This window comes from Kineococcus rubinsiae (assembly GCF_011839805.1).
GTDB classification, from domain to species: domain Bacteria; phylum Actinomycetota; class Actinomycetes; order Actinomycetales; family Kineococcaceae; genus Kineococcus; species Kineococcus rubinsiae.
In genome coordinates this window covers 227,914-284,483 of the sequence record NZ_VWPY01000001.1, presented here as the reverse complement: position 1 = coordinate 284,483, position 56,570 = coordinate 227,914, and the positions used below count along the sequence as shown (strand labels likewise).

Below are 56,570 nucleotides of genomic sequence, written 5' to 3'. Positions count from 1 at the left end.
TCACCCGCGACGACGGGGAGGCCGTCACGCTCGTCGGGAACCTGCTCGCCGTCCCCGGTGACGACCTGGCGGCGCTGTTCCTGACCGCGGCGCCGGGTTCCGCGGACGAGGCCCGGCTGGCGGAGGTGGTCGGTTCTGCGGAGGGACCGGCCGTCGTCAGGGTGGGCAGCGCCGCCCCGGCCTGAGAACTGCCCCTGCCACCGGCCGGGGCCTCGGCCCGGGTTCTCGTGGAGTCGTTCCGAAGACCGCAGCGCCCCGGCGGCCTGAGCCGCGGGGCGCCGCAGGGGTTCTCGCTCAGTAGTAGCGGCGGCGCTTGCCGCCGATCGGCACCAGGTTCAGCACCAGGCCGACGATGAGCAGGACGACGCCCACCCACAGCAGCACCTTCAGCGCGGGGACGAGCAGGGCGAGGATCAGGAGGATGACGCCGAGGGTGATCACGTGGAACCTTCTTCGCGGTCGGGAGTGAGGTGCCCGCGGACAGTAGTCCTGACGGGGTGCCCCGGACAGTGCGCAGCACCCCCGCTCCCCGGTGCGCCCGCCGGTGGGAGGCCCGCCGACCGTGGGAACTCCCGTCGTGCGGCCCGGTGTACCGCTCCAGGAGCGGCGCGTATCGCGCCGAGCCGCAAGGGTTCCCGCGCCGTCGGGGACGTCCGCGCGGTGCCCCTCGAACTCCCCTGCTACTCGTCGACGCGGGTGGGGTGCCCGATGAGCGCTGCGGGGCAACGAGTCCCGGAGGACGATGCGTCCCCGCGGGGCGCACCCCTCGCCGCTCGCCCCGGCTCGGGCCGTCACCTCCTGGAGGCGGTTCACGCCGTGCCGTCCGCCGGAGGGGGAGGGGCCCCTCCGGCACCGGCGCGAGGCGCTCCGGCGACCGTGAGCCTCGACGAGGTCACCCGAACGGCGCAACGGACCCTCGTCCGCGGGGCCCTCGAGCAGCAGGTTCTCGACCCGCCGGAGGAGCGGCGGGTCAGGAGTCGGCCGGGACCCGGATGGTGATGGCGCCCGGCCGCACCCGGGTGCGGAACCCGGTCGCCCGGCCGAGGTGGTCACCGTCGAGCTCGATCTGCTGCGCCTCGGCGAGGGTGACGCTCACCGTCTGCGCGGTGACGTAGTTCAGCGCCTCGACGTGGCGCCGGCCCACGAGGTGCTTCAGCGGGGTGCGCCGGATGATCCCGTTCTCGATGAAGACCTTGCCCAGGATCTGCAGCCAGTGGCCGATCCCCTCGGGGCTCAGCAGGAGCACGTCGAAGAGCCCGTCGTCCAGGGCCGCGTCGGGCAGCAGCAGGATGTTGCCGGTGAGCGTCCCGCAGTTGCCGACGATGACGGTGTGGGCGCGCAGCCGCTTCAGCGGGCCGTCATCGAGGCGGTACTGCAGGCGGGAGGTGTTGGTGGCCCGCAGGGCCGTCGCGATCGCCTTGACGTAGGCCAGCCAGCCCACCTTGGCCTTGAGCTCCTCGTCGGTCGCCGCGAGCATCTCCGCGTCGATGCCGAGACCGGCCATGACGAGGAAGGAGTGCTCGTCGACGGTGCCGTCGGTGCGGCGGATCTCGATGTGCCCGAGGTCGATGGGCCGGTTGCGGCCGTTGAAGGCGGTGTGCAGGGAGTGCTCGACGTCGTCGAGGGTGAGGTCCATGTTGCGCGCGAGGAGGTTGCCCGTGCCGGAGGGCAGCAGGGCCAGGGTGGTGCCGTGCTCGGCGAGGGTCTCGGCCACGAGGCGGACGGTGCCGTCCCCGCCGGCGGCGATGACCAGGTCGACCCCGGCCTCGACGGCCTCCAGGGTGGGCCCACGACCGGGATCCTCGCGGGAGGTCTCGAACCAGAGGGTCGGTTCCCAGCCGGCGGCGGCCTCCTCGCGCTCGACGACGGCGCGGACGGCGTCGAGGTCGATCTTGACGGGGTTGTAGACGACGGCAGCGCGCATGCGGGGAACTCCAGGGTGGGGCGGGGAGAGGTGGCCGGGATGCGCGGCGCGCAGACGGATCATCCCACTGCCAGGACGACCGCCGGTCGTCGTCGACCGCGCGGGAGGGCCGTCGGAACCGCAGCTCACCCGTCCTGCTCAGCCTGAGGCGCGGTCGGAGGACGCGACGACCTCGGCGACGGGCGAGGCGTCAGTCCCAGGTCGTCTGCAGCAGAGCCAGGGTGACCACGAGCACCGCGCCGCCCGCCCCGGCGGACAGCGCGGCCCGCGAGGAGCGCAGCCGTGGTGCGACGCGTGCGGGTCCCTCGACCCAGCGGGTGGTGGCCAGAGCCGGCAGCAGGGCCACCGCCTCGGCGGCCAGGAGCAGCGGCCAGCTCTCGGCCCCCAGGCGCTCCGCGAGGACGACGACCGGGACGTGCCACAGGTACCAGGTGAACGAGACGCGACCGACGAAGCGCACGAGGCGCAGCGACAGCAGCCGTGCGACGACCGTTCCCGCGCCGCCGCCCACCGAGCCCGCGGCGATGACCGCGGCAGCGCCCGCGGTGGCCGCGGCGGCCGCGGCGTACACCCCGATCCCGTCCGCGGCCGGGACCGCGACGATGGCGAGCGCCCCGGCCACGGCGAGCAGCGACGCGGCGAGGCGGGAACTCCCGCGGACCTGCAGGCGACGCAGCGCGGGTTCCGCGAGGGCGACGACGGCGCCGGCGCCGAGCTGCCACGCCCGGGCGGGGCTGGCGAAGTAGGAGGCCTGGAACGCCGGCCCGAACCACGCCAGGTACAGGACGCCGGACGCGAGGGACAGGACGCCGATGACGAGGGTGAGCGGGCGGCGCACACCGCGGCCGCGCCGGGCGGCGACCCGCGCGACGACGAGCACCACCAGCGGCCACACCAGGTAGAACTGCTCCTCGACGGCCAGGGACCAGTAGTGCAGCACCGGACTGCCGGCGATCGTGGGGGACACCGTCGTGGTGTCGAAGGACAGGAACCACAGGTTGGCCACCTGCAGCGCGGCCGCCACGACGTCGTGGGCGACGGCGCGCCGTTCCGCAGAACCCGCCAGGAGCGCGGTGGCGGCGAGCACCACCACCAGGACGAGGTAGGCGCTGGGGAGGATGCGGCGCGCCCGGCGGGCGTAGAAGTCCGCCAGCGAGACCGTGCCCGTGCGCTCCACCTCCCGCACCAGCAGCCCGGTGATGAGGTAGCCGGAGATGACGAAGAAGACGTCGACGCCCGCGTACCCGCCGCCCCACCGGGGGACGTGAGCGTTGAAGAGGAGGACGAACACGATGGCGACGGCGCGCAGGCCCTCGACGTCGGCGCGGAACCCCCACCCCCGTGCCGGGGCGACGGTGGTGTGAGGCAGGTGAGGTGCTCCTGCGGGCACGGGCTCGGACACGACGCTCCTTCGCGGGGTGCGGACGACGGGTGACGAGAGGCGGATCAGTCGCCGTCGCCGGACTGCGCCGGGGAGGCGGTCATCTGGTCGGCCCACACCGCCTGCGCGCCGGAGTCGCCGACCCGGTAGACCTGCAGGCCCGCCGCGACGGCGGCCACGACGGTCAGGACCGCGAGGACGCCGGTGCCCCGCACCGTGCGCCGGCGCTGCGTCCACCACAGGGCCACGGCGAGCAGCGCCATCGGCAGGGCGAACCAGAGGAGCTGGTCACCGAGCTCGGCGTGCGCACCGGGATCACCCACCCGGTGCTCCAGGGTCTCGCCGCTGCTGGTGGCCACGGGGCACAGCGCGGTGCCGACGACGGCCACCAGCGCGTTGAGGCCGGCGTAGCGGGCCCGCCAGGTGGGCCGGACGGCCACCGCGATGCTGCCGAGCACGGCGAGGGGGAGCAGGACCACGACGGCGTGGACCACGAGGGGGTGGACGGGCAGGCCGCCGACGGTGTCGAGCACGGGTACTCCTCCTGGCGGACGCCCGAGGGCGTCGACGTGACGCACACTGACTCGGAGGAGGCGTGTGACGCTCTCTGACGGGGCCGATCTACTACTGTCAAGATAGTAGGTCCGAGGCGTGGGAGGTGTCTCTTCGTGAGGCGGAGACGTGGAGCTCTCGAGGAGGAGGTCCTCGCCGCGGTGCACGCGGCCGAGCGTCCGGTCTCGGTCGCCGAGGTCGCGGCGCTCCTCGACGGGGGACCCGCCCACACCACGGTGATGACGACCCTCGCCCGGCTGTGGACCAAGGGCGCCCTCACCCGGGAGACGCAGGGCCGCGGCCACGTCTACGCCCCGGCGGCCAGCCGGGAGGGCACCACCGCGGCTCAGACCGCCCGCAGCATGCGGCGCCTGCTGGACGCCGAGGGGCGGCGCGGGGACGTGCTGGCCCGCTTCGTCGCCGAGCTCGACCCGGCGGACGAGGACTACCTGAGGTCCGTGCTCGGTGGGTCCGGTCCCGCCTCCCCGCCGGAAGCGTCGAGGTAGCGGACCCGTGTTCATCTACGTCACCGACGCCCTCGACGTCCTCGTGCCCCTCGCGCTGGCGTGGACGGCCCTCCTCGCCCTCCTCGGGCCGCGCCTGGCCGCGTCCGTGTCACCGGGGCGGGCGGTCCGGCTGCTGAGCGCCGCCGCCACGGGCGCGACGCTCGCCGCCGGTGCCGCGGTGGTCGCCGTGGTCTGCGTCCTGCTGGCGCGGGTGCCGGACATCGCCGCCTGGGGCCGGTGGGCGCGAGGCGCTCTGCCGGAGCCCGGTCTGACCTGGCACTGGGCGCTGCCCCTGGCGGTGGTGGCGCTCGTCTCGGTGCTGGCCGGAGCCCGCCACCTCCTCGTCGTGCTCCACCAGCTGCGGCTGGCGCAGGACGTCTGCCGCACCCCCGCGGACCCACCCGCGACCCGGACCGGGGCGCCGGCGGAGACCCGGGAGACGGCCGGTGGCCCGGTCGACGCCGAGTGGCTCGTCGTCGAGGAGGCCCGGCCCGAGGCCTACGCGGTCCCCTCGGGGCTGCGGCTCCCGGCCGGCTGGCCGTGGGCACGTCGTCGGCGTGGAGGCAGCGCTCCGGCCGGGCAGCGCGGCCGCATCGTCGTCTCTCAGGGGATGCTCGACGTGCTGACGCCCGCCCAGCAGTGCGTCCTGCTCGAGCACGAGCGAGCGCACCTGCGCCACCGCCACTACCTCTGGATCCAGCTGAGCGAGGTCGCCGCGGTGCTCAACCCCGCCCTGCGGCGCATCCCCCCGCTCGTCCGCTCGGCGGCCGAGCGCCAGGCCGACCTCTGCGCCGTCGCGCGGGTGGGGGACGCCACGCTGACGGCCCAGGCGATCGCCGCCGCGGCCCTGGCCCGCACGGGTGCACGCCGCCCGCCGACCGCGGTCGCGGGTGCGCTGCAGGCCACCGGGGGCGACGTCGTCAGCCGGGTCGAGCACCTGCTCCGCCCGGCTCCCGCCCGCTCCGACCGCGTCGGTGCGCTGGCGCTGGGCCTGGTCGTCGTCCTGTCGACGCTGACGTCGGCCGGCACGCTCTACAGCGTCACGGCCCGCCTCCTGCACGCCCAGGACCGCGTGGTCTCGCTGGGTGCGCCGCCCGCCCAGGTGCCGTGAGCGCCAGGGGTGCGGGGCGGCACCGCGCCGTCGGCGCGGTGAAGCTGCAGGTCGAAGCCGTAGGCCCCGTGGGGCTCGAACCCACAACCCGCGGATTAAAAGGCAACCCGGCCCTCGTCCGGATGGTGCCGACCAGGCCTGACCAGGCCTGTGACCTGCAGCTTCTCTTCCTGGCTGGTGCCGCCCGGTCCCCCTGGACCGGGCGGTGCCGGTGCATCCGTTAGCGCGGTGTGAGCGCGCGTCCGGCTGATGTCGGCTCGTGCGCCACCCGCGGCTGCCCTCGCGATGCTGCGGAGAGACCCTATGAACACCCCACCGATCCACGTGCCTGCCGACCGGCAGGCGCCCACCTCGACCGACTTCCACCCCACCGACGCCACGAACCCCGGCGACCATCCCAGCCAGGCCGACGACATCTCGCTGGTCGTCGAAGAGCCCCGCTTTGCGCTGGTGCCCGAGTGGGTCATCGACGCCCCCATCCCCGACTCCTCCTTCCGCCTGTACTCGCTGCTGCTGCGCTACGGCGGCACCTCCGGGCACCGCATGCCCTCGCGCACGACGCTGGCGAGGCGGATGCACCGCTCCGTCGACGCGGTGGACCGGGCGATGCGCGAGCTGGTCACCGCTGGCATCGTGCGGGTGGAGCACCGCCGCAACGGCCAGCAGTACCTGTCCAACCGCTACCACGTGCGCACCTCCGCTCCCTTCCCCGAGGCGGGACAGGCAGCCCAAGTGGGGTCGTCGGCGGGTGGCCGCACTTCCGCGGCTACCCCAGTGCAGGCGCCGACCGGAGGTGGAGGTGGCCGCACGGATGCGGCCACCGCTAGCCGCACGGGTGCGGCTACCCGTGGTCGCGGATCTGCGGCTACCCCTGGCCGCACGGATGCGGGCAGGGTGGCCGCAGATGTGCGGCACGACCCAGAGCTTCTTACCCAGAGCACACCCCCTCCTCCTTCCAGTTCCTCGGCACCGCCCCGTGCACAGCGGCCGGCGGCTCCGCGGCGGGTGGAGGAGGTGGATGCCGAGCTGATGAGCCAGTGCCAGGTGGACGACCTCGGTGCGCTGGCCGCGCGTTGCGCGGCGGCTCGGCGGTCGCTGGGGTTGTCGGCCACGCGGTGGGCTCCGAGGTGTGTGGCCGCCGCGCTGCACCTGGCTGTCCGTGGTCGTGGCTGGCCGGCGGAGTTGGCCGCTGCGGCGTTGGTGGCTGTGGCCGCCGATCCGGCCAGTCAATCGCCCATGCGGCTGGCCGAGGCCGGGCCGTGGTGGGACCAGGTGTCCGCCACGGATAGCCAGGCCAGTGGTGGCCAGGTGAGCCCGATGGAGCTGGCCGAGCTGGAGCAGCGCCTGGCGGAGCTGGGTGGGCAGCGTGTCGGCCTTCAAGCAACAGCACGTGCCCAGCTCGCGCATGAGGGCATGCCCGTCACCCGCGCCACGGTGTTGCGTCGGGCGTGCGAGCTGCTGGACGGTAGGGCCGCAGGGTGAGGGGCACCACGGTTCAGTGCGATGCCTATCGTACGGGTTGCCATCGCGACGTCGTCGCTGCGGTCGCTGGCCGGTGCGCCTCCGGTTCCCGGTCGGTGACAGCAGCTGAGGCTGCTGCTGAAACGGCGGGAGCAAGATATGCATCTGGTCCCCAGATGCCGCCGGCGCCGCGGCGCGCGTCCGCGGCGACCGCCGTCCTCGAGCGCGAGGAGGCCTCGACCGGGCGCGGTCGAGGCCAGAACGGCGTTCAGGGCGGGGGTGCGCGATGAGCGGGCAGCGCCGGCGCACCCCCGGCCGGGACCGGGTGCACGTCTCGCCGGGCCGCAACCGGCAGGTGAAGCTGCGATGCACCGACGAGGAGTTCATCGCCCTGGCGGAGGCCGCGCGTCTGGCGGGCCTGACGGTCAGCGGGTACGCCGCCGAAGCGGCCCTCGCGGCCGCCCGCGGCGTCGAAGCGCCATCGATCGCACCCGTGCGTGCTGCACTGGTGGAGGTGATGGCCGCCCGGTCCCAGGTGCGCCGGTTCGCCATCAACGTCAACCAGGCGGTGGCCGCGTTGCACGCCACTGGCCAGCCGCCGGAGTGGTTGGCCGGTGCGGTGGCTGTCACCAGTCGCGCCGTTGCTCGCCTGGATGACGTGGCCGCTGACCTGGCCGCGGCGACTCGCCGCCCGGTCCGGCGCGGTCGCCCGGTGACCGGGACACCTGGTTTAACGGGCGAGGGGCACTCGTGACGGCGATGTCCGGGCGCTGGCCGATCGACCGGAGCGGCCAGCGGCCTGACCGGGAAGAAGGCCAACCCTTCGACGTCCTGGCCGAGCGGGCCGCCGCGATCGGCGTGGGCATCCTCATCGTGACCGGCTTCGCCGCCAGCTACAGCACCCTGCGCGACCTGGCCGCGGAGGTCGGTGGCTTCTCAGCGTGGCTGGCGCCGCTGGTGCCGCTGTCCTTTGACGTCGGCGTCGTGGTGCTCAGCCTGAAGGTCGTTCTGGCTGCCCGGTGCGGTCGGCCTGCGCGATTGCTGAGAGCACTCGTCATCGTCCTGTCCTCGGCGACCGTGGTGGCCAACAGCGCCGCCTCGCAGACCCTTGTGGGCCGGTTGCTGCACGCCGTCCCGCCGGCGATGTTCGTCATCTGCTTCGAGACCCTCGCCGCCGGTGCCCGCCGGGCTGTCACCGTCCCCGCCCAGCGCGGCACTCAGGACGGGCGGCCGTCGCTGCCGCGCATTCGGTGGCTCTTGGCCCCCCGTCAGACGTGGACGTTGTGGCGAGACCACGTGCTTGCGACGCCGTTGCCTGACGCGACGCCGCCCCCTCCGGTCCCCAGGCAGCCGCTGATGCCGGCGGTTCACCGCGACGAGGTCCCGAACCAGGGTGACGTCTCGTCTCGTCGCTCACTCGGTGCGCATCCCCTTGCGGATACGCCGACTGCCAGCGAAACGGAAGCACCGGTTAGTGAGCCTCCTGCCACGTCGCGCCCGGCGTCGGCGCCCCCGTCGCTGGCCGTCACTCCCGTGGCGGACCGCACCGCGATCGCCGTCGATGCGGTGCGACGAGCGCCAGACATCACCGCTGTCGCGCTCGCCGGCGTCCTGCGAGCGGCGGGACATGAGGTGTCCACCCGCACCGCGCAGCTACTGGTTCGATCTTGCTGGTGGGCTCCCGCGACTACGCGGACATCGTCATGACCGCTGGGTCGCCGGCCGCGTGGGTCGCGACATGACCGTGAAGTCGTGGTCTTGAGTTAGAGCGGGGCAGGCCGTCACCCTGTGGGAGGGGCGTGGCCCTCGTGGACGTCGGCATGAGGCGGAGGCGCGATGCGCTACCTGGCTCTGAGCGCTGTCGCCGGGATAGGAGCAGGTGCCCTTCTCGCCGTTGTCCTCATGTGGAGCTCTGGCAGCACTTACGAGTGGGTGGATTCATTGGTGGGCACGTCTTTGATGGGTCTGCTGCCGGGGCTGGCTGTTGGGGCGGTCGTCATGGCGGAGAGGGAGGACCCGCGGTGACGCTGCCTTCGCCGGTGATGCTGTCGACCATCGCAGCAGGCGCGACCACTGAACGCCCCGCCTGATGGCCTTCGATCGCCCGCTTGTCGACATGAGCGAAGGATCATCCGGGGCTCGGGACAGGGGCTCGGGACACCGGTCAACCGTGCTCGGATCTGGGCGCTGATGTCCACGTCGCCCTTTGGAGGTTCTCCACAACGGCATCCCGCGTCCCACAGCCGACCGGTTGTGAGACGCGACGGGGGAAGCGGGCTTCAAGGTTCGACACGCCGTCTCAGAAACCGTGGCCGGGGCTCCTCCTCTGCGGTGCTGGCTAGCCGTCGGTGCTGGTGAGGGCAGTGGCGAGAAGGTAGTTGGGGGAGCGGTCGAGGTTGTGGCGGCTGCGGTCGTAGCGCCGCGTCGTGCGTGGGTCGGCGTGGCCCATGGCGTCTTGGACATCCTGCAAGGGTGCGCCGAGGCGCAGGCTCTCGGTCGCGTAGGAGTGGCGCAGGCTGTGAGGCGTGACCCCAGCGGGCAGGCCAGCAGCCCGGCAGAGCCGCCCCAGCTGCTCATACGCGCTCTTGTACGGGTAGCGGCTGGTGGTGTCGCTGGCGAGGAAGAGCGGCCACTCGTGCGATCTCCGAGGTAGTCGTAAAGCACGCGGACAGCCGGGGGAGGAAGCGGCACACGCGCAGCCTTGCCACCCTTGCAGATGATCTTAAGGACCCGGTGGCCCTGGTCGTGGCCGTAGTCACGCACGTCCGCGCCGAGGGCCTCGGAGATCCGCAGCCCGCAGAAGGTCAGGAGCGAGACCAGCGCAGCAGAACGGGGGGAGTGGGTCCCCGCAGCGGCGAGCAACCGGCGCAGCTCATCAGAGGTGAGGCCAACTGCTTGGCTCTCGTCGCTCACCTTCGGACGACGCACTGAGGCGACGGGGGAGTGGGTCAGCACCTCGGCGTCGTGTAGGCCGTAGTCATAGAAGCGCGACAGCGCCGACAGGCGTCGCGCGATCGTGGCCGCCGACGCGGGTCGGCCCGTGCGGGCCTGAGGCTCGGTGGTCAGGTGGCGCACCCAGGCATCGACGTGGAAGCGCTCAGCAGCGAGGGGGTGCACGCCCCTGTGCTCGCACCAGGTCGCCCAGGCCGCGAGGTCGCGGCGGTAGGCGATCTGGGTGTTGCCGCCGTAGCTAAGCAGCCAGGCCGCAGCGATGCGGTGGAAGGGGTCATCGCTCGAGGAGCCGGGTAGGCGGTCTAGCGGAGCGGGCCGCGCAGGGGGCGCAGCGGTGGTGATGGGTGAGGCCTGCACCACGAGATCGGTCATGGCTGCAGTCTTGTCGACGGGGAGGACAAGGACTTGGAGCCGGCCATGGCCGGTCCAAGTCCTCGGTTCAAGACCCAGGAGTGGCGGCCGTGGCCGCGGGGTCTTGGAGGTGGGTGTGGAAGAAGCGCAGGATGCGTCCCCAGGCGTCCTCGGCGGAGGGCTGGTGGTAGCTGAAGCCACCGACCTTCTCCAGCACCGCCAACGGACCGGAGTTGTGGCGGTTGAGGAAGGAGTGCCCAGCGTCGGGGTACTCGCGCACGTCGTGGTCGATGTCGGCGTCGGTGAGGATGGTCTCCAGGCGCTGCGCGGCCCCGCGCAGGCCGCGGTCACGCCCGCCGTAGCTGCCCACGATGGGGCACGCCCCGCGCAGGATCTCCTCGGCGTTCTTGGGCAGCAGACCGTAGTTGGGGGCTGCAGCGTCGAAGCCGCGAGTAGCAGCCATGAGGGCAAAGCCACCGCCCATGCAGAAGCCCAAGACACCGACGACACCGGTGGACTGCGGGTGCCCGGCGGCGAAGAGTCGGGCAGCTTCGATGTCACCGAAGGCCGGCCCGTGGCCGGACGCCATGGCTGAGAAGGTGGCGCGCAGACAGCGAATCCCACCGGCGCTGAACAAGTCAGGGGCCACCGCGAGGTAGCCGGCAGCGGCGAGGCGGTCGGCTTGCTGGCGGGTGTCGTCGGTCAGCCCAAAGGCTTCGTGCAGGACCACGACCGCCGGCCACGGACCGTCCCCGACCGGGGGGACGGCCAGGTGGGCCTTGAGGGAGGGAACGGTGGTGGCGCCGGGGATCAGGACTGCAGGCACAGGGACTCTCCTCAGGAAGGGCTGACGGTTCGATGCAGCGGGCGGTGGGTCTAGAGACCGCCGATCGTGCGGCGAGGTGGCCGGGTCAGGTCAGGACAGCTCTTTGCGGATCTGGGGCAGGACGTCGTTGCCGAGGCGTTCGATGCTCTTGAGGGAGACGTCGTGGGGCATGCCGCCCACGTCCATCTGCAGGATCTGGCGGGAGTGGCCCAGGACCTCGTGCAGGCCCAGGATGCGGTCGGCGACCTCGTTGGGTCCGCCGACGAAGACCATGCCATCAGCTCCGTAGGCAGCGGCACGGGCCGCAGCCGGGGGAGCGGGGCGTCCGACCTCGGCGGAGCCGGTGGCGAACATCTCGACCTCGTACTTGAGGTAGGTCTCCTTGGCGCTTCGGTCGTCGGCGCCGACGAAGCCGTGCACGGCGACGGCGATGTCAGCAGCCTCGGCGGGGTGGCCGACCTCGGCCCAGGCGGTGCGGTAGGCGTGGCCGTACTGGGCCCAGTGCGCGGGGTTGCCGCCCAGGATGCCCAGGAACAGCGGCACACCGAGCTCGACGGCGCGCATGACCGACTGCGGGCTGCCACCGGAGCCCAGCCAGATGCGCAGGGCTTCGTCGGGGCGGGGCACGACGAGGGCGTCTTTGAGGGGGCGGCGGCGATGCGGGCCGTTGAAGGTGACGCGTTCGCCGGCGTTGGCGGCCAGCAGCAGGTCGAGCTTGGAGGCGAAGAGCATGTCGTAGTCGTTCGGGTCGAGGTCGAAGAGCCCGAAGGTGATGTCGGAGGACCCGCGCCCGGCGACTGCCTCGACGCGTCCGGGGGCGATGGCAGCAGCGGTGGCCAGCTGCTGGAACACCCGCAGCGGTTCGTCGGTGGAGAGCACCGACACGGCGGTGCCCAACTTGATCCGCGAGGTCGATGCGGCGGCAGCCGTGACCAGGGAGGTGGGGGAGGACAGCGGCATGGAGGGCGTGTGGTGCTCACCGAAGCCGAAGAAGTCCAGCCCGACCTCCTCGGCCACATGGACAGCTTCGAGCAGGTTCCGGATGGCCTGGGCGGTCGGGCTCTGGCCGTTGGTGCTGGTGCGGGGGGTGTTGGCGAAGGAGTAGACGCCGAGTTCGAAGGTCATGTCAGGTCCTCGTGGAGTGCGCAGGTCACGGCCGTGCGCGCGGGTGGGACGCGGCCGTGGGTCGCGCGAGGTGAGGTATGGCGGGTGCGGCAGGTCAGGCGCTGAGCACGCGCAGGACCAGGGCGGCCACGGCGACCAGGGCCAGGACCGCGGGCGGGGCGATGGCGCTGTCGTGGGCGCGAACGTGGGCGATGACGGCTCCGACGAAGTAGAGGATCACCCCGATGGCCGCGGCGATGCCGATGGGCGCCCAGAACAGCCCGGCGATCAGGCCGATGGCGCCGGCGATCTCGATGACACCAAGGGCGGGAATCATCTTGCCGGTGACTCCGACGTTGCCCATCTGCTGCACGATGGCGTCTTTGCCTTGGAGCTTGCCTGCGGCGGAGGAGATGAGGACCAGGGCCATGAGGGCCGAGACGATGATGGTGGCGATGAACATGGGCTTCTTTCGGAGATGACGCGGCTACTCCGCGTGCGGGTGTGGGGGAGTAGCCGCGTCATCAGGCGCGGCCTGGTGTGAGGACCGCGTGGGCGGTGAGTGCGGCGGTGTTGCTGGTGCTCAGGTCAGCGGGCGCAGGCCCTCGACCAGGGAGGTGGTGGGGCGTCCGATCAGGCGGGAGAGGTCGCCGTTGGTGAAGGCGAACGCGCCGTCGCGGATGCCGGCGTCGGCTCCGACCATCATGCCCACGAACTGCTCGGGAACCCCGGCGCCGGTGAGGATCTCGCTCTGCTGCTGCGGCGTGACGGCCTGGTAGGTGACCTCGCGGCCCAGGACCTCACTGAAGGCGGCAGCGAGGTCGTTGTAGTCCCACGCCTGGTCGCCGGAGAACTCGTAGGTCTTGCCCAGGTGCTCGTCGGAGCCGGCGGTGATGACGGCGCCGACACCGGCGGCCATGTCGGCGCGGGTCGCCGAGGCGACGCGGCCATCGCCGACGCTGGCCAGCAGGACGCCGGAGTCCTTCGCGCCGGTCAGGGGCATGGCGTAGTTCTCGGTGTACCAGCCGTTGCGGGTGATGGTGAAGGGGAGGCCGCTGGCCTTGACGGCGTCCTCGGTGACGGCGTGGCTGGCCGCGATGGGGCTGGCGCTGGTGGAGGCCTGCAGACCGCTGGTGTAGATCAGGTGCCCGACGCCGACACGGGTCGCGGCGGCGATGACGTCGGCGTGCTGACGGTCGCGGTGGACCTGGTCGCTGCCGGAGATGAGGACCAGGGTGTCGCCGGCGTTCACCGCGGCCTCGACCGTGGCGGTGTCGTCGTAGTCCAGGGCGGCGGTGCGCACGCCGGTGGCGGCGAGGTTGTTCTCACCGGTGGTGATGGTCTCGAGGTTGCGGGCGGTGGCGACGATGTCGGTGGGGGTGACCCCGCGGGCCAGCAGGTCCTGCACGATGGCGCGGCCGAGCTTGCCGGAGGTGGCGGTGATGACGATGGACATGGTGGTGCTCCTTCAAAGCGAGGGTGGTGGTGTGGCCAGGGATGGCCGGGTGGGTCAGTTGCTGATGGCCGGCGCGGCGTTGACGTAGGTGCCCTCGTCGACCTGGGCGGCGGTGAACGCGGCGATGTCGGCGCGGGTGATGGGGAAGCCGATGCGGTCGCGGCCGTAGAACCCGGCGCGGACGCTGCTCTTCTTGGCCTTGTTGTTGGGGGCGGTGAAGCGAACGATCGTCCAATCCACGCCGGCGGTCATGATGGCCTTGCTCATGCCCTGCAGTTCGGCGTAGGCACGGGGCAGGCCGCGGCGGCCCATGAACCCGACCAGGCGGGTCTGGGCGGTGGGCTTCTCCCGCGGGTCCAGCACGCTGGGGGTGCCGTGGCCGATGTAGCGGCGTACCCCGTGGGCCTTCATCGAGGCCAGGACGAGTTCGGTGCCGGTGACCAGGGGCAGACCGATGGCCTTGCGGTCCATGCTCGGGCCCAGCGCGCTGATGACGGCGTCGGCGTTGGAGACGGCGGAGTCGATAGCCGCGGCGTCGTCCATCTCACCGATGACCAGCTCCACTTTTTGCAGCCAGGCGGCGGAGACCTTGGCGGGGTTGCGGGCGTAGGCGGTGACGGTGTGCCCGCGGGCGAGGAGTTCGGTGACGATGAGGGAGCCGATGGCGCCGGTGGCGCCGAAGACGGTGACGCGCACGGGGCGTCCTTTCATCAGGTGGTCGTGGGTGCGGTGCGGTGCGGTGCGGGGTGGGGGGCGTCAGCGGTGCCAGTCAGGCGGTGGTGACGACGACCTTGCCGAGGGTGCCGCCGGCGAAGGTGTCGAAGGCCTGCTGGGTCTGCTCCAGCGGCAGGGTGTGCTGGATGGTCAGCTGCGTCGTGCCCCCAGCGGCCCCGGCGGCGATGCGGCCCAGCGTGTCGGCGTCGGGGTTGGTGTAGATGCCGATGACGGTGGCGTCCTCCGTCGGCAGCTGCGCAGGCTGGACGATGGTGGAGACCAGACGCCCGCCCGGGCGCAGCACTGACAGCAGTGCCTGGGCGTCACCGGCGAAGTGGAAGACGACGTCGACACCTTCGGGGTGCAGCTCACGGACCTGGGCGATGAGGTCACCGGTGTGATCGACAGTGGCCTGCGCACCGAGGGTGGCGACCAGGTCCTTCTCCTGCGACGTGGCGGCGGTGCCAGTGACGTGGGCGCCGGCGGCGGTGGCCCACTGCACGGCCTGGTTGCCGACCCCGCCGGTGGCCCCGACGACAAGGACCTTCTCCCCGGACTGCAGCTCGGCCGCGTCGACGGAGGACACCGCGGCGGCACCGGCTAGACCGAGAGCGGCGCCAGTGGTGAAGTCGACACCCTCAGGCAGCTTGGCCAGGCCCACGGCGGTAGAGACGGTGACGTACTCGGCGAAGGAACCGTCACCGAGGTGGGCCTTGGTCACGACACCGAAGACACGGTCACCGACCGCGTAGTCCGCCACCCCTTCGCCCAGAGCGTCGACGACACCGGCGAAGTCCTTGCCCAACACGACGGGGAAACGGTGCTCCATCATCCCCTCCAGGCGACCCTTGGCCACGGAGAGGTCGAAGCCGTTGACTGAGGCGGCGTGCACGCGGACACGCACCTCACCCGCAGCGGGCTCGGGGACGTCGATGTCGACGACCTGGGGGGTGGCTCCGAACTCGGTCAGGACGAACGCGCGCATGAGTGCTCCTTGAGAAGGCGATGGGGCGGGTCGACCCAACTCGATGAGTGGAGTAGCCGTTCCGCTTGCTTCGAGACTAACACGGCATGTGGAGTGGGTATTCCACTCTTGCGGTAGTCTGGGGTGGTGAAGAAGGAACCCTGCGCCTCTCCCGCTCCCGTCGCCTCCGGTTTGGCGGGTGGGCGTGGGCTGCGTGCTGATGCCGAGCGCAACCGGGAGCGGATCCTGGATGCTGCTCGGGAGGTCTTCGCCGAGCAGGGCTTGGAGGCTTCGACCAACGAGGTCGCCCGCCGCTCCGGTGTGGGGGTGGCCACGCTGTTCCGTCGCTTCCCGACCCGCGATGACCTGGTCGGGGCCGTCTTCGCCGACAAGATGGCCGACTACAGCGCTGCCACCGAGCAGGCGCTGGCCAACCCTGACCCATGGGCGGGCTTCTGCGGCTTCATCGAGCGGGTCTGCCAGATGCAGGCCGGCGACCGTGGCTTCGCGGACGTCCTGACGATGACCTTCCCCAACGCCAAGGCGCTGGAGGCCGAGCGCGACCGCTCCGCCCACGCCCTGACCGAAGTGATCGACCGGGCCAAGGCGAGCGGTCGATTGCGGGCGGACTTCGTGCACCAAGACGTCCCGTTGATCCTCATGGCCAACGCCGGGGTCATCAACGCCACTCGCTCGGCTGCCCCCGAGGCGTGGCGCCGTGTCGTGGGCTACCTGCTGCAGGCCTTCGCGGCCGATGCCGCTCACCCGCTACCGGCCCCACCTTCGCGCGGACAGGTCTACCGAGCTCTCATGCGCTTGTCGGACGCCGCGCCCGCGTCGATAGCCCAGTAGCTCTGACCGTCGACGTCACTCCCTCCCCAACCCGCAGATAACGTCCTTTATCTTCGGGCGTCAGGGGACTGCCTGGCCCTGCGCTGCGGGCGGTGGCTGACACCTCGAAGTTCGAGCTCTCCGTCACCGGGGGACCTGACGGGTAGCGGGGCTCGCAAGGTCGGCGGGTCGTTTACCGGGAAGAGCTTGTTGGTAAGGGGGACGTAGGGCCGGTCCGAGCCCGAGCACGGGTCGAACGACCGGCCTAGACCTTGCGAGGATGCGATGGACACGTGGCTGGATCATGAGCACCAGCTGCGTACGCGCGCAGAGCAGGCCGCGGCCCTGTTGACCGAGCTGTGGGGTGACCGCCCCCCACCGGGCACCGACCCTCGGCTGGCCACGCTGATGGACGCGCTGGCCGGCGATGACGAGCTCGGCCACGCGGGGGAGGTCGTGGTGCACGGCGACGGCCTGACCTACCGCCAGCTGGCCGAAGCACTCCTGGCGACCGGACCGCGCTCTCGGGCACTGGCCAAGCTCCCCCCGCGACTGCGGCAGCGACTCACCGAGGCTGGTCTCGTCAGCGGGGAGCTCACCTCATCGCAGACGAGTCCGGGCCTAGCCGTTCTGCCCGATGAGCGGTGCGGCTTGTGGGAGCTGGACGCTGCTAACGGTGTCGTCAGCTTCGATGCCTTCTGCGCGCGGCTGCTCGGGATCGGACACCATTCCGGGCGTGGCGTCTTACTCCCGCAGCTGCACGAGCAGCACCCGGCGCCCGCTACAGCGGTGACCGCGGTCGCCGCCGCCGCCGTGTCGCAGGTGCTGCACCCCGATGACCGCCCGCACGTCGAAGCCGCACTGGAGGAGTCGCTGCGGACCGGGCGGCGCTAGGAGACCCGCTTCCGGGTGCTGATGCCGGATGCCACCTACGCCCGGCGGGCGAGCCGAGCTCAGGTGCTCTCCGCCGGTACGACGCTCCCAGCACGACTGATCGGCTTCATCGCCGACGACGACTGACACCCGAGGCAAAGCGACTTCCTACATCTGCGGTTTGCCTCGACATCAGTAGGCACTGACGGTGACGCTTGAAAAGGGTCAGGAACCCACCGAGGACGTCTGCGGTCGCGCGGCTCGAGCGACCGACGATCTTGCCGACCCAAGACGGCCGCCGCGTCAAGCGCGCCCGTGAGGCGGCTCGGGGACCAGGCTGTTACAGCCCCCGAGCCTCACGCTGCCACTGACGCTCGGTCAGTGAAGGCGATACCTCTATTGAGCGGTCAAGCTCCGCTCGATGGGCTGCAACCTGGCTTGGGCTGCGCAATCTGGCTGAGGACTTCGCATTTGGACTACCCTCCCGCCGGGCGGGACTCCAACAGCCGGTCCCCGACCCGACGGGATCAGGGGACCCGCGTGAGTACCAACAGCAGCACGCTCGGCGACACGGTGCAGCGCTCGGCGATCGTCACCCACGACGTCGCCGTCGCCACCGCGATCATCCAGCGCCTGTACGCCGACGCCCGCGTCGAGCTGGGCCGTCCCGGCGAGGACTACGAGTTCCGCCTGGCCCACGCCAGCGCTGGTCCGCTGTCCATAAGCACGGTGCGCTACGGCTTCGAGGGCCGGGCGGAGGTCGCCCCGGTGGACACCTTCACCACCGTCGTCGTCCAGGCCGGTTCCCTGTCCGTGGCCTCCGGTGCCGAGCCGGAGACCACCATGGGCAGCGGCGAGGTGTGGCGCTGGAACACCAACCAGGAGCTGCGCGCCGGCTACGGCCCGGAGTCCGCGTTCGTCCTGCAGCAGCTCCCGCTCACCACCATCGACGAGGCCGCCGCGGAGTCCGGCCGCGCCGGCGCAACCGACACGACCGCGGCCGCGGTCCGCTTCCTGGACACCGCCCCCGTCGACGCCGCCGGCCAGCAGTACTGGGCCGGGCTGGTCCGCTTCGCCTACCAGCAGGCCACCGCACCCGACTCCCCGCTGAACAGCCCGCTCGTGCGCGCGCAGCTCGTCCGCACTCTCGCCCAGGCCGCGCTGGTGACCTTCCCCAACACCACCATGACCACCGACTACCTCGCCGGCCCGGGCGACGTCGGGCCGGCCACCCTGCGCCGCGCCCTGGCCCACCTGCACGCCCACGCCGCCGAGCCCCTCACCGTGGGCGACCTGGCCGGGGCCGCCGGGATCGGGGTCCGCGCCCTGCAGCAGGCTTTCACCACGCAGCTGGGCGCGACCCCCATGACCCACCTGCGCCGCGTCCGCCTGGAGCGCGCCCACGCCGACCTGCGCGCGGGCGACCCCACCGCCGGGGACACCGTGGCCGCCATCGCCGCCCGGTGGGGCTTCGCCCATCCCGGGCGCTTCGCCGCCGCCTACCAGACCGAGTACGAGGTCAGCCCGGCCACCACCCTGCGCCGCTGAGGCCCGGTCGGCGCGGCGGGGTCGGTTGCGGTCGCTCCCGCGCGAGCGGGAACGCTCCGTGCGGGGAGTCTTTGCCTCGGGGCCGGCGCTCTCAACGCCAGCCGACGCTCATGAACTGGCTCACGGTGCGTACATACTGTGACGACTGCTTATCGCGGCCTGGGTCAGCTTCTTCGCCTCAGCCATGCGAACCGGTGAGACCTACAGCCAGCAGTGACCGCCCGTGACCGCCGGTGGTACGGCGAGCATGTACTGATCCGAAATCTCGCCTAGCTACCGGTCAGATCTTGGCGGACGGAGGAACGCTCATGGCTGATGAGTCTCGTGCGGTGCAGCCTCCGGTCCCCCTCGACACCATGGGGGCACTACATCACCTGGTGGCCTTGATGCTGGGCGCGAAGCCGCTCGCCGAACTCGTGCACGACATCTGCCTCCTTGCCGCCACGAGCATCCGCGACGTCGACGAGGTCTCCATCGTGCTCATCGATGACGACCGCACCCAGACCGCAGCCTTCAGCGGATCCCTGGCGGCCACCCTCGACGAGCGCCAGTACGACAGCGGTTTCGGTCCCGGCCTGGATGCAGCCCGTGCCCGAAGCGTCATCCGCGTCGACGACACCACCTCCTCGGGCGAGTACCCGGACTTCGCGGCTATCGCTGGTCGCCAAGGTGTCACCAGTGTCCTGGCCATCGGCCTTCCCGCCTCGGCGCAGATCCACGGCGGGCTGACCCTCTACCGCCTGCGCGGCACGCAGCCCTTCAGTCCCCAGACCGAGGCTGCCGCTTCGACGTTCGTCACCTACGCCGCCGCCACCTTGGCCAACGCCGCCCTGCTGGCCAGCCGAGAGCGACGTGCCACCCACCTGCACACGGCCCTGGCGGGCCGTGCCGTCATCGACCAGGCCAAGGGCATCGTCATGAGACTCGTGGGCTGTGAGGCCGACGAAGCGTTCCTGCTGCTGACCAAGCGGTCCCAGCGCGCCAACCGCAAGCTGCGCGATGTCGCCGCCGAGTTGGTCGCGGACGCCGTGCGCGGTGAGGATCCACGCTTGCCCTAAGGCTGCACCGGCGAAGAAGGCACCGAGCTCGCGGCAGCTCATGAAGGGGCGACGACAAGCCTGGTGCGTATGCTTCAAGGAGCAAGCAAGCACTCCATGACCGGGGTGCGGTCCCTGTCGGCACCCCGATCTTGGAGCGATGGTCGTGTCGTCAGCCGCTGCCCCTTCCTCTGATGCGTCCCGCCACGCGGGCCTACACCACGTTCCGGCGCTGGTCGCCCGCTTCGAACGCTCGCTTGCGGAAGTCACCGATGGTGAGGACGACAGCGAGCTCCCCTCGCTGCTGTGCCAGGTGGCGAAGCGGGTCCTCGGGGTCGACGGGGCCGCGCTGCTGCTGCAGACCGCCACCGGACTCCGCCTCCCCCTCGGTGCCAGCGACGCACACTCAGCGACCGCGGAGCGTCTGCAGTTCACCGCCGGGGAAGGTCCGTGCTTCGAAGCGATGACCACCGGCCGCCCCATCACCATCAGTGAGACCTCGATGCGGGAGCGCTGGCCGGTGCTCGCGGCCCTGCACGGCGAAGCCACCCCGTTCACCGGCGGCATCAGCGTGCCCTTGCGCGCCGGCCACACCCGCTTCGGGGTGCTGGACCTCTACCTGGTGCATCCCCGGTCGCTGAAAGGTGAGGACATCATCGCCGCCCAACTCATCGCCCAAGCGGTCGCCGACGCCTTCCTCGACAAGCTGCGCCCGGATACGGCCTTGTCGGTCTCGGGCAGCGAGGTTCAGGACGTACCGGATGGCTGGCTGGACACCTCAGCGGTTAACCAGCGCCGCGACGTCTGGGTCGCGGCCGGCATGGCCAACCTCGCCCTAGGTCTCCAGCACGAAGACGCGCTGGCCCTGCTGCGCGCCAGTGCCGTCTCGCGGGGGCAGACCCTCGACGCCTTCGCTCACAACATCGCCACCGGAGACGTCGACCTCGCCACTCTGCAGGGGCAGCCGTCATCCGGCGACGGCAACGCCCCCGAAAGCGCCACCGAGCGGGACCGGACGGTAGAACGGCCGGTCCCACGACGGCTAACCCCACGCCGGGCCGACGCTTCGCGTGCTGACGCGACCACGCCTGCCCCGGCCCCGGCAGCGCCTTCGACGCACGAGCGCGCCTCGGCCAGGCTGGAAGACCTGGCACGCATCACGCAGCTGGAAGCCACGGTGGAGCAGCTACAGACCGCGCTCAGCAGCCGCCCCCGCATCGAGCACGCCGTCGGCATGATCATGATGCTCATGCCGTGTGGTGAGGAGCTTGCGGTCGCAGTGCTGAAGAAGGTGTCGATGAACACCAACCGCAAGCTCATCGACGTCGCCGACGCGATTACCAGCAGTGTCAGCAGGGGAGAACCGCTGTCGGCCGACCTCATGACCGCTCTGGAGGACGTACTGCCACCGCAGGCGCGAGACACCCGTGCCCACCCGGCTGCTTCCACCCCTACATCGACGGACTGATCGCGGATTCAGCCATCGAACGGCGACGCGGACGCTCGGCGAGGACTCGGAAAGCGTTCAGTCGATGTGGGCGTCGATGTCGGTGGGAGTGTCGCGGGTGAGGTCGGCGGGTAGTCGCCGTGGGCCGGCCTCGGCAGGGCGGGGGCGGTCCTCACGGTGAGCGCGCACAGCGAGCAGGGCGACGTCGTCCTCCGCGTCCTCGGCGAGGCGGGCGATGAGGTCGTCGCACAGCTCCTGCAACGGCAGGTGCGACAAAGCCGTCGCCAACGTCTGCAACCGGTGCAGGCCGTCTTCGAGATGTTCCCCGCGCCGCTCGACGAGGCCGTCGGTGTAGAGCAGCACCGTGCAGCCGGGTAGAAGGTGCACGCTGTGATCGTGGCGGTCGGTGTCCACGCTCAAGCCCAGCAGCAAGTCGTGCGGACGCTCGAGGAACTCACTTCGACCGTCCGCCTGGATCAGCAGCGGGGGCAGATGACCGGCGTTGGACCAGCGCAAGGTGCGCAGACCCTGGTCGGCGTCTCGAGGTCCCTGCTCGACCTTGGCCAGCAGCGCGGTGGACAGCGCCCCGATGGCCAGGTCCCGCATGGCCCAGTCCAGAGATCGCAGGATCCTCGCCGGGGGATCCACCACGGCGTGGGCCACCCCACGCAGCACGTTGCGGACCTGAGCCATCTGCACCGCGGCGTCCTGGTCGTGACCGCTGACGTCACCGATGACCAGGCACGTGGTGCCATCGCGCACCATGAACGCGTCGTACCAGTCCCCACCGACCTGCGCCTCATCCGCAGCAGGCACGTAACGGGCGAGCAGCTCCAGGTGGTCCGGCTCTGGAAGCTCGGTCAGCAGAGAGCGCTGCAGCGCCTCACCCATGCGCGCCACCCGGTGCGCCGCGGCCCGCTCCGCCTTCAGTGCCTGCAGGCGGTTCAAGGCCTGAGCGCACTGGGCGGCGAAGGTCTCCAGCAACGCCACCTGCTCGGTGTCGAAAGTCTGGGGCTGCTTCCAGCCGGCGGTCACCACCCCCAGCACCTCGGCCCCCACGCGCAGCGGGACGCTCGCGAAAGCGTGGGCCCCCGTGGCGGTCAGCACACCAGCCATGTCACTGGAATAGGCCAAGCACACGTCGCGATCGGCCAGCAGGACCGTCTGTGCGGTCCGGGCGGCCTCGGCAACGGGAAGCCGGGCGCTGAGGGGGATGTGGGCGTAGGTGACCTGAGCGTCCTGGCCGTAGCTGCTGGTCAGGTAGGACAGTAGGGTGGTCTCGTCCTCGGGGTCGACGACGGCCACGGCCCCGCCGTCGCAGCCCAGCATCGTCAAGCCCTGCTCGGCGACGGTGGTCACCAGGTCGTCGATGTCGTCGACCCCGGTCAGGGCCAGGGCGAACTTCGACACCCCTACCAGCACGTCCCGCCGGACGGAGTCCTCGAACTCACGGCCCAGGGCGGCGACCTCGAGCTGGGCGGAGGCCGCCACGGCCAGCTGCTGCAACAGCTCCCCCTCGGCGGCACTCCACGCGCGTGGGCTGGCCTGGTAGACGCACAGAGCGCCCACGATGTGCCCGTCGTCAGAGATGAGAGGTTGCGCGAGGTAGGCCCCCACCTCCCCCCGCATGACCGGGCTCAGGTGTAAGACGCGGACGTCGCTGCGGGCATCGCGCACGGTGAAGCAGGCGCCGCTGGCCGCGGCCAGCGTGCACAGCGCCTCGCTGAGCGGAGTCTGCTCTCCGGTGCGGCCGGCGACGCTTCCGCCGGCGGCGGCGATGGTGCGCACCTCAGTCAGCAGGGACACCTCCGCACCAGGAGCGGCGAGCAAGCGCGCGGCGAGAGCGGCGATGGCCTGCAGGCCCGGATCGCCGTTGGCCGGCAGCAGCCGCCGAGCGGCGCGGTCGCGGTCCTGAGCGGCGCGAGACGCGGAGGGAGGCTCCGTGCTGTCGGCACCGAAGCCACCCGCAGCGTCCAGCCACGCGTCGTCCGAAGTCGCCACACCAACTCCTCTAGCCGCGGCAAGCACCCACCAGATCACCCGCGCGACCTGCCACCTCAGTCTTCCGCATCCTCGCGATTTGGGTGCACTTGCCAGCGATCACACGTGACTTGACAGTGGAGGAATCATGAAGGTGCCGGTGGCAACCACAAGTGATCGAGACGCCAGCGGGGCGCCACGACCAAGGTCCTGACGCAAGAAAAGAGAGAGGACCTCGTGGCCCACGCCACCCTGCCCCTGGCTGCCCACCTCCGCGCGGTACCCACCGCCCGGCACTGGACCAACCAGCACTGCGTGCAGCACCTAGACGACGAGTCCGCCCGCCAGGTCGTAGAGCTGCTGACCAGCGAGCTGGTCGCCAACGCCGTCCTGCACGGGGCCGCACCCTTCGCCCTGGACGTGGACTGCGACCCGCGTGCCGTGCACGTCGCCGTCAGCGACGCCAGCCCTCACCCGCCGCAGCTGCGTCACGCCTCCCCCGAAGCCACCGGTGGGCGAGGGATAGCCCTGGTCGACATGCTCGCCACCGCCTGGGGTCACAACCTGGGACCGAACGGACAGGGCAAAGTCATCTGGTTCACCTACGACCTCACCCACTGATCACCGACCCCGCCGGCCGCTGACGTCACGGCTGGCAGGGTCGGCGCAGGCACTGAAGCAGGTCCTCGGACACCGCCGGGGGGAAGTACCCGGCGGGTTGACCGTCCACGGGTGAGACGTCCGCGGCCGTCACCGGGACGCCGTGCATGGCGAGCCCGACGAACAGGTCCTCGGGCAGCAGCTGGTCGTCGGTCAGGCGCAGCACCCGGCCGCGGTCGACGTCGTCGAGTCCGGCCCACCACGTCCAAACCGCGTCGACCTGCGTCACTCGCCGAGCTCCTCGCGCTAGCGCTCTTCGTCCTCGCGCAGCCGCTGCTCGTCCTCGTCGCGCTGACGGTCTTCCTCGGCCAACTGCTCCGGCGTGCGGTCTCGACGGGGCTGATCAGCGACCGGCGCAGCGCCTGCTCCCGGTCGCGGTCCTCGGCCTCCCGGTCCGGCTCGGGGCCGGGGTCGAGGGAGTCGTCGAGCACGGACTCCGCGGCCACCCGCGGCCACCCGCGGCCGATCGCTGCAACGCGCTGGCGCGGCCTGCTGCGCATCCCACCCGAGCCCGCAGCGACGGCACTGCCAGTAGCCCGACGAGAGGTCGACGACGATGTGCAGGTCCCGGTCCGGCTCGGGACCTGGGTCGAGCGAGTCGCCAGCAGCCGGCCACCCGTCGACGGGTGCGGGGTCTGCGAATGCGCGCGGTACCTCCGTGCGCAGCGACTGCGCGGTCCCCTCGGCGCTGGCGTAGCGGCGGTGCGCCCCTTGGCGGCTGGTGCCGATCGCGTCGGCGATGTCTTGCCACGTTGAGCCGGTCGCGCGGGCGTTGGCGATTCACCCGTCGAGCTCGAGCGCGAGCCCGTGGGCGACGGCGACGCAGCGCAGCGCGTGGCGGCGCTGGTGCAGTGGATCGGCGTGCTCGCGCTTCCACGCCTGCGCGTCGTCCTCGATGCGGGGCTCGCCGAGCTCGGCTGCCGCGGCGTCGTGCACGGCCGCGCTGATCGCATCGCGGGCGACCTCGCGTGGCGTGAGTGAGATGCAATTGGAGAGCTTGTCGTTGGCCTCGCGCAAGGTTTGGAGCGCATCAGCACGACAGCGCCGGCAGTCGCGCTTGTCTTTGGCGTCGCGCCCTGGTTGGCCTCGTCGACGGCGTGGCCTTACACGCACCACCGCTTGGCCCCGTGATGCACGCGTTCGTCGGGGCTGGCCGCTCCCTTAACGGGCGTCTCCTTGACGGCCACCTTCTGACAGACCCTCGAGCTGACGCACGCGCTCGATCATCTCCGCGATCGTCGCCAGACTTTCAGTGCTGAGGCCCGAGGCGCGTAGCGCCACTCGTCGCACATCAACGTCCCGCAACGAGGCGAGCAGGTCTAGCTGCTCGTCCACCTTTGCCGCGAGGGCGTCGTCGAAGAAATAGCCCGGAGGGACGCCGAAGAAGGACGCCAACGCCTCGAGGTGCCGCATGGTCGGGTTGTCGCGCTTGCCGTTACGCAGCATCCACAGGTAAGCCGCCGAGATGGTTGGCCCGCCGGTGGCCTTGATGGTGGTCGCGACGTGCTCGAAGGAGTACTCGCCCTTGGCAGGTCTCACCGTGCGGAAGAGATGGTCGACCTTCTTCGCGAGCGGCCCCGCGTCTGGGGCATCGGGCGAGGTTGCGGCGACTGCCGCCTCGTCACCGTCCGGGCGTGCGTCCGCCACGGGTCATCCCCTCCTCTCTGGTGCCGCGCCTTGACAGGTCTTCACGGTGGACTACTGTTTGAGGCGTCGCGTTAACTCATGTGAACGGACTGATCCGCCCAGACGGACAGGCGCGGCGGCTGACATCGACTCACAACCTTCGCCTCTCCTCAGTCCGTTCATCGCGTCATGCCCTTCGACACGCGGGCGTGCGCCCCGAAGGTCCAACCGTAGTCGTCAAGGGGGTAGCGGTTCGTGAAGACAGTCTTCGCAGGCGCGACCGTCCTTTTCGGTGCTGTGCTCCTGCTCGGGGGAGCCATGGGGGACTCGGGCGCCCAAGCTGCTGTGGCCTCGGGGCAAGCGCTCAACGTCGAAGCGCTCCCATCCGCAGCGAGGACGTGGCTCAGTGACCTAGAGACGGCCCGTGACGCCTCGTGTCCGGAGCTACCCCTCACCTGGCTCGTGGCGGAGGTTCAAGCCGAGTCCGGGTGGGACCCGCACGCCTTCTCGAGCGCCGGCGCGGCTGGGCTCCTGCAGGTGATGCCCGCGACGTGGGCGGCCGCCAGAGGAGGGGGCGGCTGGGACGCCGGCTCGAAGCCGCCGGCCAGTCACGACGTGTGGGACCCGGCGCGGCACTTCACGGTCGCCCTGCCGTGGATGTGCAGCAACCTGCGTTCGATGACGTCCCACCTCCGAGCGACAGGAAAGAGCGCCAGTCCGCTCGACGCCATGGCGGTCTGTCACATCGCCGGGTGCTCGCGAGTCACCGGCTCGGCCACTGGCATCCCGATCAGCGGGGAGGCCGGGTGCGGGCCGAGCTGCGCCCGTCAGGTGACCGACTACCTCGGGGCGATCCACCGCTACCTCGACGAGTACACGGCCGCTCCTGCAGCCCCCTTCGGTGGACAAGCGGTCGCCTTCGCCGGCGCTTCAGCGGGCTGCCGACTGTCCGATCCCACCGGCACCGGGGGGTGCGTCACCGCGGCCACGGACTGGGGTGTGCGACAGATCTGGGCGACGTTCGGCGAGCGCCCCGCCTCCTGCTGGGACGCGCACGCGTGGAATCCGACGTCCGACCACCCGCAGGGCAAGGGCTGCGACATCACCTTCGGTCGACTGGGATCCTTCCCCGCCCCTGCCGATGTCACCTCCGGCTGGCAGCTCGCCGCTTGGTTGCAGATGAACGCCGGCCCCCTGCACGTGAAGTACGTCATCTGGCAGGGCCGCATCTGGTCCGCCGGCCGCAACGGCGAGGGCTGGCGGATCTACACCGGAGGTGGGGTCTACGACGCCGGTGACCCCACCGGAGGTCACTACGACCACGTCCACGTCTCGTTCATCGACTGATGCACCGTGCCCGTGTCCGCGCGATGCTTCGCACCACCACGACGGGAGAGCGCTCATGAGCCGCGTCACGCTGGACCTGCAGCAGATCATGGCGCTGCCCCCCGTCGTGGACGTCCCCACCGCCGCTGCGCTGCTCGGCATAGGGCGCACCGCGGCCTACGAGCTGATCCGCACCGACAACTGGCCCACGCCCGTCGTCCGGCTCGGCAAGCTCATCCGCGTGCCCACCGCTCCGCTGCTCGACCTGGTCGGGGTGCACCGGTGAAGAGGGGCACCGTGTGGCAGCGTCACACCGCCGCTTGTCCACGGAACGCAGACGGTGAGCTCCTGCCGCATCGCTGCCGCGGCCTGTGGGGGTTCGTCGTCGACGCGGGACGGCGTCCCGATGGAGCGCGGCGACAAGTGACGCGCTCCGGCTTCGCCACCAAGCGAGACGCACAGCAAGCGCTGGACGCGGAGGTCGCCCGACAGCAGGCCGGCGTGCGGCAGGACCGCCCGCTCACGGTCGCGCAGTACCTCGAGGAGTGGCTGACCGCCAAGCGCAACCTCCGGGACACGACGCGTCGCAGCTACGCGATGCACATCCGCCGCTACCTCACCCCCTCGCTGGGGCACTACCGGCTGCAGGATCTGCGCGCCGACCACATCGACGCTCTCTACTCCGACCTGCTCGGCCACCGGCTCGGCGCGACGACGCCGGCCACGGTCCAGCACGTGCACCGCACCCTGCGTTCGGCCCTGAACAGTGCGGTGAAGCGCCGCCTCATCGCCTGGAACCCGGCGGTGCAGGTCGAGCTCCCGCAGCACCGCGCCGCGCGCAGCTCCGTCTGGGAGCCGCAGCACATCGGTGTCTTCCTCGACTCCGCCGCCGACCATCGTCTGTACGCCCTCTTCCACCTCATCGCCTTCACCGGCATGCGGCGAGGCGAGGCCATCGGCGTGCACTGGAGCGACGTTCACCTGGACCGCGCGCACGTCGTCGTCGCTTGGCAGGTCACCGAGGGGGACGGGCGCCCGCGGCTTGGGGTGCCGAAGACGGCCGCCGGCTCGCGCGTCGTGCCGATCGACCCGCTCACCGTGGAGGTCTTGCGCAACCACCAGGTCGTCCAGGAAGCCGAGCGGGCTGCGTGGGGTGAGGCCTGGCAGGGGCGCGGCCTGGTGTTCACGCGGGAGAGCGGTGACCTCCTGCGCCCCGACGTCGTCACCCACACCTTCCGCAAGCTGGTGGAGCAGGCCGGCGTCCCGATCATCCGGCTGCACGACCTGCGCCACACCCACGCGAGCCTGGCGCTGGCAGCGGGCGTGGACATCAAGGTGGTCAGCGACCGGCTGGGTCACTCGACGACCAACATCACGAGCAACCTGTACACCCACGTCGTGCCGGCCGTGGCCCGCTCCGCCGCGGACGCGATCGCCGCGGTGGTGGCCTACACCCGCGGCGGGACAGTCGAGGATGTTAGCGAGGTGTTAGCGCGGAGGGCTTCCGCAGACCTCGGCAGAAGCCCCCCTGCTGGTGAAGCTGCAGGTCAAAGCCGTAGGCCCCGTGGGGCTCGAACCCACAACCCGCGGATTAAAAGTCCGCTGCTCTAACCAGTTGAGCTAGAGGCCCCGGACGCGGACGTCCGCGCGCAGTCTCTCAGACGAGAGCCGAGGCGCGCGGGGGGTGACACCCTCGACGGGTGAGCGCGCACGCGGTCGTCCGGCAGGTCCTGCCCGTCCCGGCCGACGTCGCCTTCGACGTCGTGCACGACTACCCGAACCGGCTGAGCTGGGACACCCTCCTGCGCGAGGCGACCACCGTCGGCGGTGCCGCGCCCGCGCGGGGCGTCGAGGCCGTCTGCCGCGCCCGGTGGACGCTCGGCGGGCTGAGCTTCCGCACGCGCTACGTGACCTTCCGGCGCCCGGACCTCGCGGCCGTCGCGCTGACGTCCTGGTCGCCGTTCTTCGCCGTGTGGGCCGCCTCGATGCGCCACCGCAACCTCGACGGCGGGCGCAGCGAGGTGGTCTACACGCTCACCTTCACGGGGGCACCCGCCCCGCTGCGCCGGCCCGTCGAGGCGGTCGCCCTGCGCGCGTTCCGCTGGGAGACGCGACGCCGGCTGCGGGCGCTGGCCGCCCACCTCGAGACCGTCGCGCCGCAGGGCACCCGAGGCTGACGCCCCTCACGGACGACGACGGCCCCGCTCCCGGGGAGGGGGCGGGGCCGTCGAGGGGCGGGTCTCAGAAGGCGGCGGGGTCCGTGCCGGCGCGGACGCCCTGGCGCTGCGGGGCCGCCTGCTGCTGGGCGGCCGCCTCGGCCTGGGCCTGCTGGTCGGCGAGGGCCTGCGCGTACTGGACCTTCACCTGGTCCATGTCGAGCGCGCGGACCTGCTCGATGAGCTGCTCGAGGGCGGGCTCGGGCAGCGCGCCGGGCTGGCCGAAGACCGGGATGCCGTCGCGGTAGGCGACGAGCGTCGGGATCGAGGTGATGCCGTAGCGGGCGGCGAGCTGCTGCTGGTCCTCGGTGTCCACCTTCGTGAAGGTGATGTCCGCATGGGTCTCCGAGGAGCGCTCGAAGACCGGACCGAACTGCTTGCACGGGCCACACCACTCGGCCCAGAAGTCGATGAGGACGATCCCGTCCTTCACCGTCTCGTCGTGGGTCTCCAAGGTCAGGGCACTGGTGCTCATGCCCCTTGCAACCACGCCGGCCTGCGCAGCCTTCCCGCTCCCGGCGACGTCCCCGGGCCCGCCCTCCGTCAGCGCGGGCGGCGGCCCATGACGGCCAGCAGCTCCTCCTGCGGGGTCGCGTCCGCGGGGGCCTCGACGGCGGGGCCGAGCACGCCCCAGGCCCGCCACTGCTCCGCGTTCTCCCGCATGTAGGCGAGCATCCCGGCGACCAGCTCGTCCGGCAGGGTGTCGTCGCGGCCCAGGAGCCGGGCGATCTCGACGGCGCGCGTGCCGCGGAAGACGATCGACTGCCAGAGGAAGTCGCGGGCGCTGAAGTCGCCGAAGGAGCAGTGCACGGTGCGCTCGAGGTCGTCGAGCGCCGTGGCCGCGGTGATCGCCTCCTCGACGACGCGCTCGAAGGCGGCGACGGGGTCGGCGCCCAGCAGGTCGCCGCGGTGGGCGTCCTCGCCGACCTCGGCCATCGTCCGGCCGGCGAGCATGGCGGGCACCCAGGCGTCCTCGTAGGCGTGGTGGTTGACGATCTCCCGCAGCGGCGGGTCGGTGTCCGGGCGGCTCGTGGACACCTCGGCCGCGGTGGGCAGGTCCCACTGGTCCTCGCGGACCTGGCGGACGACGCCCAGCAGGGCCTCGTCGGCCGTGACGAAGAGCCGGCGTTCGTCGGGGGTGGTCTGGTCGGTCACGGTTCCTCCTCGGTGAGGGGCGAGCTGACGCGCGCAGCGTAGGAGCGACCTCCGACAGGCGGACAGGTCCCGACCGGGCACAGTGGGGCGCATGAGACCGCCCGAGGAGCCCCGCCGGTGAAGCGCCTGGTGCGGGTCCTCGTCACCCTCGTGGCGCTCGCCGTCATCCTCGTCGCGGCGGACCTCGGCGCCCGCTCGGTGGCGCTGCGGCGGGTGGCCACGGAGATCCAGCAGGACCAGCGGCTGCCCGCGCGGCCGACCGTCACGGTCGCCGGCGGGTCCTTCCTGCTGCAGGCCGCGCGCGGGCGCTTCGACGACGTCACGCTCACGGCGCCGGCGTACTCGGGCGACGTCGAGCTGCGCGACGTGCGCGTCTCCTTCCCCTCCGCCGAGGTGCCGCGGTCGCTGCTGCTGGGGCGGCCCGGCACGCTCCGGCTGCCGCCGGGGACGTTCCGCGCGAGCGTGCCCTACCCCTCGCTGGCCGAGCGGGCGTCGGTCGCCGGGCTCACGGTGAGCCTGGCGCGCGCCGGGCAGGACCTGCGCGCCACCACGCGCCTGCCGGTGCTGGGCGAGCTCGGGCTGGTCGTCTCCCCGGAGCTCGCGGGCGACGTCGTGCGCCTCACGCCGGAGTCCGCGTCGCTGCGCGGGCGGGAGGTCGGCCTCGGCCAGGTGCGGCGCCTCGCCGACCTGGCCGGCATCGACAGCCCGCTGGACCGCATCGACGTCCCGCTGGACGACGTGCCGGGCGAGGTCACGCTCGAACGCCTGACGGTCGCGGACGCCGGCGTCGTGGTGGACGGGACCGTCGCCGCGTCGCAGGTGCCGGTCGGCGGCTGAGCCGTCCGGTCGAGCGCCGGGGGTCGCGCCACTACCCTCCGGAACGTGACCTACATCGCTGACGACGGACGTTACGACTCCATGCCCTACCGCCGCTGCGGGCGCAGCGGCCTGAAGCTCCCGGCCCTGTCGCTCGGGTTCTGGCACAACTTCGGCGACGACAAGCCGTTCGAGACGCAGCGGGCCATCGTGCGCCGCGCGTTCGACCTCGGCATCACGCACATGGACCTCGCCAACAACTACGGCCCCCCCTACGGCAGCGCCGAGACGAACTTCGGCCGCCTGGTCAAGGAGGACCTCAAGCCCTACCGCGACGAGCTCGTGATCTCCTCCAAGGCCGGCTGGGACATGTGGCCCGGCCCCTACGGCGACCACGGCTCGCGCAAGTACCTCACCGCGTCGCTGGACCAGTCGCTGGAGCGGATGAACCTCGACTACGTCGACGTCTTCTACCACCACCGCCCGGACGGCGAGACCCCGCTCGAGGAGACGATGGGCGCGCTCGACGCGATCGTCCGCTCCGGCAAGGCGCTGCACGTCGGGATCTCCTCCTACGGCCCCGAGCGCACGCTGCAGGCGTCGCGGATCCTGCGCGACCTGGGGACGCCGCTGCTGATCCACCAGCCCTCGTACTCGATGTTCAACCGCTGGATCGAGTCGGAGCTGCTCGACGTCCTGGCCGCCGAGGGCGTCGGGTGCATCCCGTTCACCGCGCTCGCGCAGGGGCTGCTGACCGACCGCTACCTCGACGGCATCCCCGCCGACTCGCGTGCGGCGCAGGGCAAGTCGCTTGACCCGGGCATCCTGAACGACGAGAACGTGGCCCGCATCCGCGGGCTGAACGAGATCGCGAAGGGGCGCGGGCAGACCCTCGCGCAGCTCGCCCTGTCCTGGGTGCTGCGCGACGAGCGCGTCACGACCACGCTGATCGGCGCGAGCAGCGTCAAGCAGGTCGAGGACAACGTCGCGGCCGTGTCGAACCTGGAGTTCAGCGCCGAGGAGCTCGCCGCGATCGACGAGTTCGCCGTCGACTCCGGCGTCGACCTGTGGGCCTCGGCCCGCGAGGCCGGCGACACCGCCGCGGCCGGGAACTGACGTGCGCGTCGTCGTCGTCGGGGCCACGGGCCACGTCGGCAGCTACCTGGTGCCCCGCCTCGTCGCGGCGGGGCACCAGGTGGTCGCGGTCAGCCGCGGCACCCGCGAGCCGTACCACCCGCACCCCGCGTGGGCGCAGGTCGAGCGGGTCGTCGCCGACCGCGAGGCCGAGGACGCCGCCGGGACGTTCGGCGCCCGCATCGCCGGCCTCGGGGCGGACGCGGTCGTCGACCTCGTGTGCTTCACCGCCGACTCCGCGCGCCAGCTCGTCGAGGCGCTGCGCGGCCGCACGGGGTTCCTGCTGCACTGCGGGACGATCTGGGTGCACGGCGTCGCGGCCGCGTCGCCGCTGACCGAGGAGGATCCGCGGGAACCGTTCGGGCCCTACGGCACGCAGAAGGCCGAGATCGAGGCGCTGCTGCTCGCCGAGGCCCGCAGCGGCGGGCTGGCCTGCACCGTCCTGCACCCCGGGCACATCAGCGGCCCGGGCTGGCCCGTCATCACCCCGGTGGGCAACCTCGACCCCGACGTGTGGCACCGCCTCGCCACGGGGCGGGAACTCCTCGTGCCGGGGACCGGCGTGGAGACGATGCACCACGTGCACGCCGACGACGTCGCCCAGGGTTTCCAGCGCGCGCTGGAGCACCGCTCGGCCGCGCTGGGGGAGAGCTTCCACGTCGTCTCCGACCGGGCCCTGACCGTGACGGGGTTCGCCCGCGGGGTCGCGGCCTGGTTCGGCCGGGACGCCGTGCTGCGCACCGTCCCGTGGGAGGAGTTCCGCGCCGCGGCCGGCGAGCACGCCGACGCGAGCTGGGAGCACCTGTCCCGCAGCCACTCGGCCAGCACGGCGAAGGCCCGGCGGCTGCTCGGCTACGTCCCCCGGTACACGACCCTGCAGGCCGCCGCGCAGGCCGTGCGCGGCCTCGCCGAGCGGGGCGAGGTCGACCTCGCGGGCGCCGAGGTGCCGCTGCTCTGACGGCCGTCACCCCTCTCCCCGCCGTGATCATGCAGGGATTACCTGCATGATCACGGCGGGGGACGGTGCTGGCCGGGAGGGCCGGGGCGGGTGCTACGGTCGGCCGCGACACGGGGTGCTCCGCGCAGATCGCGGGGCTGAGATCACACCCGTCGAACCTGACGCAGGTAGTGCTGACGAAGGGATGTCACGGCATGGCAGCCGTCTCGACTCCGCCACGCCCCTCGGCGGACGCCCTGGCCGCGGCCCGGGAGGCGTTGCGCAGCAACGCCCCTCTGGTGCAGTGCCTCACGAACTCGGTGGTGACCACGATCACCGCGAACGCCCTGCTGGCCGTCGGGGCCGCCCCGGCGATGGTCGACAACGTCCACGAGTCGGCGGCGTTCGCGGCGATCTCCTCCGGGGTGCTCGTCAACGTCGGAACCCTCGACGACGACCGGGCGAAGGCCATGCTGCTCGCGGCCGAGTCCGCGCGCCGGGCCGGAACCCCGTGGGTGCTGGACCCCGTCGCTGTGGGCGGTCTGGAGTTCCGCACCCGGGTGGCCCGGGAACTGCTCGAGCACGCCCCCACCGTCGTGCGCGGCAACGCCTCCGAGGTCCTCGGCCTCGCCGGCGCGGGCGCCGGAGGGCGGGGCGTCGACTCCACGTCCGGCGTCGACGAGGCCCTCGAGGCCGCGCGCGAGCTGAGCCGCCGCACGGGCGGGGCCGTCGCCGTCTCCGGCGAGGTCGACGTCGTCGTCTCGGGTGAGCGGACCACGCGCGTCAGCGGCGGGACCCCGCTGCTGACCCGGACCACGGGAGCCGGCTGCGCGCTCGGTGCCCTGGTGGCGGCCTACGCCGCCGTCAGCGACGACCCGCTGCTCGCGGCCGTCGCGGCCCACCTGCACGTCGCCCTCGCCGGTGAGCGCGCCGCCGCCGTCGCGGCGGGCCCCGGCAGCTTCGCCATCGCCTGGATCGACGCGCTCGACGCCGTCGACGGTGCGGCTCTGGCCGCGGCGGCGGTCACGCCCGGTCGCCTCGCCTGATGCGGGCCACCCTCGACCTCTCCCTGTACCTCGTCACCGACACGGCGCTCTGCGGGCCGCGCGGGGTGCCCGACGTCGTGCGCGCGGCCGTGGCGGGCGGCGTGACCGCCGTGCAGGTCCGGGCCAAGGACGCCTCCGACCGCGAGCGCCTCGCGCTCGTGCGCCGGGTGCAGGACGTCCTGCGGGACACGGGCGTCGCGCTGTTCGTCGACGACGCGGTCGACCTCGCGCTCATCGCGGGCGCCGACGGCGTCCACCTCGGCCAGTCCGACCTGCCCGCGCAGGACGTGCGGCGCCTCGCCGGGCCGGACCTGCTCGTCGGCCTGTCGGTCTCCAGCGTCGAGGAGGTCCACGCGGCCCCGCGCGACGCGGTCGACTACCTCGGCGTCGGGCCCGTGTGGGCCACGCCGACGAAGCCCCTGGCGGCGGCGCCGCTCGGCCCGGCGGGCACCGCGGCCGTCGTCGCGGCGGCGGACGTGCCCTGCGTCGCGATCGGCGGCATCCACGCGGGGACCCTGGAGCAGCTGCGGGGCAGCGGGATCGCGGGGTTCTGCGTCGTGTCGGAGATCTGCGCCGCCGAGGACCCGGAGGCCGCGGCCCGCGCGCTCGTGCGGACGTGGGCCGGGGCACCGGCCGCGTGAGCGACCGAGGGAGGGGCATCCCCGCGCGGGTCGCTCTGAGCATCGCCGGGTCCGACCCCAGCGGCGGCGCCGGCGTCCAGGCCGACCTCAAGACCTTCGCCGCGCTGGGCGCCTACGGCACGGCCGTGCTGACAGCGCTGACCGCGCAGAGCACCCGCGGGGTGGCCGGGGTCGTCGTCGTCGACCCGGGGTTCGTCCGGCAGCAGCTCGACGTGCTGCTCGACGACGTCACGGTGCACGCCACGAAGATCGGGATGCTCGCGGGGGCCGCCACCGCCCGCGCGGTGGCCGAGGTCCTGCGCGCGCGCGACGTCGGGCCCGTGGTCCTGGACCCCGTCATGGTCGCCACCAGCGGCGACCGGCTGCTGGACGCCGACGCCGTCGCGGTGCTGCGCGAGGAGCTGCTGCCCCTGGCCGACGTCGTCACCCCGAACGTGCCGGAGGCGGCCGTCCTGCTGGGGGTGGAGGCCGCCCGCGGCCCCGACGAGTGCGTCGCCCAGGCCGAGGAGCTGCTGCGCCGCAGCGGGACCACCGTCCTGCTCAAGGGGGGCCACCTCGACGGCGACGACAGCGTCGACGTCCTCGCCCGGGCGGGGGGGACGCACCTGGTGACCCGCCCCCGCGTCGCCACGACCGCCACCCACGGCACGGGCTGCACGCTCTCCTCGGCGATGGCCGCCCTGCTCGCCCACGACCCCGGCGCCGACCTGACCGGCGTCGTGGACGCGGCGCGGGACTACCTGCAGACCGCCCTGACCGGCGGGATCGGCCTCGGCGTCGGCCACGGCAGCGGGCCGCTGGACCACTCCGGCCTGAGCCGGGGTGCGCAGTGACGTTCACGGCGGACGCGTGGGCGCGCACGGCGGACCTGCGCGCCGCCGTCGACGCCTCGCCCTTCGTCACGCAGCTGGGGGACGGGACGCTGGCGCCCGCGACGTTCCGGCACTACCTGGAGCAGGACGTCCTCTACCTGGCCGGCTACGCGCGGGCGCTGTCCCTGCTGGCCGCCCGCGCCCCCGACGCCGCGAGCGCCGGGTTCTGGTCGCGCTCGGCGCACGGGGCCGGCCTCGTCGAGACGTCGCTGCACGCCGACCTCCTCGGCTCGGGCGCGCTGCCCGCGGCCACGGGCCCGGCGGGCCCCTCGCCGACGACGCTGGGCTACACGTCCTACCTCGTCGCGACCGCGGCCACGGCCCCCTACGCCGTGGGCGCCGCGGCCGTCCTGCCCTGCTTCTGGGTCTACGCCGACGTCGCCCGCCGCCTCGCGCGCTCCGCGGCCGCCGTGGGACCTGAGCACCCGTTCGCGCGGTGGGTCGCGGCCTACGACGACGAGGCCTTCCACGCCTCGGCCGCGGCGGCGCGCGACCTGGTCGACGCGGCCGCGGAGGCCGGCGGGCCGGTCGACGCCATGCACACGGCCTTCGCGACCGCGACGCGCTACGAGCTGATGTTCTGGGACACCGCCTTCGCCCACGAGGACTGGCCCGCCCCGCTCTGAGGGGTGGGCCGGACTGAGGTGGGCTGCGTCAGCCGAGCATCTCGTCCACCCAGCACCAGCGCCAGGCCTCGCCCGGCTCGGCGCTGACGATGACGGGGTGCGCGGTCTGCGCGTGGTGCCGGCGGGAGTGGCGCAGCGGCGAGGAGTCGCAGCAGGCCGTGTAGCCGCAGGCCAGGCAGGTGCGCAGGTGCACCCACTCGCTGCCCTCGCGGACGCAGTCGGGGCACGAGTCCGGCACCGGGCCGCCCGGGGCGGCCGCCGCGGGGGCGGTGCGCAGGTGCGCGCACGCAGCCTCGCCGGACGTGCGCGGCGCCAGCCCGCGGTCCTCCTCGAGGGCGTCGAGCTCCTCGACGCGGTCGAGCAGCGCCTCCTCGAAGTCGATGGCCGTCATGGCCGACTGCAGGACCTCGGGCTCGGCCGTGCCCGTGTCGCGGGCGCGCACGACGACGTCGCGCTCGGCGGCGAGCATCTGCAGCCGCAGGTCGGAGTAGCGCGCGGACGGCGTCATGCGGTCGCTCAGCGGGCGCCCCAGGCGCTCCCACCCGGCGTGCGAGCGGCTGACCGAGCGGGCCTTCAGCATCTTGACCGTGTGCTCGGGCTCGTCGCCGTCCACCACCTCGGCGAGGCGGCGCAGCCCCGCGGCGGAGGCGGCGTCGCCCAGGGCGGCGGCCTGCAGCGCGTCCTCGGCGGGGTCGGGGGCGGGCATGCCCACGCGCCGCACGACCCACGGCAGCGTCGAGCCCTGCACCAGCAGGGTGCCGACCACGACGGCGAAGGCCGCGAGCAGCAGCACGGGGCGCTGCGGCACGTCCTCCGGCAGCAGCTGCGCGGCGGCCAGGGTCACGACCCCGCGCATCCCCGCCCACGAGACCAGGACGACGACGCCCGGGGGCCAGGCCAGGTGCCGGCCCGAGCGCAGCGGCAGCACCCGCAGCACACCCGCCACGCCCCCGACGAAGAGGAAGCGGCTCGCGATCGTCGCGGCCAGCACCGCCGCGCAGACCGCCACGATGCGGAACCCGCTCAGGTCGCTGTCGGCCGCGTCGGCGACCAGGCGCGGCAGCTGCAGCCCGATGAGCAGGAACACGGCGTTCTCGAGCAGGAATGCGATGGTCCGCCAGTTCGTGGCCTCGGCCAGGCGGGACGCCGCGGTCTGCACGGCGGGGGAGTAGTGCGCCATGGCCAGGCCCGTGACGACGACGGCGAGGACCCCGGACACGTGCACGGCCTCGGCCGGGACGAACGCGAGGTAGGGCGCGACGAAGGACAGGACGGTGTCCAGCACGGGGTTGCGGATGTGCTTGCGCACGGCGATGAGGACGACCGAGACGACCGCGCCCACGAGGACCGCGCCGACCACGGCCAGCACGAACTCCCCGCCGATGGCCAGGGGCGAGGGCGTCGACGTCAGGGCCGCGACGGCCACGCTGAGGGTGATCAGCGCGGTCGCGTCGTTGACGAGGCTCTCCTCCTCCAGCAAGGTCGCGACCCGCCGGGGCAGCCCGAGGCGGCGGCCGAGCGCGGCGGCCGCGACCGCGTCGGGCGGTGCGACGACGGCGCCCAGCGCCATGCAGGCCGCGAGCGCGACCCCCGGCAGCAGCAGCGACGCCGTCCAGCCGACCGCGAGGGTCGTGAACACCACGAGGACCACCGACATGAGGACGGTGGCGAGCTTGTTGCGCCGGAAGTCGAACAGCGACGTGCGCGCGGTCGTCGCGTACAGCAGCGGCGGCAGCAGGCCGTTGAGGACGAGCTCGGGCTCGAGCTCGACGGCGGGCACCAGCGGCAGGAACGACACCACGGCGCCGGCCGTGACGAGCACCAGCGGCGTGGGCCAGCCGAAGCGGTCGCACGCCGCGGCGATGACGCACACGGCGACGGTCAGGGCCACCAGGCCGAGGGCGACCTCCACGCCGCCACCCTAGGGGGCGGCGCGCGAGCGCCGGGGCGAGTCCGGCACGACGGCCCGGCGAGCGGGCCGCGAGACCTGCAGCACGCCGCCGGGTGCGCCCACCGCGCGGCGTGGAAGGCTCGGCGCGGGACGGCGATGGGTCGCCCGGGACGCGGACGGGGCGTGAGCGCTGGTGGCGGACGAGGACGGACGGACGGGCAGCGTGCTGGTCGTCAACTGCGGGAGCTCCTCGGTGAAGCTCGCCGTCGTGGACCCGGCGACCGGGCAGCGGACCCTGTCCTGCCTCGGGGAGCGGCTCGGCAGCGACGAGGCCGTCGCGCACCTGACGACCGCGAGCGGCACGCGCGACACCCCGCTGGGGGCCGGCACCCACCGCGAGGCCCTCGAGCAGCTGCTGGGCGACGTCCTCGCCGAGGACCTCCCGCCGCTGCTCGGGGTCGGGCACCGCGTCGTGCAGGGCGGGTCCCGCTTCCCCGCGTCCGTGCGCGTCGACGACCGGGTCCTCGCCGACGTGGTCGACCTCGCGGCCCTCGCCCCGCTGCACAACCGCGCCAACGCGGCCGGCATCGAGGCGGCGCGCGCGGTGCTGCCCGACCTGACGCACGTCGCGGTGTTCGACACGGCCTTCCACCAGACGATGCCCGAACGCGCCTACCGCTACGCCGTGCCCACCCGCTGGTACGAGGAGTTCGCGGTCCGCCGCTACGGCATGCACGGCACGAGCCACCGCTTCGTCAGCGGCCGCGCCGCCGAGCTGCTCGCGCCGACGGGCCGCGACCCGGGGACGCTGCGCCTCGTCGTCGCCCACCTGGGCAACGGCTGCAGCGCGACCGCCGTCCTCGGCGGCCGCTCGGTCGACACGACCATGGGCCTGACCCCGCTGGAGGGGCTCGTCATGGGCACGCGCTCCGGCGACGTCGACCCGGCCGTGCTGGACCTCGTGTCCTCGCGCACCGGGGAGGACGTCCACGAGCTCGTGCGGCAGCTGAACTCCGACAGCGGCCTGCTCGCCCTGTCCGGGCTCAGCAACGACGTGCGCGCGCTGACGTCCGCCGCCGCGGACGGGCACGCGGGCGCCGCGCTGGCCCTGGAGGTCTTCACCTACCGCGCCGCCAAGCACGTCGCCGGGCTGACCGTCGCGCTCGGCGGCCTCGACGCCCTCGTCCTGACCGGCGGGGTCGGTGAGAACGCCGTGGGCGTGCGCGCCCAGCTGCTCGCCCGCCTGGCGCACCTCGGCCTGCACGAGGACCCGGCGGCCAACGCCGCGCACGGCCGCGGCAGCGACCCCGCGGGCCGGATCACCGTCGCGGGCGACGGGCCGCTCGCGATGGTCGTGCCCACCGACGAGGAGCTCCTCATCGCCCGCGACACCGTCGAGCTCGTCGACGCCTGACCACAGCACGCCCCGCCGCCCCACCCGTCCCGACCGGAGGCCCCCCGCGCCATGGCCCGCACCCTGCTCGTCGTCCCGACCGGCCACGGCGCCGGCCTGACCTCCGCGTGCCTCGGGCTGGTGCGCGCCCTGGACGCCCGGGGCGTCGCCGTCGGCTTCCACAAGCCGCTCGCGCAGCCCACGCGCCCCGGCGACGAGGACCCCGACCGCTCGGCCGCGCTGGTCCGGCTGACGACGGGGCTGCGCCCCACCGAGCCCATCACGGCCGCCCACGTCGTCGAGCGCCTCAGCCGCGGCGACCTCGACGACCTCATGGAGGAGGTCGTCGCGGCGGCCGAGGACGTCCTCGCCTCCCACGACGTCGTCGTCGTCGAGGGCCTCGTGCCCTCCGCCGAGCAGGTCTACTCCGGGCGCGTGAACCAGGCGCTGGCCACCGCGCTGGACGCCGACGTGCTGCTCGTCGGCTCCGCCGGCGCGGAGGCCGACGACGCTGCGGTGGAACGGATCGCGGAGGACATGGCCGTCACGGCGGGCACCTACCGCACGGGTGAGGCGGTGCGCGTCGTCGGCGCCCTCGTCAACCGCTGGCCCGTCGCGCCGGACCCGGAGACGGCGACGAGCCGGATGGCGGCGCTGCGCGGGGCGCTGGACCTGCGGGGCATCGCGCTGGTCGGCGCCGTGCCGTTCCGCGCCGACCTCACGTGGGCGCGCGTGCGCGACCTGGTGCGCGAGCTCGACGTCGAGGTCCTCACCCACGGCGACCAGCAGCGCCGCATCAAGGAGGTCGTCGTCGCCGCGCAGGCCGTGCCGGGGATGCTGCCGCTGCTGCGCGAGGGCCGGCTCATCCTCGTGCCGGGCGACCGCCACGACGTCGTCCTGTCGACCTGCCTCGCCGCGCTGGCCGGCACGCGCCTCGCGGGCCTGCTGCTCACGGCCGGGGTCGCGATGGACCCGCGGGTGGCCGAGCTGACCCAGGCGGCCGCCGCCACGGGCCTGCCGATCCTGCTCTCGCGCCGCAGCACCTACGCCACGGCCACCGCCGTCGGCGCGCTCGACCCCGAGGTGCCCGCCGACGACGCCGAGCGGGCGCTCGCGGTGTCCACCACCGTCGCCGACGCCCTCGACCCGGGGTGGCTCGCCCGGCTGCCCACGCCCTCGCACACGCCGCGCCTGTCGCCCGCCGCGTTCCGCCGCCGCCTGACGACGCTCGCGCAGGAGCGCGTGCAGCGGATCGTCCTGCCCGAGGGGGCCGAGCCGCGGACGCTGCAGGCCGCGGCGATCTGCGCGCAGCGCGGCATCGCGCGCCCCGTCCTGCTCGCCCCGCCCGCCGAGGTGGCCTCCGTCGCCGCGGGGCTCGGGCTCACGCTGCCGCCGGGCGTCGAGGTGCTCGACCCGGCCGACCTCGTCGAGCGCTACGTCGACGTCCTCGTCGAGGCCCGCAAGCACAAGGGCCTGCGCCCGGACGTCGCCCGCGACTCCCTCGCCGACCCCATCCTGCTCGGCACGACGATGCTGCAGGCGGGCGACGTGGACGGCCTCGTCGCGGGTGCCGTGCACACCACCGCGGCCACCGTCCGCCCTGCGCTGCAGGTGGTCCGGACCAAACCCGGGGCCCGGCTCGTGTCCTCGGTGTTCTTCATGTGCCTGCCCGACGACGTCGTCATCTACGGCGACTGCGCCGTGAACCCCGACCCCGACGCGGAGGAGCTCGCCGACATCGCGCTGCAGAGCGCGGCCTCGGCGCGCGCGTTCGGCATCGAACCCCGCGTGGCGATGATCAGCTTCTCCACCGGCTCCTCGGGTTCCGGTTCCTCCGTGGACAAGGTGGCCGAGGCGACGCGCATCGCCCGGTTGCGCGAACCGGACCTCGTCATCGACGGGCCGCTGCAGTACGACGCCGCCGCGGTCGCCTCGGTGGCCGCGAGCAAGGCCCCCGGCTCACCCGTCGCGGGGCGCGCCACGGTGTTCGTGTTCCCCGACCTGAACACGGGCAACACGACCTACAAAGCGGTGCAGCGCAACGCAGGTGTCGTCAGCATCGGCCCGATGCTGCAGGGTCTGGCCAAGCCCGTGAACGACCTCTCGCGCGGGGCCCTGGTCGACGACATCGTCTACACGATCGCCCTCACGGCCATCCAGGCCTCGCGCGGCTGAGGCGCCGCGCGGGCGGGAGACCGTTCGCCGGGGGAAGGATCCGCCGGCGATCGCTGTTAGTCTGGTCAACGACGGTGTCGATGCCGTCATCTCAGCGGGCGAGTCGCCCGCGAGGTCGCTTGAGTCTCTTCCCTCGACTTCCGCGCGTATCTGTTGACGCGCCCACGGCCGGGGGCCGACCGCTGTGCGGCCGCTGACCCCTGTGGAGTCATTGCACATGCCCCAGTACGACCGTTCCACCCGTTCCACCCGGCCGTCCTCCGACGGTGACTACAGCTCGTCCCGCTCCTACCGGTCCGAGGACCGCGGAGACTCGTCCTACCGCTCCAGCGGCCCCCGCTCCGGCGGCTACCGCGACGGCGGCTCCAGCTCCTCCCGCTCCGGTGGCTACGGCTCCTCCTCCGGCTCCAGCAGCTACGGCTCCTCGAGCGGTGGCTACCGCGGCCGCAAGACCAACACCGGCGCCCCCCGCCCGGCCCGCAGCTTCGCGCCCTCGCCGATCGAGCAGGCCCTCGTGGCCGCCGAGCAGATCGAGGTCGCCGAGTCCACGTTCGCCGACCTGGGCCTGCCGGCCGAGATCGTCTCCGCGCTCGAGCGCCGCGGGATGACCGCGCCCTTCGCGATCCAGTCGCGCGTGCTGCCCGACGGCATCGCCGGGCGCGACATCCTCGGCCGCGCCCGCACCGGCTCCGGCAAGACGCTGGGCTTCGGCCTGCCGATGCTGGCCAGCCTCGCGGCGGCCGGCGACGCCCGGATCACCGGCGCCCCCCGCGGCCTCGTCGTCGTCCCGACGCGCGAGCTCGCCATGCAGGTCGCCGACGCGCTGCGCCCCCTGGGCGACGCCGTCAACCTGCGCCTCGCCGTCGTCGTCGGCGGTGTCCCGTACGGCCGCCAGATCGCGGCGCTGCAGCGCGGCATCGACGTCCTCATCGCGACCCCCGGCCGCCTCGTGGACCTCATCGAGCGCCAGGCCGTCTCGCTCGAGGAGGTCCGCGTGACCGTCCTCGACGAGGCCGACCACATGGCCGACCTCGGGTTCCTGCCGCACGTGCGCGGCATCCTCGAGGGCACCCGCGCCGGTGGCCAGCGCATGTTCTTCTCCGCGACGCTCGACCGCGGTGTCGAGGCGCTGGTCCGCGACTTCCTCACCGACCCGGCGTTCCACGCCGTGCCCGAGGACAAGACCGCCGAGCTCAACATGGAGCACCGCGTGTTCTCCCTGCGCCCGCACGACAAGCTCGCGGTGCTGACGGAGATCTCGAAGCGCCCGGCCCGCAGCATCTTCTTCGTGCGCACCAAGCTCGGCGCCCAGCGCCTGGCCGACCAGCTGCGCGAGGCCGGTGCGCCCGCCGAGGCCATCCACGGTGACCTGCGCCAGTCGCAGCGCTCCAAGGCGATCGACGCGTTCTCCGCCGGGGAGACCCGGGTGCTCGTCGCCACCGACGTCGCCGCCCGCGGCATCCACGTCGACGACGTCGACCTGGTCGTCCACGTCGACCCGCCGAACGACCACAAGGACTACCTGCACCGCTCCGGGCGCACCGCCCGCGCGGGCAACAAGGGCACGGTCCTCGCGATCGCCCTGCCGGACCAGGTCCGCCGCTACGGCTGGCTGCACCGCGACGCCGGCGTCACCGCCACGACCGAGACCGTCTCCGCCGGGGACGAGATCGTGCGTGCGGTCGCCGAGTCCGGCGAGCCGGTCGTCATCAAGCCGCGCCGCACCACCGAGCGTCGCGAGGGCCGTGGCCCCCGTGACGGTCGTGGCCCGCGCGGTCCCCGCAGCGGTGGCTTCCGCGGCGGCCCGCGTCGCGAGGGTGGTGCGCCCCGCGAGGGCGGCGCCCCCCGCGCCCCGCGTCCGGAGAGCTCCGCTCCCCGCGACTGACGCCTGACTCACACGAAGGGCCCGGTTCCTCCTCGGAGGAGCCGGGCCCGTCGTGCGTCCGGGCGTTCCGCCATCCGGGGCGGGCGCGTTGGCGGGACCGCGCCGGGCGGGGGAGGATCACGCCATGCCTACCCGCACCGCACGCACCGCCTGGAACGGCACGCTCGAGGCCGGCTCCGGCCAGGTCGAGCTGTCCAGCTCCAAGGTGGGGACCTACGACGTCTCCTTCCCGAAGCGCGCCGCCGACGACGCCGGGGGCACCACGAGCCCCGAGGAGCTCATCGCGGCCGCCCACTCCTCCTGCTTCGCCATGCAGCTGTCCGCCCTCATCGGTGAGGCCGGCGGCACCCCCGACAGCCTCGAGGTGACGGCCGACGTCTCGCTCGGGCCGGACTCCGCCGGTGGCTTCCGCCTCACCGGCATCAAGCTCACCGTCCGCGGCGAGGTCAGCGGCCTCGACGCCGACGGCTTCGCGAAGGCCGCCCAGGCGGCCAAGGAGACGTGCCCCGTCTCCAAGGCGCTCACGGGCGTCGAGATCACGCTGGACGCTTCGCTCGACTGAGCCGTCCCCGACGCCGGCGCACCCCGCGGGGGCGCCGGCGTCGTCGCGTCCGGGCTCAGCCCCGCCCGGGTGCGGCCGGCTCGTCCGTGGCGGCCAGGTACCGCGCGAGGGGGCGCAGCCGGCTCCCGCTGTGCGCGCGCAGCGTCGGGGTGCCGTCGTCGTCGCGGTCCAGGGTCCACGTGGAGCCGTGGTCGCCGAACCCGCTGTCGTCGGTGACCCGCAGCCGCCGCTCGTCGAGCACCTCCAGGCGCGTGACGCCGACCGTCGGGTCCTCGCGCCCGGGGTCCAGCGCGAGCAGCGCCGTCCCGCAGCGCACGACGTCGAGCAGCCCCCACACGGAGGCCCAGCGCCCGCAGAACGCGTCGAGGTCGACCGTCGGAGTCTCCTCCCGCCAGGTCTCGGCGAACAGGTCGACGACCTTCACGACGCCGAGCGCCAGCTCGCTCGCGGGACCGTCGACGCAGTTGGTGAGGACGCTGACGGCGAAGCGGGCGGCCGGGTCGAGCAGGCTCTGGGTGATGTGGCCGGGGAAACCGCCCGAGTGACCCACGAGCGTCCGCGTCCCGACGCGCTGCACGACGAAGCCGAGGCCGTAGTGGCGGTCGCTCCCCTCCACGACCCACCCGGGGTGCTGCGCCAGGCGCAGCGAGTGCTCGTCCAGGAGCCGGTCCGGCGACGCGGGCGAGTGCGCGGAGAACCACGCCGTGAGGTCCTCCGCCGTGCTGCAGAACCCCGTCGCCGCGGCCATGGCGTGCGTGTCCGCGTCCGGCAGCGGCCGCCGCCGGCTCGACGTCAGGAACGACGTGTGGCCGACCGCCGCGGGGTGCGGGGAGCGCGGGTCGAGCTCCGGGGTCGTGCGCGTCAGCTCCAGCGGCCGCAGCAGCGCCTGCGTGACGTGCTCGGCGTAGGACGTCCCCGTCACGGCCTCGACCACCGCGCCCAGCAGCGAGTAGCCGATGTTGGAGTACTTGAACCGCGACGAGCGGGGCAGCAGCGAACCTCCGGCGGTCGCCGCGGCCCGCAGCCCCGCGGTGTCGAGGAACTCCCCGTCCAGGGTCCAGAAGTCGCCGTCGAGGCCGTCGCGCGTGACGCCCGCGGCGTGGGCGAGCAGCTCGCGCAGCGTCGAGCGCCCCAGCTCGTCGTCGGCCTCACCGACCCACGGCACGTGCCGGGCGACGGGGTCGTCCAGGCGCAGGCGGCCCTGCTCCGCGAGCAGCAGCACCGCGGTCGCCGTGAAGGTCTTGGAGTGCGACGCCACCCGGAACACGTGCTGCGGCGTGAGGGGTTCCGCGGTCGAGGCGTCCGCGACGCCGTGGGCGCTGGACAGGACGAGGTCGCCGGCCAGGCGCACGGCGATCTGGACGCCCGGGACCCGTTGCGCCGCTGCGCGCACGGCGATCCAGGAGTCGGCCCAGCGGGTGGCGGCGGCGACGACGTCGTGCGTGAGGGGCGGGCTGGTCACCCCCGCAGGCTAGGGCCGCCGGGCGACGGCGCGGGCGCGCCGGGCCATGATGGCCCGCGTGACGCACCAGCTCTTCGACATCAGCGGCCGCACCGCCCTGGTCACCGGGTCCAGCCGGGGGATCGGGCGGGCGCTCGCGCGGGGACTGCTCGAGGCGGGCTGCACCGTCGTGGTCAACGGGCGCACCGACGCGGCCGTGCAGGCCACGTGCGAGGAGCTCGCCGAGCAGACCGGGGGCCGAGCCGTCGCGGGCGTCTTCGACGTCACCGACTCCGCGGCCGTGGCCGCGGGCGTGGCCCGCATCGAGGACGAGGTCGGCCCCCTGGACGTCCTCGTCAACAACACCGGCATGCAGCAGCGCGCCCCCTTCACCGAGTTCTCCGACGAGGACTGGCGGCGCATCCTCGACACCAACCTCACGAGCGCGTTCTACGTGGCGCGCGAGGTGGGCCGCCGGATGGTGCCGCGCGGGCGCGGGAAGATCGTCAACGTCCTGTCGGTGCAGAGCGAGGTCGCCCGGCCCGGCATCGCGCCGTACTCCGCGACCAAGGGCGGCCTGAAGATGCTCACCAAGGGCATGTGCGCCGACCTCGCCCCCGCGGGCATCCAGGTCAACGGCCTGGGGCCCGGCTACTTCGAGACCGAGCTGACCGCGGCCCTGGTGGCCGACGAGCAGTTCAGCGCCTGGGTGCGCTCCCGCACGCCCGCGGGGCGCTGGGGCACCGTCGACGAACTCGTCGGCGCGCTCGTCTTCCTCTCCTCGCCCGCTTCCGACTTCGTCAACGGCCAGGTGCTGCACGTCGACGGCGGCATGCTCGCCGTCCTCTGACAGGAGATCCCGTGACCACACCCGAACCCGTTCCCGCGCAGGACGTCGCGGTCGTCGTGCACGGCGTGCGCGACCTGCGCGTCGAGCAGCGCCCCGTGCCCGCACCCGCCCCCGACGAGGCGGTCGTGCGCATCGCCTACGGGGGGATCTGCGGCTCCGACCTGCACTACTGGACCCACGGGGCCGCGGGGGAGTCCGTGCTGCGCGCGCCCATGGTGCTCGGCCACGAGGTCGTCGGCACGGTCGTGACCGCCGCCGCGGACGGTTCCGGGCCGCCCGCCGGGACGGAGGTCGCGGTGCACCCCGCCGGGACCACGGACGCCGCCGCCGCGTTCCCGCCCGGGCGTCCGAACCTCTCCCCGGCCGGGACCTACCTGGGCAGCGCGGCCCGGTCCCCGCACACCGAGGGCGCCTTCGCCCGCCACGCCGTGCTGCGCGCGGGGATGCTGCGCCCGCTGCCCGGAGGCCTGTCGCTGCGCACGGCCGCCGTGGCCGAACCCGCCGCCGTGGCCTGGCACGCCGTGCGCCGGGCCGGGGACGTCGCCGGCAAGAAGGTCCTCGTGATCGGCTGCGGCCCCATCGGCCTGCTCGTCGTCGCGGTCCTGCGGCGCGCGGGTGCCGCGGAGATCGTCGTCACCGACGTGCACGAGCACCCCCTGACCGTGGCCCGCGAGCTCGGCGCGACGGACACCGTCGCGGCCGCGGACGCCGACGCCGTGGCGGCCGTCGCCGCGGACGTCGTGTTCGAGTCCTCCGGCTCCCCGCGCGGGCTCGCCTCGGCCGTCCGCGGGGCCGCGCGCGGCGGCACGGTCGTCATGGTCGGGCTCCTGCCCTCGGGGGAGCAGCCCGCGCTGATCTCGCTGGCCATCACCCGCGAGCTGGACCTGCGGGGCAGTTTCCGGTTCACCGACGAGCTGGACGACGTGCTCGCGGCGCTCGCGGACGGCAGCCTGCAGGCCGACGCGGTCGTCACCCACGTCCTCGGCGTGGACGACACCCTGGCGGCGTTCGAGCTGGCGCTGGACGCCACGGCGTCGAGCAAGGTGCTGCTGGAGTTCTGACTGCTGGAGCTCCGAGCCGCGGGCCGCAGCGCCGGCCGGTTCAGCGGGCCGGCGGGCCCAGCGGCGGGTCGCCGAACAGCGGCGTGAGCCGGGTGCGGGCCGCGGCCAGGTCCATCCCGCGGCCCGCGACCCACGCGTCGTCGTAGTAGGTGTCGAGGTAGCGGTCGCCGTCGTCGCAGATGAGCGTGACGACGCTTCCGCGCTGCCCCGCCCGGCGCATGCGGTCCACGAGCTGCAGGGCGGCGACCAGGTTCGTCCCCGTCGACGCGCCCGCGCGGACCCCGAGGACCTCCAGCAGCATCCGCATCGCCGCGACCGACTCCTCGTCGGGGACCTGCACCATCTCGTCGATGACCGACGGCACGAACGACGGCTCCACCCGGGGGCGGCCGATGCCCTCGATCCGGGAGCCGCGCGCCGTCACGGTGCGCGAGCCCGTGCGCCAGCCCTCGGAGAAGGCCGAACCCTCCGGGTCCGCGACCGCGAGCAGCGTGGCGTGGCGCTGGTAGCGGCAGTAGCGGCCGATCGTCGCGCTCGTGCCGCCCGTCCCGGCGCCGACCACGATCCACGTCGGCTCGGGGTGGGGTTCCAGCGCCATCTGCTCGAAGATCGAGCAGGCGATGTTGTTGTTGCCCCGCCAGTCCGTGACCGTCGAGGCCGTCGAGAACTGGTCGAAGTAGTGCCAGCCCGGCTGCGCGCCCAGGCGCTCCGCGGCGGCGTAGACCTCGCCGGGGTCGTCGACGAGGTGCAGGTGGCCGCCGTGGCGGCGGATGAGGTCGAGCTTGGCGGTGGCCGTGGTCGCGGGCACGACGGCCGTGAACTCCAGGCCGACGAGCCGGGCGAAGTAGGCCTCGGAGACGGCGGTGGACCCGCTGGAGGCCTCGACGAGGCGGGTGCCCGGGCGGATGTCGCCGTTGGCCAGGCCGAAGAGGAACAGCGAGCGCGCGAGGCGGTGCTTCAGCGAGCCGGTCGGGTGGGTCGACTCGTCCTTGAGGTACAGGTCGACGCCCCACGCGGCCGGCAGCGGGAAGACCCGCAGGTGGGTGTCGGCGCTGCGGTTGCCGTCCGCCTCGACGACCCGGACCGCGCGGTGCACCCAGGCGCGGTCGGTGACCGACTCCTGCACACCCACCCCCCGCGTCCGGACCCTGCCTGGACACCCACCGTAGCCGGGACGGCGACAGGCGCCGGCCCCCGCGGGGACCGGCGCCTGTCGTGGCCGGGGGTGCTGCCTCAGACCCGGGCGTCGCGCTCGTTCGGCACGGCGTGCGTCATGACGAGGCCCGTCACGTCGCGGGGGCCGTTCTTGCCGAGGTTAGCGGCGCGGGTGAGCTCCTCCTCGGTCAGCGTCTGCGTCTGCAGGGGCTCCAGGTGGCGGACGTCGTCGGCGGTGATGCCGAGGCCCTCGCCGACGCGGCGGCCGTACTCGTCGTCGGCCATGAACATGTGCCAGACCATGCGCTCCTGGATGGGGCGGATGCACTGCGACAGCGCGTCGACGAAGTTCGCGACGAGCTCGTCCTTCTCCCAGTCCTCGGACAGCTGGAAGCGCTCACCGGCCTGCTGGTAGTCGTTGGTGACCGGGATCCGCTTGCGGGTGACGCGGCCGGAGATGACCGGGCCCTGCTCGTCGTGGGAGGGGTAGGTGCCCTCGCGCAGGCCGCCGATGATGGACGGCTCGTAGTTCACCGTCGGGTTCTCGCCCCGGCCGTCCTGCTGGTAGGCCATCTGCCCGTCGCGCTGGTTGGTCGCCACCGGGGTCTTCGGCCGGTTCACGGGCAGCTGCAGGTAGTTCGGGCCGACGCGGTAGCGCTGGGTGTCGGAGTAGGAGAACGTCCGGCCGACGAGCATCTTGTCGTCGGAGAAGTCCAGGCCGTCCACCAGCACACCGGTGCCGAAGGCGATCTGCTCGCTCTCGGTGAAGAAGTCCACCGGCTTGCGGTTGAGGACCATCCTCCCGATCGGCGTGAGCGGGAACAGGTTCTCGGGCCACACCTTGGTGTCGTCCAGCGGGTCGAAGTCGAGCTCGGGGTGGTCCTCGTCGCTCATCGTCTGGACGAGCAGCTCCCACTCGGGGAACTCGCCCGCGTCGATGGCGTCGTACAGGTCGCGCGTGTGCGGGCCGAGGTCCTGCGCCTGCACGGCCGCGGCGTCGGCCGCCGTCCAGCTCTTCACGCCCTGCTTCGGGTGCCAGTGGTACTTGACCAGCAGCGTGTCGCCCTCGGCGTTGACCCACCGGTAGGTGTTCACGCCGAAGCCCTGCTGGGTGCGGTAGCTCGCGGGGATCCCGCGCGGGCTGAACACGAGGGTGAACATGTGCAGCGACTCGGGCGTCTGGCTCGCGAAGTCGAACACGCGGTTGGGGACCTGGCGGTCGAAGGAGACCGGGTCCGGCTTCTGGGAGTGGATGAAGTCCGGGAACTTGATCGCGTCGCGGATGAAGAAGACGCCCAGGTTGTTGCCGACGAGGTCCCAGTTGCCGTCCTCGGTGTACAGCTTGACCGCGAAGCCGCGCGGGTCGCGCAGCGTCTCGGCGGAGTCGCGGCCGCCGGCGACGGTGGAGAAGCGGATGGCCAGGTCGGTGCGCTTGCCCTCCTCCTGGAACAGCTTGGCGCGGGTCTTGCTCGCGATCGGCTCGTCGCCGAAGTTGCCGTACGCCTCGAAGTAGCCGAACGCGGTGGCGCCGCGCGCGTGCACGACCCGCTCGGGGATCCGCTCGCGGTCGAAGTGGCTGATCTTCTCGAGGAACTGGTAGTTCTCCAGCGTCGCGGGACCGCGGGCCCCGACGGTGCGCTGGTTCTGGTTGTCGTAGACCGGGTGGCCCTGGCGCGTGGTCAGGACGGGGCGGTCGTCGGAGGGGGTGGAGCTCTGGCTGGCGACGTCGGTCACGGCACGTCCTCTCGTCGGCTGCGGCGGGGCCGGGGCCCCACCGGTCGAGCAGTGGATCTTGAACAGGTCAAGACTAGCGGGCGCCGGCGGGTGCGGCCCCCGGGGCGCGACCTCACGGGCGACGCCAGTCGTCGGAGGTGAGGTGCGAGCCCGCCATCGGGCCCATCTGCAGCATCCCGCCGTCCACCGCCCACGACTGGCCCGTCACGTAGGAGGCCTCGGGCGAGCAGAGGAAGCCGACGACCGCGGCGATCTCGCGCGCGTCCCCGGGGCGCCGCAGCGGCACCCCCGGCCGGCTCTCGGTGTGCGGGTCGACGTCGGTCTGCCCCGTCATGGGCGTCGAGATCTCGCCCGGGGCGACCGCGTTGACGGTGATGCCGTGCTCGGCGAGCTCGATCGCGGCGGTCCGGGTCAGCATCCCCAGCCCGCCCTTGGCCGCGCAGTAGGCGCCCGCGCCCACGCGCGGCTGGTGCTCGTGCACGCTCGTGATGTTGACGATGCGCCCGCCGCGGCCGGCGGCGACCATCGCGCGCCCGGCCTGCTGCAGGCAGCAGAAGGCGCCGTCGAGGTCGGTGGCCAGGACCTCGCGCCAGTGCTCGTAGCTCGTGTCCAGCAGCAGCGTCGACGTCCCCGTGCCCGCCACGTTGACGAGGACCTCCACCCCGCCGAGGGCCTCGGCCAGCCCGGCCACGACCTCGCCGGCCGCGACCGGCTCGCGCAGGTCCAGGTGCCGGACCTCCGCGCGCCGGCCCAGCCCGCGCACCTCCGCAGCCGTCGCCTCGCCCTCCGCCTCGGACTGGAACCAGGTGACGCCCACGTCGTGGCCGCGGCGGGCCAGCTCGACGGCCACCGCGCGGCCGATGCCCGACTCCGAGCCGGTCACGACGGCCGGCCCGGGAGGACCGGAGGGCTCGGCGCTGCGCAGGTCGCGGGGGACGGTTCCGGGGGAGGTCGAGGTCATGCGGGCCTCCTACCCCGTCCGGCGCCGCCCACCCCCCGCGTCCGTTCCACCCCCGCGTCCGGGCCACCCCCTGCGTCCGGGCCGTCCACCGCGCCCCGCCGGGACCGCCCGCCCTCCGCGCCCATGGGGGAGGATGGAGGCCGGATGTCCTCCTCACCGCCACCGGCCCCGCCGCCCCCGTCGCCGCCCCCGGCCACGCCGCCCGGCCGCCCGGCGCGCTCCGCGCGGGTGCCCCGGCCCGCGCGCTGGTGGTCGCCGACGGCCGTCGGCGACCGCGGCCGCGCGCTGGCCGACGGCGTCGGGCACCGGCGCGGGCCCCAGCTCGGGCTCCGGGTCGCCCGCGCGGTGCTGCCGTGGGTCGGCGTCCTGCTCGTGACGACCGCGGGGGCCGGCATCGGCTTCACGCTCGCGCCGGGGACGACCACCTACGTCGGGCCCCTGCAGACCGAGGTCCGGGTCCACCCCAGCCTGCAGCCCGGGGTGCAGGTCGACCTCCCGCCCGTCGGCGAGGTCTCCTTCGACACCCACGCGGCGCCCGTCCTCGTCACGGCCAACATCACCTCCGTCGACCTCGACGCCGCCACCCGCCTCGTGCGCTCGCCGCAGCAGCTGCTCGCGCTGGAGCTCACGGTCACCGACACCATCCGCGCCGCGACGCTGCGCGCCGTCGCCTACAGCGCGGGCAGCGGTCTCGCCGGCGCCCTGCTCGCCGGGGTGGTCGTCTACCGGGCGCGGCGGCGCGCGCTGCAGACCCTCGCGACCTGCCTCGTCGTCGTCCTCGGCACGGGCGGGGCGACGGCCGCGACCTTCGACCCGGCGGCGCTGTCCCAGCCGCGGTTCACGGGCCTGCTCTCGCGCGCGCCCTACGTCGTCTCCAGCGCCCGCAGCGCCGTGGAGCGCCTCGAGAGCTACCGCAGCGGGCTGTCCGACCTCGTCACCAGCGTCAGCACGCTGTACGCGGTCTCGGCCAACCTGCCCGTGCTCGGGGACGCGCAGGCGGGGGCCGGGACGGGGCTGGGGGAGGACGTCACCACGGTCCTGCACATCTCCGACCTGCACCTGAACCCCCTCGGCTTCGACCTCGCGAAGTCCCTGGTCGGCCAGTTCGGGGTGCAGGCCGTCGTCGACACCGGCGACATCACGACGTGGGGCTCCGCCGCGGAGTCGTCCTACCTGGGCCGCATCCCCGGCCTCGGGGTGCCCTACGTCTTCGTGCGCGGCAACCACGACTCCTCCCAGACGCAGGCCGCCGTCGCGGCCGAGGGCGCCACCGTGCTGGACGGCGGCCAGACCGCCGAGGTCGCCGGCCTGCGGTTCGCGGGCACCGGCGACCCGGTGTTCACGCCCGACGGCGAGGGCAGCCAGGCCACCGGCAGCGCCGAGCGCGTGCAGGAGCAGTCCAACCGGCGCCTGGCCGAGGCCGTGGAGGACTGGGACGCCGCGCACCCCGACGACCCGGTCGACGTCGCGCTCGTGCACGACCCGTCCGGGCTGGCGCCGCTGCGCGGCCGCGTCCCGCTCGTGCTCGCGGGGCACCTGCACAAGCGCAGCGTCACCCTCGACGCCTCCGGCACCCGGACGATGGTCGAGGGGAGCACGGGCGGTGCGGGCGTGACGTCCGCGGGCCTCAACCGCCTCGCCGACGGCAAGCCCGTCCCGCTGCAGGCGACGCTGCTGTACTTCGGGACCACGGGCGCCGACGCGGGGCGCCTCGTGGCCTACGACGAGGTCACGGTCGGCGGGCTCGGGCTCGCCTCGGTCAGCCTGGAGCGCACGGTCCTCACCGGCGACGAGCAGCCGGCGCTGGTGGTGCCGCCCACGGCCTCGCCGTCGGCGAGCGGCTCCGCCGGCGGGACGTCGCCCGCGCCGTCGTCACCCGCCCCCTCACCCGCCACCTCACCCGCGCGGCCACCGGCCGCCCCCTGAGCACGACGAGTCCGGCGGACCGCCTGAGGCGGCGGGGCCCGCGGGCGTACCGTGGACGCACCATGACGCACGCCCTCGACCCCGAGACCGTCGACGAGCGCGACCCCCAGCCCGGCCCCGTGGCCCCCGTGCCCGCGGCCCTGGCGGACGACGCCCTCGCCGAGGAGATCGAGCTGTACGCCGAGGTGGTCGTGGCCGCCTCGGAGAGTGAGGGGCCACTGCCCGAGGGTGAGCTGGACCGCGTCCTGGGCGTCGACGAGGGCGGTCGCTGACCCCTCGGCGGGACGCGGGGGGGCAGGTGGGCCCCGGGAGCCCCTAGCATCGCCGGTCGGGCCGGTGTCCTCCGTGCCCGACGAGCCGACCGTCCCCGGAGCCTCGAGTGCGCTTGCGTCTGACCCCCCAGGACAACTCGTTCTACGAGCTGTTCGCCGCCACCGGCCGGATCCTGGTCGAGGCGACCACCGTCCTCGCCGAGGTGCTCGGCAGCGACCAGACCCGCCGCGAGCAGCTCGCGCTGCGGATGGAGGAGATCGAGCACGCGGGGGACGAGTCCGCCCACGCCGTCATGCGGCGGCTGAACTCCTCCTTCGTCACCCCGTTCGACCGGGAGGACATCTACCAGCTCGCCTCCCGCCTCGACGACTGCCTGGACCTCATGCAGGCCGCGGTCGACCTGATGGTCCTGTACCGCGTCGGCACGCTGCCCGAGGCCGTGGCCGAGCTCGTGCAGGTCCTGGCGCGCCAGGCGGAGCTGACGGCCGAGGCGATGCCGCGGCTGCGCTCGCTGTCCGACCTCGCCGACTACTGGGTCGAGATCAACCGGCTGGAGAACCAGGCGGACCAGGTCCACCGGCGGCTGCTGGTGAAGCTGTTCGACGGCGGCTACGACGCCATCGAGATCATGAAGCACAAGGAGATCATCGAGACGCTGGAGGAGGCGGCGGACGCCTTCGAGCACGTCGCGCACACGGTGGAGACGATCGCGGTCAAGGAGTCCTGAGCCGGTGGAGCTCGCCCTCGTCCTCCTCGTCATCGTCGTGGCCCTCGGCTTCGACTTCACCAACGGCTTCCACGACGCCGCGAACGCCATCGCGACGTCGGTCTCGACCCGCGCGCTGACCCCGCGCGTCGCGCTGGCCATGGCTGCCGTCTTCAACCTCATCGGCGCGTTCCTCGGCGTCGGCGTCGCGCAGACCATCGGCAGCGGCATCGTCAGCGTCGGCACGGGCATCGACGGCATGGCCGTCGTGCTGTCCGCGCTCTTCGGCGCCATCGCCTGGAACCTCGTCACGTGGCGCCTGGGGCTGCCCTCGTCCAGCTCGCACGCGCTCATCGGCGCGCTGGCCGGCGCGGGCATCGCAGCCAGCACCACGGTGCACTGGGCCGTCGTCCTCGACAAGGTCGTCGTGCCGATGGTGCTGTCGCCGCTGGCCGGCTTCGTGCTCGCCTACCTGGCCATGGTCGGCATCCTCTGGGCCTGCCGCCGGGCCGCGCCCGGCCCGGCGCACCGTCGCTTCCGCCTCGCGCAGACCGTCTCGGCCGCCGCCATGGCCCTCGGGCACGGCCTGCAGGACGCGCAGAAGACCATGGGCGTCATCGTGCTCGCGCTCGTCGCGGGCGGCTTCCACGCCGGCACCGACATCCCGTGGTGGGTCAAGGTGTCCTCGGCGCTGGCCATCAGCCTGGGCACCTACTCGGGCGGCTGGCGCATCATGCGCACCCTGGGCCGCCGGATCATCCACCTCGACCCGGCCCGCGGCTTCGCGGCGGAGTCGGTCTCCGCGGCCGTCCTGTACGTGGCGGCCATCGGCTTCCAGGCCCCCATCTCCACGACCCACACGATCAGCTCCGCGATCATGGGTGTCGGGGCGACCAAGCGGCTCTCCGCCGTGCGCTGGGGCGTCGCCCGCTCGATGGTCGTGGCCTGGGTCCTCACCCTGCCGGCGGCGGCGCTGTTCGCCTCGCTGGCCTACCTGGTGATCAGCTTCGTCCTGTGACGGACGTCCCCGGGCCACCCGGGAGGCCCTCCGTCCGGGCGGGTGCCGCGGCACCCGCCCGGACGGGCGGCGGTCGCCGGCTCAGCCGAAGCGACCGGAGATGTAGTCCTCGGTCGCCTTCTGCACCGGGTTGGAGAAGATCGTCGCGGTGTCGTCGATCTCGATCAGGCGGCCCGGCTTGCCGGTCGCCGCGAGGTTGAAGAAGGCCGTCCGGTCGCTGACGCGGGCCGCCTGCTGCATGTTGTGCGTGACGATGACGATGGTGAACTCGTCCTTCAGCGACACGATGAGGTCCTCGATCGCGAGCGTCGAGATCGGGTCCAGCGCCGAGCACGGCTCGTCCATCAGCATCACCTCGGGCTGCACCGCGATGGCGCGGGCGATGCACAGCCGCTGCTGCTGACCGCCCGAGAGGCCGGCGCCGGGCTTGTCGAGGCGGTCCTTGACCTCGTTCCAGAGGTTCGCCCCGCGCAGCGACTTCTCGACCGTCTCGGTGACGACCTTGCGGTTCTTGACGCCGTTCAGCCGCAGGCCCGCGGCGACGTTGTCGAAGATCGACATCGTCGGGAACGGGTTGGGCCGCTGGAAGACCATGCCCACCGTGCGGCGCACGCTGACCGGGTCGACCTTGGCGGAGTAGAGGTCCTCCTCGTCGAGCATCACGCTGCCCTCGACGCGGCCGCCGGGGATGACCTCGTGCATGCGGTTGAGGGTCCGCAGGAAGGTCGACTTCCCGCAGCCGGACGGCCCGATGAAGGCCGTGACGGAACGGGGCTCGACGGTCATCGAGACGTCCTCGACCGCCTTGAAGTTCCCGTAGTAGACGTTGAGGTCCTTGACGTCGATGCGCTTGGCCACGGTTGTCGCTCCCTACTTCTTGACCGAGCTGAAGCGGGCGATGAGGCGTCCCGCGATGTTGAGCACCAGCACGAGCAGCACCAGTGTGAGAGCGGCCGCCCAGACCCGTTCGACCGCGGGCTCGAGGGCCTGCTGCCGGTCGTTGTTGATCATGAGCGGCAGAGCGGCCATGTTGCCGCTGAAGAGGTTCGTGTTGATGGACTGCGAGTACCCGACGAGGATCAGCAGGGGAGCCGTCTCGCCCATGATGCGGGCCAGGCCGAGCAGGACGCCCGTGACGATGCCCGAGAAGGCCGTCGGCAGGACGATGCGCACGATGGTCTTCCACTTCGGCACGCCGAGGGCGAAGGAGGCCTCGCGCAGCTCGTTCGGGACGAGCTTCAGCATCTCCTCGGTGGAGCGCACCACGACCGGGATCATCAGCAGCACCAGCGCCAGGGACACCGCGAACCCGGAGCGGGAGAAGCCCAGCGTGGTGATCCAGAAGGCGTAGATGAACAGCGCCGCGACGATCGAGGGCAGTCCCGAGAGGATGTCGACGGTGAAGCTGACGACGCGGGCGAGCCGGCCGGCCGAGTACTCCACCAGCAGGATGGCGGCGAAGATGC

General features: G+C 73.2%; 55 protein-coding genes, 1 tRNA gene, 3 pseudogenes and 1 riboswitch (2 of these 60 only partly in view). Of the genes and pseudogenes, 33 read left to right on the top strand and 26 right to left on the bottom strand.

Features of this window, described 5'->3' with window-relative positions; translation table 11 throughout:
* Positions 1 to 185 (top strand): annotated as a pseudogene (locus F1544_RS26775) (MmyB family transcriptional regulator); it begins 671 nt to the left of the window's first position.
* A 109-nt stretch (positions 186 to 294) separates the two neighbouring features.
* Here the strand turns inward: F1544_RS26775 and F1544_RS01370 are convergent.
* The 4 genes from F1544_RS01370 to F1544_RS01355 form a co-directional block, all read right to left on the bottom strand.
* Positions 295 to 441: a hypothetical protein gene (locus tag F1544_RS01370; RefSeq protein ID WP_167581136.1), complete on the bottom strand. Its 147-nt coding sequence runs from the start codon at positions 439 to 441 to the stop codon at positions 295 to 297.
* Between the two features lie 529 nt (positions 442 to 970).
* Positions 971 to 1,924: a diacylglycerol/lipid kinase family protein gene (locus F1544_RS01365; RefSeq protein ID WP_167581134.1), complete on the bottom strand. Its 954-nt coding sequence runs from the start codon at positions 1,922 to 1,924 to the stop codon at positions 971 to 973.
* A gap of 190 nt (positions 1,925 to 2,114) precedes the next feature.
* Entirely contained in the window at positions 2,115 to 3,326 is a 1,212-nt protein-coding gene (locus tag F1544_RS01360; RefSeq protein ID WP_167581132.1) for an acyltransferase family protein, read from the bottom strand.
* Between the two features lie 44 nt (positions 3,327 to 3,370).
* On the bottom strand, positions 3,371 to 3,838 hold the full coding sequence (locus F1544_RS01355; RefSeq protein ID WP_167581130.1) for a DUF2231 domain-containing protein: 468 nt from the start codon (positions 3,836 to 3,838) through the stop codon (positions 3,371 to 3,373).
* 135 nt (positions 3,839 to 3,973) lie between these two features.
* On the opposite strand from F1544_RS01355, the gene F1544_RS01350 reads away from it, so the two are divergent.
* The 5 genes from F1544_RS01350 to F1544_RS01330 all read left to right on the top strand — a co-directional run bounded on the left by F1544_RS01350 (position 3,974) and on the right by F1544_RS01330 (position 8,642).
* Entirely contained in the window at positions 3,974 to 4,363 is a 390-nt protein-coding gene (locus F1544_RS01350) for a BlaI/MecI/CopY family transcriptional regulator (RefSeq protein WP_167581128.1), read from the top strand.
* A gap of 7 nt (positions 4,364 to 4,370) precedes the next feature.
* Entirely contained in the window at positions 4,371 to 5,474 is a 1,104-nt protein-coding gene (locus F1544_RS01345; protein WP_167581126.1) for a M48 family metalloprotease, read from the top strand.
* A gap of 303 nt (positions 5,475 to 5,777) precedes the next feature.
* Entirely contained in the window at positions 5,778 to 6,956 is a 1,179-nt protein-coding gene (locus tag F1544_RS01340) for a helix-turn-helix domain-containing protein (protein WP_167581124.1), read from the top strand.
* Positions 6,957 to 7,221: 265 nt separating this feature from the next.
* Entirely contained in the window at positions 7,222 to 7,689 is a 468-nt protein-coding gene (locus tag F1544_RS01335; protein ID WP_167581123.1) for a plasmid mobilization protein, read from the top strand.
* 5 nt (positions 7,690 to 7,694) lie between these two features.
* Positions 7,695 to 8,642, top strand: coding sequence for a DUF2637 domain-containing protein (locus F1544_RS01330; RefSeq protein ID WP_244307679.1), 948 nt, complete (start codon positions 7,695 to 7,697; stop codon positions 8,640 to 8,642).
* Between the two features lie 631 nt (positions 8,643 to 9,273).
* Here F1544_RS01330 and F1544_RS26770 read toward each other — a convergent pair.
* From F1544_RS26770 to F1544_RS01295, 8 genes and pseudogenes are all read right to left on the bottom strand, one after another.
* A complete protein-coding gene (locus F1544_RS26770) occupies positions 9,274 to 9,651 on the bottom strand; it encodes a tyrosine-type recombinase/integrase (RefSeq protein ID WP_373368046.1) in 378 nt (125 codons plus the stop codon).
* Positions 9,579 to 10,259 (bottom strand): annotated as a pseudogene (locus tag F1544_RS26765) (tyrosine-type recombinase/integrase); the annotation flags it as partial. The gene F1544_RS26770 and the pseudogene F1544_RS26765, both read right to left, overlap by 73 nt.
* A gap of 67 nt (positions 10,260 to 10,326) precedes the next feature.
* Positions 10,327 to 11,052 (bottom strand): dienelactone hydrolase family protein, encoded by a 726-nt coding sequence (locus tag F1544_RS01320; protein ID WP_373368045.1) that lies wholly within the window; start codon positions 11,050 to 11,052, stop codon positions 10,327 to 10,329.
* A 102-nt stretch (positions 11,053 to 11,154) separates the two neighbouring features.
* Complete coding sequence (locus F1544_RS01315; RefSeq protein WP_167581115.1) at positions 11,155 to 12,189, bottom strand: LLM class flavin-dependent oxidoreductase; 1,035 nt, start codon at positions 12,187 to 12,189, stop codon at positions 11,155 to 11,157.
* A gap of 94 nt (positions 12,190 to 12,283) precedes the next feature.
* On the bottom strand, positions 12,284 to 12,631 hold the full coding sequence (locus tag F1544_RS01310; RefSeq protein ID WP_167581113.1) for a DoxX family protein: 348 nt from the start codon (positions 12,629 to 12,631) through the stop codon (positions 12,284 to 12,286).
* A 120-nt stretch (positions 12,632 to 12,751) separates the two neighbouring features.
* Positions 12,752 to 13,624, bottom strand: coding sequence for an SDR family oxidoreductase (locus F1544_RS01305; protein WP_167581111.1), 873 nt, complete (start codon positions 13,622 to 13,624; stop codon positions 12,752 to 12,754).
* 54 nt (positions 13,625 to 13,678) lie between these two features.
* Entirely contained in the window at positions 13,679 to 14,320 is a 642-nt protein-coding gene (locus F1544_RS01300) for an NAD(P)-dependent oxidoreductase (protein ID WP_167581109.1), read from the bottom strand.
* A gap of 73 nt (positions 14,321 to 14,393) precedes the next feature.
* On the bottom strand, positions 14,394 to 15,323 hold the full coding sequence (locus F1544_RS01295) for an NADP-dependent oxidoreductase (protein ID WP_167581107.1): 930 nt from the start codon (positions 15,321 to 15,323) through the stop codon (positions 14,394 to 14,396).
* Between the two features lie 126 nt (positions 15,324 to 15,449).
* Between F1544_RS01295 and F1544_RS01290 the strand changes: the two genes are divergently transcribed.
* The 5 genes from F1544_RS01290 to F1544_RS01270 all read left to right on the top strand — a co-directional run bounded on the left by F1544_RS01290 (position 15,450) and on the right by F1544_RS01270 (position 21,059).
* Complete coding sequence (locus F1544_RS01290; RefSeq protein ID WP_208971042.1) at positions 15,450 to 16,154, top strand: TetR/AcrR family transcriptional regulator; 705 nt, start codon at positions 15,450 to 15,452, stop codon at positions 16,152 to 16,154.
* Between the two features lie 264 nt (positions 16,155 to 16,418).
* Positions 16,419 to 17,027, top strand: coding sequence for a hypothetical protein (locus F1544_RS01285; protein ID WP_167581105.1), 609 nt, complete (start codon positions 16,419 to 16,421; stop codon positions 17,025 to 17,027).
* Between the two features lie 519 nt (positions 17,028 to 17,546).
* Positions 17,547 to 18,554, top strand: coding sequence for an AraC family transcriptional regulator (locus F1544_RS01280; protein ID WP_167581103.1), 1,008 nt, complete (start codon positions 17,547 to 17,549; stop codon positions 18,552 to 18,554).
* Between the two features lie 308 nt (positions 18,555 to 18,862).
* Positions 18,863 to 19,612 carry a GAF and ANTAR domain-containing protein gene (locus F1544_RS01275; protein WP_167581102.1) on the top strand — a complete coding sequence of 250 codons (750 nt, stop codon included), beginning with the start codon at positions 18,863 to 18,865 and terminating at the stop codon, positions 19,610 to 19,612.
* Positions 19,613 to 19,757: 145 nt separating this feature from the next.
* The gene (locus F1544_RS01270; protein WP_167581100.1) at positions 19,758 to 21,059 is read left to right on the top strand and encodes an ANTAR domain-containing protein; all 1,302 of its coding nucleotides are present in this window, start codon (positions 19,758 to 19,760) and stop codon (positions 21,057 to 21,059) included.
* 57 nt (positions 21,060 to 21,116) lie between these two features.
* Here F1544_RS01270 and F1544_RS01265 read toward each other — a convergent pair whose 3' ends face one another.
* Entirely contained in the window at positions 21,117 to 23,039 is a 1,923-nt protein-coding gene (locus F1544_RS01265; protein ID WP_167581098.1) for a GAF domain-containing SpoIIE family protein phosphatase, read from the bottom strand.
* A gap of 216 nt (positions 23,040 to 23,255) precedes the next feature.
* Here F1544_RS01265 and F1544_RS01260 point away from each other — a divergent pair, with 216 nt between their 5' ends.
* On the top strand, positions 23,256 to 23,639 hold the full coding sequence (locus F1544_RS01260) for an ATP-binding protein (protein ID WP_167581096.1): 384 nt from the start codon (positions 23,256 to 23,258) through the stop codon (positions 23,637 to 23,639).
* A 25-nt stretch (positions 23,640 to 23,664) separates the two neighbouring features.
* On the opposite strand, the gene F1544_RS01255 is transcribed toward F1544_RS01260, so the two are convergent.
* From F1544_RS01255 to F1544_RS01245, 3 genes are all read right to left on the bottom strand, one after another.
* The gene (locus F1544_RS01255; protein ID WP_167581094.1) at positions 23,665 to 23,907 is read right to left on the bottom strand and encodes a hypothetical protein; all 243 of its coding nucleotides are present in this window, start codon (positions 23,905 to 23,907) and stop codon (positions 23,665 to 23,667) included.
* A gap of 551 nt (positions 23,908 to 24,458) precedes the next feature.
* Entirely contained in the window at positions 24,459 to 24,695 is a 237-nt protein-coding gene (locus tag F1544_RS01250) for a hypothetical protein (protein WP_167581092.1), read from the bottom strand.
* Positions 24,696 to 24,839: 144 nt separating this feature from the next.
* A complete protein-coding gene (locus tag F1544_RS01245; protein ID WP_208971041.1) occupies positions 24,840 to 25,325 on the bottom strand; it encodes a helix-turn-helix domain-containing protein in 486 nt (161 codons plus the stop codon).
* Between the two features lie 297 nt (positions 25,326 to 25,622).
* Here F1544_RS01245 and F1544_RS01240 point away from each other — a divergent pair, with 297 nt between their 5' ends.
* From F1544_RS01240 to F1544_RS26755, 3 genes and pseudogenes are all read left to right on the top strand, one after another.
* Positions 25,623 to 26,651, top strand: coding sequence for a VldE C-terminal domain-containing protein (locus F1544_RS01240; protein ID WP_280114469.1), 1,029 nt, complete (start codon positions 25,623 to 25,625; stop codon positions 26,649 to 26,651).
* Between the two features lie 55 nt (positions 26,652 to 26,706).
* Positions 26,707 to 26,916, top strand: coding sequence for a DNA-binding protein (locus F1544_RS26760; RefSeq protein ID WP_167581088.1), 210 nt, complete (start codon positions 26,707 to 26,709; stop codon positions 26,914 to 26,916).
* Positions 26,913 to 27,968, top strand: a pseudogene (locus tag F1544_RS26755) (site-specific integrase); the annotation flags it as partial. The gene F1544_RS26760 and the pseudogene F1544_RS26755, both read left to right, overlap by 4 nt.
* A gap of 218 nt (positions 27,969 to 28,186) precedes the next feature.
* Here F1544_RS26755 and F1544_RS01220 read toward each other — a convergent pair.
* Positions 28,187 to 28,260 (bottom strand) — tRNA-Lys (locus F1544_RS01220).
* A gap of 70 nt (positions 28,261 to 28,330) precedes the next feature.
* Here F1544_RS01220 and F1544_RS01215 point away from each other — a divergent pair.
* A complete protein-coding gene (locus tag F1544_RS01215; RefSeq protein WP_167581087.1) occupies positions 28,331 to 28,807 on the top strand; it encodes an SRPBCC family protein in 477 nt (158 codons plus the stop codon).
* Positions 28,808 to 28,871: 64 nt separating this feature from the next.
* Here F1544_RS01215 and trxA read toward each other — a convergent pair whose 3' ends face one another.
* Positions 28,872 to 29,321: a thioredoxin gene (gene trxA, locus F1544_RS01210; RefSeq protein WP_167581085.1), complete on the bottom strand. Its 450-nt coding sequence runs from the start codon at positions 29,319 to 29,321 to the stop codon at positions 28,872 to 28,874.
* 68 nt (positions 29,322 to 29,389) lie between these two features.
* On the bottom strand, positions 29,390 to 30,001 hold the full coding sequence (locus F1544_RS01205) for a hypothetical protein (RefSeq protein WP_167581083.1): 612 nt from the start codon (positions 29,999 to 30,001) through the stop codon (positions 29,390 to 29,392).
* Between the two features lie 117 nt (positions 30,002 to 30,118).
* Between F1544_RS01205 and F1544_RS01200 the strand changes: the two genes are divergently transcribed.
* The 7 genes from F1544_RS01200 (at position 30,119) to F1544_RS01170 (ending at position 36,073) form a co-directional block, all read left to right on the top strand.
* Entirely contained in the window at positions 30,119 to 30,838 is a 720-nt protein-coding gene (locus F1544_RS01200) for an LmeA family phospholipid-binding protein (protein WP_167581081.1), read from the top strand.
* Between the two features lie 45 nt (positions 30,839 to 30,883).
* Positions 30,884 to 31,933, top strand: coding sequence for an L-glyceraldehyde 3-phosphate reductase (gene mgrA / locus F1544_RS01195; RefSeq protein ID WP_167581079.1), 1,050 nt, complete (start codon positions 30,884 to 30,886; stop codon positions 31,931 to 31,933).
* A gap of 1 nt (position 31,934) precedes the next feature.
* On the top strand, positions 31,935 to 32,909 hold the full coding sequence (locus F1544_RS01190) for an NAD-dependent epimerase/dehydratase family protein (protein WP_167581077.1): 975 nt from the start codon (positions 31,935 to 31,937) through the stop codon (positions 32,907 to 32,909).
* 101 nt (positions 32,910 to 33,010) lie between these two features.
* Positions 33,011 to 33,111, top strand: a riboswitch (TPP riboswitch).
* A complete protein-coding gene (thiM, locus tag F1544_RS01185) occupies positions 33,104 to 33,934 on the top strand; it encodes a hydroxyethylthiazole kinase (protein ID WP_167581075.1) in 831 nt (276 codons plus the stop codon). (Overlaps the previous riboswitch by 8 nt.)
* Positions 33,934 to 34,575, top strand: coding sequence for a thiamine phosphate synthase (gene thiE, locus F1544_RS01180; protein WP_208971040.1), 642 nt, complete (start codon positions 33,934 to 33,936; stop codon positions 34,573 to 34,575). Before thiM ends, thiE begins: the two co-directional genes overlap by 1 nt.
* Positions 34,572 to 35,408: a bifunctional hydroxymethylpyrimidine kinase/phosphomethylpyrimidine kinase gene (thiD, locus tag F1544_RS01175; RefSeq protein WP_308469815.1), complete on the top strand. Its 837-nt coding sequence runs from the start codon at positions 34,572 to 34,574 to the stop codon at positions 35,406 to 35,408. Before thiE ends, thiD begins: the two co-directional genes overlap by 4 nt.
* Positions 35,405 to 36,073, top strand: a complete 669-nt coding sequence (locus F1544_RS01170; protein WP_167581073.1) for a TenA family protein — start codon at positions 35,405 to 35,407, stop codon at positions 36,071 to 36,073. Before thiD ends, F1544_RS01170 begins: the two co-directional genes overlap by 4 nt.
* A gap of 28 nt (positions 36,074 to 36,101) precedes the next feature.
* Here F1544_RS01170 and F1544_RS01165 read toward each other — a convergent pair whose 3' ends face one another.
* Entirely contained in the window at positions 36,102 to 37,985 is a 1,884-nt protein-coding gene (locus F1544_RS01165; RefSeq protein WP_308469814.1) for a cation:proton antiporter domain-containing protein, read from the bottom strand.
* Between the two features lie 172 nt (positions 37,986 to 38,157).
* Here F1544_RS01165 and F1544_RS01160 point away from each other — a divergent pair, with 172 nt between their 5' ends.
* The 4 genes from F1544_RS01160 (at position 38,158) to F1544_RS01145 (ending at position 43,979) form a co-directional block, all read left to right on the top strand.
* On the top strand, positions 38,158 to 39,378 hold the full coding sequence (locus F1544_RS01160; RefSeq protein ID WP_167581071.1) for an acetate kinase: 1,221 nt from the start codon (positions 38,158 to 38,160) through the stop codon (positions 39,376 to 39,378).
* Positions 39,379 to 39,429: 51 nt separating this feature from the next.
* A complete protein-coding gene (gene pta / locus F1544_RS01155) occupies positions 39,430 to 41,532 on the top strand; it encodes a phosphate acetyltransferase (protein WP_167581070.1) in 2,103 nt (700 codons plus the stop codon).
* A gap of 217 nt (positions 41,533 to 41,749) precedes the next feature.
* The gene (locus F1544_RS01150) at positions 41,750 to 43,417 is read left to right on the top strand and encodes a DEAD/DEAH box helicase (RefSeq protein ID WP_167581068.1); all 1,668 of its coding nucleotides are present in this window, start codon (positions 41,750 to 41,752) and stop codon (positions 43,415 to 43,417) included.
* 124 nt (positions 43,418 to 43,541) lie between these two features.
* Entirely contained in the window at positions 43,542 to 43,979 is a 438-nt protein-coding gene (locus F1544_RS01145) for an OsmC family protein (RefSeq protein WP_167581066.1), read from the top strand.
* Between the two features lie 55 nt (positions 43,980 to 44,034).
* On the opposite strand, the gene F1544_RS01140 is transcribed toward F1544_RS01145, so the two are convergent.
* Positions 44,035 to 45,441, bottom strand: coding sequence for a serine hydrolase domain-containing protein (locus F1544_RS01140; RefSeq protein WP_167581064.1), 1,407 nt, complete (start codon positions 45,439 to 45,441; stop codon positions 44,035 to 44,037).
* A 58-nt stretch (positions 45,442 to 45,499) separates the two neighbouring features.
* Here F1544_RS01140 and F1544_RS01135 point away from each other — a divergent pair, with 58 nt between their 5' ends.
* Positions 45,500 to 46,270 (top strand): SDR family oxidoreductase, encoded by a 771-nt coding sequence (locus F1544_RS01135; RefSeq protein ID WP_208971039.1) that lies wholly within the window; start codon positions 45,500 to 45,502, stop codon positions 46,268 to 46,270.
* Between the two features lie 11 nt (positions 46,271 to 46,281).
* Complete coding sequence (locus F1544_RS01130; protein ID WP_167581062.1) at positions 46,282 to 47,331, top strand: zinc-binding dehydrogenase; 1,050 nt, start codon at positions 46,282 to 46,284, stop codon at positions 47,329 to 47,331.
* A 40-nt stretch (positions 47,332 to 47,371) separates the two neighbouring features.
* Here the strand turns inward: F1544_RS01130 and F1544_RS01125 are convergent, their stop codons facing one another.
* From F1544_RS01125 to F1544_RS01115, 3 genes are all read right to left on the bottom strand, one after another.
* Entirely contained in the window at positions 47,372 to 48,463 is a 1,092-nt protein-coding gene (locus tag F1544_RS01125; protein WP_308469813.1) for a PLP-dependent cysteine synthase family protein, read from the bottom strand.
* 101 nt (positions 48,464 to 48,564) lie between these two features.
* Positions 48,565 to 50,220 carry a catalase gene (locus F1544_RS01120; RefSeq protein WP_167581060.1) on the bottom strand — a complete coding sequence of 552 codons (1,656 nt, stop codon included), beginning with the start codon at positions 50,218 to 50,220 and terminating at the stop codon, positions 48,565 to 48,567.
* A 112-nt stretch (positions 50,221 to 50,332) separates the two neighbouring features.
* Positions 50,333 to 51,181, bottom strand: coding sequence for an SDR family oxidoreductase (locus tag F1544_RS01115; protein ID WP_167581058.1), 849 nt, complete (start codon positions 51,179 to 51,181; stop codon positions 50,333 to 50,335).
* Positions 51,182 to 51,325: 144 nt separating this feature from the next.
* Here F1544_RS01115 and F1544_RS01110 point away from each other — a divergent pair, with 144 nt between their 5' ends.
* The 4 genes from F1544_RS01110 (at position 51,326) to F1544_RS26000 (ending at position 55,104) form a co-directional block, all read left to right on the top strand.
* Positions 51,326 to 53,107, top strand: coding sequence for a metallophosphoesterase family protein (locus tag F1544_RS01110; RefSeq protein WP_167581056.1), 1,782 nt, complete (start codon positions 51,326 to 51,328; stop codon positions 53,105 to 53,107).
* A gap of 62 nt (positions 53,108 to 53,169) precedes the next feature.
* Entirely contained in the window at positions 53,170 to 53,379 is a 210-nt protein-coding gene (locus tag F1544_RS01105; RefSeq protein WP_167581054.1) for a hypothetical protein, read from the top strand.
* Positions 53,380 to 53,486: 107 nt separating this feature from the next.
* Positions 53,487 to 54,107, top strand: a complete 621-nt coding sequence (locus F1544_RS01100) for a DUF47 domain-containing protein (protein ID WP_167581052.1) — start codon at positions 53,487 to 53,489, stop codon at positions 54,105 to 54,107.
* 4 nt (positions 54,108 to 54,111) lie between these two features.
* The gene (locus tag F1544_RS26000; protein ID WP_167581050.1) at positions 54,112 to 55,104 is read left to right on the top strand and encodes an inorganic phosphate transporter; all 993 of its coding nucleotides are present in this window, start codon (positions 54,112 to 54,114) and stop codon (positions 55,102 to 55,104) included.
* Between the two features lie 81 nt (positions 55,105 to 55,185).
* On the opposite strand, the gene pstB is transcribed toward F1544_RS26000, so the two are convergent.
* The gene (gene pstB, locus F1544_RS01090) at positions 55,186 to 55,962 is read right to left on the bottom strand and encodes a phosphate ABC transporter ATP-binding protein PstB (protein ID WP_167581048.1); all 777 of its coding nucleotides are present in this window, start codon (positions 55,960 to 55,962) and stop codon (positions 55,186 to 55,188) included.
* A 12-nt stretch (positions 55,963 to 55,974) separates the two neighbouring features.
* On the bottom strand, positions 55,975 to 56,570 hold the 3' portion of the coding sequence (gene pstA / locus F1544_RS01085) for a phosphate ABC transporter permease PstA (protein WP_208971111.1). It continues 289 nt past the right edge of the window; the window shows 596 of its 885 coding nt (coding positions 290-885); its start codon lies off the right edge, out of view; the stop codon is at positions 55,975 to 55,977.

What these genes read in the sequence shown, in the direction of transcription:
- F1544_RS01365 (WP_167581134.1), bottom strand. Translation starts at nt 1,924, where the DNA reads ATGCGCGCTGCCGTCGTCTACAACCCCGTCAAGATCGACCTCGACGCC.
- F1544_RS01340 (WP_167581124.1), top strand. Translation starts at nt 5,778, where the DNA reads ATGAACACCCCACCGATCCACGTGCCTGCCGACCGGCAGGCGCCCACC.
- F1544_RS01335 (WP_167581123.1), top strand. Translation starts at nt 7,222, where the DNA reads ATGAGCGGGCAGCGCCGGCGCACCCCCGGCCGGGACCGGGTGCACGTC.
- F1544_RS01330 (WP_244307679.1), top strand. Translation starts at nt 7,695, where the DNA reads ATGTCCGGGCGCTGGCCGATCGACCGGAGCGGCCAGCGGCCTGACCGG.
- F1544_RS01315 (WP_167581115.1), bottom strand. Translation starts at nt 12,189, where the DNA reads ATGACCTTCGAACTCGGCGTCTACTCCTTCGCCAACACCCCCCGCACC.
- F1544_RS01310 (WP_167581113.1), bottom strand. Translation starts at nt 12,631, where the DNA reads ATGTTCATCGCCACCATCATCGTCTCGGCCCTCATGGCCCTGGTCCTC.
- F1544_RS01305 (WP_167581111.1), bottom strand. Translation starts at nt 13,624, where the DNA reads ATGTCCATCGTCATCACCGCCACCTCCGGCAAGCTCGGCCGCGCCATC.
- F1544_RS01295 (WP_167581107.1), bottom strand. Translation starts at nt 15,323, where the DNA reads ATGCGCGCGTTCGTCCTGACCGAGTTCGGAGCCACCCCCCAGGTCGTC.
- F1544_RS01285 (WP_167581105.1), top strand. Translation starts at nt 16,419, where the DNA reads ATGGACACGTGGCTGGATCATGAGCACCAGCTGCGTACGCGCGCAGAG.
- F1544_RS01275 (WP_167581102.1), top strand. Translation starts at nt 18,863, where the DNA reads ATGGCTGATGAGTCTCGTGCGGTGCAGCCTCCGGTCCCCCTCGACACC.
- F1544_RS01240 (WP_280114469.1), top strand. Translation starts at nt 25,623, where the DNA reads ATGGGGGACTCGGGCGCCCAAGCTGCTGTGGCCTCGGGGCAAGCGCTC.
- F1544_RS26760 (WP_167581088.1), top strand. Translation starts at nt 26,707, where the DNA reads ATGAGCCGCGTCACGCTGGACCTGCAGCAGATCATGGCGCTGCCCCCC.
- trxA (WP_167581085.1), bottom strand. Translation starts at nt 29,321, where the DNA reads ATGAGCACCAGTGCCCTGACCTTGGAGACCCACGACGAGACGGTGAAG.
- thiM (WP_167581075.1), top strand. Translation starts at nt 33,104, where the DNA reads ATGGCAGCCGTCTCGACTCCGCCACGCCCCTCGGCGGACGCCCTGGCC.
- thiE (WP_208971040.1), top strand. Translation starts at nt 33,934, where the DNA reads ATGCGGGCCACCCTCGACCTCTCCCTGTACCTCGTCACCGACACGGCG.
- pta (WP_167581070.1), top strand. Translation starts at nt 39,430, where the DNA reads ATGGCCCGCACCCTGCTCGTCGTCCCGACCGGCCACGGCGCCGGCCTG.
- F1544_RS01150 (WP_167581068.1), top strand. Translation starts at nt 41,750, where the DNA reads ATGCCCCAGTACGACCGTTCCACCCGTTCCACCCGGCCGTCCTCCGAC.
- F1544_RS01145 (WP_167581066.1), top strand. Translation starts at nt 43,542, where the DNA reads ATGCCTACCCGCACCGCACGCACCGCCTGGAACGGCACGCTCGAGGCC.
- F1544_RS01115 (WP_167581058.1), bottom strand. Translation starts at nt 51,181, where the DNA reads ATGACCTCGACCTCCCCCGGAACCGTCCCCCGCGACCTGCGCAGCGCC.
- F1544_RS01110 (WP_167581056.1), top strand. Translation starts at nt 51,326, where the DNA reads ATGTCCTCCTCACCGCCACCGGCCCCGCCGCCCCCGTCGCCGCCCCCG.
- F1544_RS01105 (WP_167581054.1), top strand. Translation starts at nt 53,170, where the DNA reads ATGACGCACGCCCTCGACCCCGAGACCGTCGACGAGCGCGACCCCCAG.